Consider the following 57,671-nt stretch of genomic DNA (forward strand, 5'->3'; position numbering starts at 1 on the left):
GAGCTTTACAATCCGAAGACCTTCGTCACTCACGCGGCATGGCTGGATCAGGCTTTCGCCCATTGTCCAATATTCCCCACTGCTGCCTCCCGTAGGAGTCTGGGCCGTGTCTCAGTCCCAGTGTGGCTGGTCATCCTCTCAGACCAGCTACTGATCGTCGCCTTGGTGAGCCATTACCTCACCAACTAGCTAATCAGACGCGGGCTCATCTATCGGCGATAAATCTTTCCCCCGGAGGGCGTATGCGGTATTACCCCAAGTTTCCCTGAGCTATTCCGCACCGATAGGAAGATTCCCACGTGTTACTCACCCGTCTGCCACTCTGTATTGCTACAGCGTTCGACTTGCATGTGTTAGGCCTGCCGCCAGCGTTCGTTCTGAGCCAGGATCAAACTCTCAGATTGAAAGTTTCGATTCTGGTCGGCCTTGGAGTTTCATCCAAGGATACTGCGTAACGGGCACCTTCACACTGATGCGCTCACGGCGTGAATTGCTCCACACGCGGCGCATCTGGTGATGGTTAGTGAAACGCAGCTTAGCCAGAGTCTCGTCGATCTCGCTTGCCCGAGGGCTAGGAGATCTCGCCAGGACTCCGCCGCCTGCGCTTCTCTTCCTTCAAAATTTGACTTGTCAAAGAGCAATCCGACGACGAAACATCGACCGGTCGGCTAAGACCGGTTTCCAGGACAACTAGGCTCTTACCGGTGTGACCCGGCCGGGAACCACATGTTATCGAGAGAGCGATGCCCGTGTCGGGCGGCGGGACCGTGTGTGCCCCGCTGACAAGGAGGAAATAACCAGAAACCCGCCCCTCTTGTCAATCGCAATTCTTCAAAAAAACGATTTTTTGCCCTAAGCTGTTGATTCGAAAGAAAACAATCTTAGGCCGTCCGCAGCCGGACACGCCTACCTAGGAGCACTTTCGGCGTCCGACAGCTCGTTTCAGTCCAATTCCCCGTCCGTTCGGAGGGGAGATACGAGCCCCGTCCTGCCTTGCCGCAGGCTGCCCGGTACCCGAACAGCCGTCATCACAACGCCAGTTTTATGCAGGAATATGACTGTATCCTACGCGCCGACGCATCCAGGCCGAGAGTTGGGCTCTGCCGAACTCTGCCTGAGCGGCGCGTATCCGGGACATGGTCCCTCTTGGGGCCGGGGGAAGGGGACTTACTCGAATCGTGATCGACCATCGCCGTCACGCTCCGATCGCGCGCTGCCGCCCTCTGACGGTCGGCCGGGCGCCGAATAGGGCACCGCTTCTCTACCGCGGCGCGAGATCGCGCGGCGCTCGCGATATGTACGCCACGGATCATGCCGAGCCGCAGGTGGAGGGCCGCTTCCGCTGGCTGATGAGCACCTGCCTCGCCGCCGCAGTCGGCGGCGTCTCCATTCTCGTCGTCGTCTTCGGCTCCGCGGAGAAGCAGGGCACCGAGGATGGCCTGATGCCGGCACTTGAGCGGCTGCGCGCCAGCACGGCCGCGCCGCCCCTCGAAGCCATGCTCCGCCATGACGACGGCCTGAAGTGGGCGATTCCGAAGGTGGACCGGCTCCAGGTCACCACCGGCGCCAAGTCGACGCGCTACGTCATCCACGAAACGCTGCGCCAGCGCCGCGGCGGACGCGAATACATCTACGCCAAGCCCTATGTGCGCCTGGTCGCGCGCCTTGCCCCCGTGCCGGCGAGCATGGCGGAGCGCATTCCTCCCTTCAATCCGTTCAAGCTCTACGCAGACAACAAGCCGATCGGCGATGCCGAGGACGACGCGACCTCGCCGGGCGCGAGCACGGCCGACGTTTCGATCCGGGTTGTCGATCTCCTTGGCGGCGTGCTGCCGCTGGAGGACGGCCAGAGCCTTCACGACGAAGAGGCCGCCGAGCTCGTCGAGCGCCTGCTGAGCTCCGAGACGGCTGTAGCCGGTGCCGAAGGGGAGATCACCGCTCCCGATCCGGCTCTATCCGCCGAGCTTGGCCAAGAGGCGTCCGACGAGCCTGCCACCCCGAACACCACCATCCTCGCCAAAGCAGGCGACGAGGCCGGATCGAGCGACATCGATGCGCTGAAGCCCGTGGTAAAGACCGTTCGCGAGGGCCAGACCCTGTCGCAGCTTCTCGCCGAGGCCGGCGCCGCGCCATGGCAGGTCCGCGAGATGATCGAGACCATGAAGAGCGTGCTGCCCGAGAAGAAGGTGCTGCCCGGGCAGGAGGTGCATATTGCGCTGCAGCCGTCGCTCACCCAGAACCGCATGCAGCCGGTGCGCTTTTCCGTTTTCGACGAGGGCCACGCCCATAAGGTCACCGTCACGCGCAGCGCCTCGGGCGAGTTCACCGCAAGCGCGAAGCCGATCGACGAGGACGCGCTCGTTCGCTTGGCGATGACCGACAGCGGCGCACCCCAGACATCCAGCCTCTACGCGGCGCTCTACTATGCGTCTCTGATCGAAAGCGTTCCCTCGGAGACCATTCAGCAGCTTCTGCGCATTCACGCCTATGAGACGGACTTCCGCAAACGCCTCCGTTCCGGCGACACCTGCGAGATGTTTTTCGATCTGAAAGACGAGGGCGGAGCGGACGGTCCTCCCGGCGAACTTCTCTATACGTCGATCGCCATCGGCAGTGAGGTGCGCCGCTATTATCGTTTCCGCACGCCCGATGGGCACGTCGACTACTATGATCCGCGCGGCAACAACGCGAAGAAATTCCTCAACCGCCGTCCGGTGCGGGGCGACGACATCCGCCTCACGTCCGGCTTCGGCGTGCGCCGCCATCCTCTGCTCGGCGAGTACAAGATGCACACAGGCATCGACTGGGCGGGTCCGGTCGGCACACCGATCCTGGCCGCTGCCAACGGCACGATCGAGGAAGCCGGCCGTAAGGGTTATAACGGCAATTACGTTCGCATCCGCCACGCCAACGGCTATCAAACCGCCTACAGCCATATGTCGCGGATCGCTTCCGGCGCTGCGCCTGGCGTCAAGGTGCGCCAGGGCCAGGTGATCGGTTACATCGGAACCACGGGCCTATCGTCTGGCCCGCACCTCCACTTCGAAATTCTCGTCAACAACCAGTTCGTGAATCCGCTGTCCATCGAGGTCCCCCGCGAGCGCCAGCTCAGCGGCAACGATCTTCTGGAATTTCAGAAGGAACGCAGCCGGATCGACGAGTTGATGCGCCGCTCACCGGTTCTGACCGCAAGCAAGTGAGGCGAAAACCCGCCTCATCAACAAAAAAGGGAGCGCTTTTAGAGTGCTTCCGGAAAAGTGGGAACCGATCATGGCAAAGCCATGCAAGTTAGAGTGTCCGAGAAGAAGCACGATCAAATAAGAACTTAGAGCCGTTCCCCGATTCGCCTAAAGCGGAACGGCTCTAGTTCAGCGTGCGCTTCGTATGGCCCGCCACGGCCTGCCGCATCGGCGTGCGCAGCACGAGCTGCAACTGCTGCTCGAGCTGCAGCCAATCGCGATCCGTGCGGCGTGGATTCGAGACGAGCCCCTGATGGGCGTTGCGCGCCGTGGCGAGCAGCACCTGCTCGTCTCCACGCAGCGTCCCGGCGCCGCTATCCGGTTCGAGCTGCTCAACGAGGTCCGCAAGCGCCAATTCGTAGGGACCGTGCGGAAGCAGCATCAGCGTATCCCAATACCGCTCAATTTCATCGCTTGCATCGGCGAGCTTCTGGCGGTCCGTTCCGTCATCCATTTGGAGCGCGCCCTGAAGCTGCACGATCGCCCGCTCGAGGCGCCCATGCGCTTCCTGGTCTCGCCTTGCCAGCTCCTGATCCAGGGACTGGTTGCTCTGGCGCAGGGCGAACATCGCCTCTCCGGCAAGCCGGGCCGCGTCGCGGGCCGAGCCCGAAAGGGAAATGAACGCGTCACCTTCGACGCCAAGCGATTGCACGAGAGCCGTCAGGTAGCCGTCCGTCTCAGACGCGCCCCGTTCTTCGAGCGACGGACGCCGCGTGTGATCGGCGATCGCCGCCTGCACTGGGGTCAGCGAGCCCCCGAACTCCGGCGCGTCATCGCCGGACTGCACCAGCCGGAGCTTCGGGCGCACGCCCACGCGGGCCACCTCGCGCGCCCGGATGCGTGCAAGCGTCTGATAGAGATCTTTGTGCACGAAATATGTATCGGGCCGCGCCCTGTCGCGCTGCACAGCGCTGAAGGCGGCAGCGCTGTTCAGCACGTTGAGGATCACGGGGCGGGTCTCGTGCGGCACGTCGGCGAGGCACAGTTCGGATGAAAAACCCTCAGCCTCGTCGATGGGCACGAGCTGCCCTAGAACCGTCTCGCAAGCCTCCGGAACGTCCGGCAGCAGCGCCGTCACAATCTGCTCCTCGAGCCGATCCATGGCCAGCCCGCGCTCCGCCATATCCCGGTTCATCTCCAACTCGCGCCTGATCACCGAGTTGAGGAACTCGATGAGCTCCGCACGCACGAGATAGTGTCCGTCATACGTCCCGCCTCGCACCGCGCCGATCATCGCCCCGGCGTTCAGAACGCTGCGCACCTGCACAGCCGTCTCGGGGGCGAGCTCACCAAGGCGAACCTCGCTCGAATAGCCGTCGGCGTTTTCAATCGGGTGCATGGCCTGCACCACGAGCCGCGCCCTGCGAAACACATCGGGAAGAAGCGCCGCCTCGATCATGGCGTTCAGCTCTTGCGAGTTGCGCGCCTTTCGGTTCGGCACATCCGAGAGCGGCGAGCGCACGGCATTGGCCCCGAACAGACCCGTCATGAAAATCAGGCTGTCGATGCCGATCGCGATTGCCAGCGCCAGATAGGCTAGGCGGTTGCCGTCCTGAAATGCATTGAGCGTCACCACGAAGTTGTGCGCCTTGTCGTCTCGATTGAGATCGATGAAGGAGAGCTGCTCACCCAGAGCATTGGCATCAGTGCTCGGCAAGCCGGAGTCGCGCAGGCAGTTGCGCCCGAACGACAGCAGCGGATCGACCCCGCCCGCTGTCGGCACCTTCTCGCTCCCGGCGCAGTTGGCCGCGAAGGCCTTGAGGCCGCCATCGAGGGCGAACACGATCGCCGCCGCCTCCACCGCCTGCTTGGGATCGCAGTCGACGTCGCGGATGCGCTCACGCGTCGCCTCCGTGCTCGCCATCGCGTCATAGAGCTGCACGCAATGCTGGTGCAGGGAGCCGAGCCTCTCGGACGAGGGATCCTGGCGGAATTCGGCACGCGCCCTCTCGAACGCGGTGCGCATACGGGCTGGATCGACGGCGCGCCCTTCCTCGCCAAGATGCGAAGTCTGTGCAACGGCGATCCGCTGCTCCGCCGTAACCGCCTCGCCTTTGAGCTTCGCCAGCTCCCCGTCGACGCCGGCAAGCTCCCGCTCGATCTGTGCGATCCGCGCATCGACCACGTCGAGGCGCTTTTGCGCATCCTTCACACGCTCTTCGCCGATCTTGTAGTAATCGCGAAGCCTGGCCAGCTCCGCCACCCGCTCGCGATAGACGGGACCCTTCCCGGCCTTGAGTGTGCCTTCAACGCCCCTGTCCTCGGCCATGGCTTCGACGCGCTTGGCATCGATCTCCTTCGCGCGCGCATCCAGCTCCGATTTCCGCGCCGACAAATCCGCCGCCAGTCCCGGGCGCTCCGCCTTGAGGCGCGAAAGCTCATCCGTCAGCGTGATCTTCTTGCTCGCAAGCCCTGCCTGTCCGCTGGTGGCGGTCGCGATGCGCTCCTGCTGCTCGGCGATCGCGGCGCGGTGCGTCTCCATCTGACGCGTAAAATGTGCCTCGATCGCCCCCTCCGCGCCTTCGGACGCACGCGAGAGTTTGGTGAGCTGCTCCTCATAGGCGTGCCAACCCTCGCTATGGAACAGGCGCTCCGCCTCGGCGAGACGGCGGCTCGCGATGGTCTCGCCGATATCGGCGACAACGCCAGCAACCTGGTTTTTGGTGCGGATCTCGGCCGCGCGCTCACGCTGGTCCTTCGGGAAGATGACGTTGAAGCGGCTATCGAACGAGAAGAAGACACTCGTCGCCATGCACGCCAGGAACATCACCCACAGCATGGCGTTGCGGGCGATGATGCGCAGCCCCTGCGCGTAGGGCTGGATGACGTCGCTTTTCGAGAACAGCATGAGCGCCGCGACGGCGAGTAGCAACGCCCCGGCGCCGAGCAGACCATAGAGAAGCTGATCGTTGGATACGCCGATCCGGACGATGGCCACGACCAGCCCCGCGACAACAAGGCCCCCGCCGAGGAGCGAGAGCGCAACCATCGGCGCGCTGACCGTCCGTCCATAGCGGCCCGGCACCTGCTTCATGCCGGTTGCGAAGCTTTCGCCGATCAGCCAGGCAACGATCAGCATGATGCCGTGGATGCCGAACGTGAACATCGCCGAGAGCACAGACTCTCCGGTGAAGTTCCGCATTCCGTCCCACGTGGTCCACCCGCCGGCAAGCGAGAGCAGGAGCGCGGCACTGCCGATCAAGGCCAGGCGCCAGTTTGTGAGCACCGCCTTCTCGAGACCCGCCCACACCTTGGGCAGCATCCTGACCAATGCTGCCGCGACCGCCAAAGCGAGAAGCGCGGCCAGCACCCAATCCGTGGCCTGCGATATGGAAAAACCCTGCACGCCGTCGACCAGCGCGGAAATTGCCGGAACGCTCTCGTCGGCCATCACCTTGATGTCCCCGCCCATACGTCGCTTCCCAACGGCGCGCCTTCGCACGCCTTGACGCGCCCTGAAATTGTTCAGGAAGCACGCTCGCCCTATTTCCAGCCTTCATCGCGGCGGGATTGCGGCGGGCACGCGCCCCACGACGCGTGCACGTCATGAAACGCAACCTACCGCGCAGTCCGTCGCGGGCCTGCCGAAACACCATAGCCCGCAAAAAAACCATGATGTCGCTAGCCTCTGAAAAGCCAGCGATCTGCCGCCGTCCCACAGCCATCGCCTCAGGGCGCGCCGTTTCTTTGCCAATGCCAGCAACAACGGCAATACGGCGTCGAAACGCCTTGGCCAATACTGCAGCTCTACACGGCCTCACAATGGACGCGACCCGGTTCTACACAGCTTGCTCAAAGCCAATTCACTGCGTGCGCAGCCTCCCGGGAGGATTTCTCTAGGCAAGAGGGGGCGTCATGATATCCTGTTACGCAAGGGTACAGGAACGGCAAGCAGCACAGCCATGTCCGATACGACGATACCAACCATCTTTCCCACGGTTGAAAAGCCGAGCGGGCGCCGCCTGGCGAAAGCCGTCGCGCGCGCTGGCGAGGAATTCGCCGCCAAGAACCTACGGTTCACCAAGCTCCGCCAAATGGTCTACGAGGAGATCGCCGCCACATATGCGTCGATCGGCGCCTACGAAATCCTTGCCCGCCTGGCCGAAAAAGGCACCCGTGTCGCACCGATCTCGATTTACAGGGCGATCGACGCTCTGCTCGAAGCGGGCGTGATCCATCGCCTGGAGAGTAAAAACGCATTCTTCGCCTGCCGCCGCCTCGATCACCGCACCGGGCGCCGCCCTCTGTTCTTGTCTTGCGAGAAGTGCGGGGCGGTCGGCGAGGTAGACGGCCAGCATATTTTCGACCTCATCAGCGAAGCAGCCCTTGGCGCCGATTTCACGCCGCGTGTAAAGTTCGTCGAGGTGCAGGGCATCTGCCCGCGCTGCAAGGCGGAAGGCAAGGGATAGGTCCAAGCTTCACATGACGACACGTCACGCAGAGAGCGAGGATCCCACGGGTATCTTCGCCGCGCACGTTTGTGCAGGCGCCCACGCCGGTGGCCACGCGTCTACACCAAGCGGGGCCTGCTGCAGCGGAGAGCATGCGACCGGAGTTCCCTTCGACACCGAGGCTCTGATCAGCGCACGCGGCCTGAAGGTCGTCCGCGCAGGTCGGGTCATCCTCTCCGATGTCGATCTCGACATCGCTGCCGGCGAGATCCTGACCCTCATCGGCCCCAACGGCGCCGGCAAGACGACGCTCGTGCGCACGCTGCTCGGCCTCGAGCGGCCGGACGGCGGATCGGTTCAGCGGAAGCACGGCCTCAGGATCGGCTATGTGCCGCAGCGCTTCGACGTTGACCGGGCGCTCCCGATGACGGTCGCCCGCTTCCTGTCGCTCGGAGACGGCGCCCGGCGGAAACACATATCGGATGTGCTTGAGGAGGTGGGAGCCGGCCGCGTCGCCTCGCAGCAGCTTGGAAGCCTTTCGGGCGGTGAGCTGCAGCGGGTCGCCCTGGCGCGCGCCCTCCTCAACGATCCGGAGCTTCTGGTGCTCGACGAGCCGGCGCGCGGCGTCGACTACGTGGGCGAGGCCGAGCTCTACCGCCTCATCGGCCACCTGCGTGATGCCCGCGGCCTCGGCGTGCTGCTGATCTCGCACGACTTGCATGTGGTAATGGCGCAGAGCGACCGCGTGATCTGCCTCAACCGGCACGTCTGCTGCTCGGGCGTGCCGGAGGCCGTGGCGCAGCATCCGGCCTATGTGCGCCTGTTCGGCGCCGAGCAGGCACGCGCGTTCGCCGTCTATCAGCACCGCCACGACCACCGTCACGATCTTGCCGGAGAGACCGAGGCCGATCCCTCCGCCAGCGGACCGGCTGGAGGCAATACGTGATCGAGCTCGAACCGTTTCTCCTGCGCGCATTCGCGGCAGCGCTGGCGCTCGCCGTCGTCGCGGCGCCGCTCGGCTCGCTCGTGATCTGGAACCGCATGGCCTATTTCGGCGAGACCGTATCCCAGGCCAGCCTGATCGGCATCGCGCTCGGTCTTTTTCTCGGCATCGACATCACCGCGCCGGTGATCCTCGTTACGATCACCGTGGCCGGCATCCTGATCCTGCTGTCGCGCCAGAAAATCGTGCCGCTGGATGCCATCCTTGGCCTCATGCATCACGGCGGCCTCGCCCTGGGCGTGATTTTGACCCTCAGCCTGCGCGGACCGGCCGTCGATCTCATGGGCTATCTCTTCGGCGACCTATTCGCCGTCACGACGACCGATCTCTATTGGGTCTACGGCGGCGGAGCTCTCGTGCTGGCGACATTAGGTTGGCTTTGGCAGCCAATGCTGCGGCTTGCCGTACATGAGGAACTGGCCTCCGCCGAAGGCGTCAATCGCGACCTCGTGAAAGCCGTCTTCATCGTTCTCCTGTCTCTCACCGTGGCCGTCGCCATCAAGGTCGTTGGCGCCCTGCTGGTGATCGCCTTCTTGATCGTGCCGGCGGTTGCGGCGCGCCCGTTCTCGGCAACCCCGGAGCGCATGGCGCTCCTCGCCGCCGTGATCGGGATCGGAAGCGTCGTCCTCGGCATTGGCCTTTCGCTCCATTTCGACGTCCCCGGCGGTCCCTCGATCGTGCTGTTCATGGCCGTGATCGCGGGACTTTCGGTCGGATTTGCGGCCTTTTCCCAGCGAACATAAAGGCGCTGACGCACATGGCAGCTACCCAGGCGCCGCGGGAACGGTAGCGCACCCCGCTGGCAGATGCCGCGAAGCTCGGCTACATGAAGAGCATGCACCTGGACGATGACCCGATGACCGCTCACGACGAACCGGATTCGACGATCCGACCACGGCGCCAGTCCGTTCCGGTGGACGTCGGCGGCGTGCTCGTCGGCGGAGACGCGCCAGTCGTCGTGCAATCGATGACCAACACCGACACGGCCGACATCGCCGCCACCGTCACCCAGGTCGCAGCGCTGGCGCGGGCCGGCAGCGAGCTGGTGCGCATCACCGTCGACCGCGACGAGGCCGCCAAGGCCGTGCCCCACATCCGCGAGCAGCTCTTGAAGCGCGGCGTGCGCGTGCCCCTCGTCGGCGATTTCCACTACATCGGCCACAAGCTCCTGGCCGAGAACCCAGCCTGCGCCGAAGCGCTGGACAAGTACCGCATCAATCCCGGCAACGTCGGCTTCAAGGACAAGAAGGATCGGCAGTTCGCCGAGATCATCGAAATCGCCTTGCGGCACGGCAAGCCGGTGCGCATCGGCGTCAACTGGGGCTCGCTCGACCAGGATCTCCTGACGCGGCTGATGGATGAGAACGCGGCTCAGCCCCGCCCGCGCGACGCCCGCCTCGTGATGCATGAAGCCATCGTGCAATCGGCGCTGCTCTCGGCGGAGCAGGCCGAGGCGCTCGGCATGGAGGCCGACAGGATCATCCTCTCGGCCAAAGTCTCATCGGTTCAGGATTTGATCGCGGTCTACCGCAGCCTGGCCCAGCGCTGCCGCTACGCCCTCCACCTCGGGCTCACCGAAGCCGGCATGGGCTCCAAGGGCATCGTCGCCTCGACGGCGGCGCTCGGCGTTCTCTTGCAGGAGGGCATCGGCGACACCATCCGCATTTCGCTCACGCCTGAGCCCGGCGGCGACCGCACGCTCGAGGTGAAGGTCGGGCAAGAAATTCTACAGACTATGGGGCTGCGCGCGTTCGTGCCCGTGGTCGCGGCCTGCCCCGGCTGCGGCCGAACCACTTCAACCGTCTTCCAGGAACTCGCGCGCGACGTCGAGGACATGATCCGCGACCGCATGCCGGACTGGAAAACACGCTATCCCGGCGTCGAGACGCTGACGTTCGCCGTCATGGGCTGCATCGTGAACGGACCGGGCGAGAGCAAGCACGCCGATATCGGCATCTCGCTGCCCGGCACCGGCGAGAGCCCCGCCGCGCCCGTGTTCATCGATGGCAAGAAGGCGATGACGCTCCGCGGCCCGAACATCGCCGCCGACTTCAAGGCCCTGGTCGAGAATTACATTGAGCGCCGCTTCGGCGTCGGAGCGAAGCGCGCAGCGGCCGACGCAGAAAGCTGAAGTTCTCAATCCTCGATCCAGTGCAGGATGCCATCGCCGCATGCGGCGGCCATGGCCCGGTACGCGTCCTCAAAGCCTACGGTCGGGAAAGAAAGGAGCAGCGGCCCACCGAAGACCGACATGCCGACGGTCTGCACCTCGCCCCTGGAGACGCGTAGCCCCTGAACGACCCAGCGCGTCAACGCTTCCCCCTCATCACGGACCGGCACGATCGCATCCCCTTCGGCGTGCAGAAAACGGCGCTCACCGCCGGCCATGAAGCTGATGGCCGTCGAGACATTGAAAAGCCGAGGCTCGGCAACGGAGACATGGATCTCGTCCGCGTCCTCCGCATGGCGCATACGCCGAAGCCTGATGACGGGGCGCTCCACCGTGAGCAGCCGGCCCTTGATACGGCTTGCCGCAGCCGAGAGCTCGCATTGCTCTTGCGTCTCGGCCAGGAACCAGCGCCCGTGCTGGACTGCCTCGCGCACGAGATACGGCGGAAACTCGACCTCCTCGTCGAGGATGCGGGTGAGGAGCACCGGATCGAGCCGGCCGCTCTCTGTCCCCCCAATCGCATGCTGGTAGCTCTTAATGCCCCGCCGGATGTCCGACAGGGTGGGCGTCGCGTCCGTACGGATATGGCCGAACTGACGCAGGGTGAACGCGACACGCGTCCAGACGGCTTCAGGATCTTCCATCTTCGCCAGGAGCGCGATCTCGGCGTCGTCCGCCAAGTCCGGCTGAGGTCGCACCTCCTCCTCGTCGGACTCACTCGAAAAGAATTGGATCAGAACAACCGCGAGCACGACGAGCAGGGATCCTCGCAACACGAGGTCCGGCCACCGCAAACCACCGTTCACCTCACTCACGTCCGTACTCCGATGCCCTCACCCCCGCGCCGCGTCGTCTTTAGGAAAGTCGAAACCGGTCACGACGGCACCTGCGGCCTCGAATGTCCGAAAAGAAACGCGATCAAGCAAGGTCTTCGATTGCGCTTGAACCAGCTAGAGATCCCATTCGAACGGAATCGCCCGAATGGGTGAAGATGCTCGCCCAGACAAACAAGAGAATTTGCCGTGAGCGTAAGCGAGCGGAAAATGCTCTAGGTTCCAGACTCAATCACGGCCATCGCTGCGAGGACGACCGTGGCGTGGAAATTTCTTGCGAGCTTGTCGTAGCGGGTCGCGACGCGGTGCCAGTCCTTGAGGCGGTAGAAGGCTCGCTCGATCAGATTTCGTCGTTTGTAGGCAGTCCGATCGAAGGCGTGGAAACGCTTACGCGTCGGATTGTTGGGAATGACGGGCAGCGTCCCGCGCTCATGCAGGAACTGGCGGAGGGCATTGCTGTCGTAGGCCGTGTCGGCGGCACACCTGCGGCTTGGCGGAAGCTGAGCGAGCAGCTCAGCGGCTGCTCGAACATCCCCGCGTTGTCCCGGCGTCACCTCGATGGCGATGGGGCGCCCGAGCGCGTCGCAGACGGCGTGGATCTTGGTCGTGCGCCCGCCGTGGGAGCGGCCGATAGCTTGCGCTTCCGCCCCCCTTTTCCGCCGGCTGCCGAGCGGTGCGCCTTGGCGGTTGTCGAGTCGATGCTGTGAAACGCGTCCGCCGAGACCTCGCGTAAAGCCTCGAACAAGCGGCGCCAGACGGCACGGCGCGACCATCGGTTCCAGCGATTGTAGAGCGTCGCGTGAGGCCCGTATTCCGGCGGACAGTCACGCCAGCGGCAGCCCGATTGCAGCACATGGATAATGCCGCTCAGCACGCGCCGGTCGTCAACGCGGCGCGCGCCCGGCTGGTTCTTGGGAAGATGCGGTTCGATCGCTTTCCACTGCGCGTCGCTCAGCCAAAATCCGTTCGCCATGATCCAAGCTCCGATGTTTCAGAGCTTGAACCACTGTTCGTTGGAAAAGCAAAGGCCTGATTGGGTTCGGAGCCTAGAGCGCTTCCGGAAACGTGGGAACCGGTTTTCCGACAAGAAGCACGAAGGAACAAAAACTTAGAGCCGTTCCCCGATTCCGCTTAAATCGGAACGGCTCTAGCGGGAGCCGGGTGATCTCTCTGGCCGGGCATTTTGATACGCCGCAACGCGCTCCCCTTTATACGGTGGTAGCGAGCCCTATATCTCGTTCAGCCAGTTACGGTCTGGTGCCTTTTCCAGGGCCGGACCGTGGCTGCGAAACGATCCGTCAACGACGGCGTTCCGAACCGTGCCGAATGAGGGCGGAGGAGCGCGCGAGGAGGTTAATTATATGGATTTCGAAAGATACACGGACCGCGCAAAAGGTTTCGTCCAGTCGGCCCAGGGTCTCGCGCTCCGTGAGGGTCACCAGCAGTTCGCTCCCGAGCACCTGCTCAAGGTCCTCCTGGAGGATAACGAAGGCGCAGCGTCTGGGCTCATCACCCGTGCCGGCGGGCAGCCCAAGGAGGCGCTCGACGCCGTCGAGCAAGCACTTGCGCGCCGTCCCAAGGTCTCCGGCGGAGGCGCAGGGCAGCTCTATCTGGCGCCCGAACTCGCGCGCGTTTTCGACAGTGCCGAGAAAATCGCCGAGAAGGCGGGCGACCGCTATGTCACCGTCGAGCGGCTTCTGCTGGCGCTCGCGCTTGAGAAGAGCTCGGAGGCGGGCCGTATCCTGGCCCAGGCCGGCGTCACGCCCGAGCGGCTCAACGCCGCCATCAACGAAATCCGCAAAGGCCGCACCGCTGACACCGCAAGCGCCGAGCAGTCGTTCGAAGCGCTGAAGCGCTACACGCGCGACTTCACCGAAGCCGCCGCCAATGGCAAACTCGATCCTGTGATCGGACGCGACGAGGAGATCCGCCGCACCATCCAGGTGCTCTCCCGGCGCACGAAGAACAACCCCGTGCTGATCGGCGAACCCGGCGTCGGCAAGACGGCGATCGCCGAGGGCCTGGCGCAGCGCATCGTCCAGGGCGACGTTCCCGAGAGCCTCAAGGACAAGAAGCTGCTCGCGCTCGACATGGGCTCGCTCATCGCGGGCGCCAAGTTCCGCGGCGAGTTCGAGGAGCGCCTGAAGAGCGTGCTCAACGAGGTCACGGCCGAGGAAGGCCGCATCGTCCTCTTCATCGACGAGTTGCACACCATCGTCGGCGCCGGCAAGGCTGAGGGCGCGATGGATGCCGGCAACCTCCTGAAGCCGGCGCTCGCGCGCGGCGAGCTGCACTGCGTCGGCGCGACCACGCTCGACGAGTACAAGAAGCACATCGAAAAGGACGCGGCGCTCGCGCGGCGCTTCCAGCCCGTGTTCGTCGACCAGCCCTCAGTCGAGGATACGATCTCGATCTTGCGCGGCTTGAAGGAGAAGTACGAACTGCACCACGGCGTGCGCATCACGGACTCGGCGCTCGTCTCGGCGGCAACGCTTTCCAACCGCTACATCACTGACCGCTTCCTGCCCGACAAGGCGATCGACCTCGTCGACGAGGCGGCATCGCGGCTCAGGATGCAAGTCGACTCCAAGCCGGAGGAGCTGGACGCCATTGATCGCGACCTGATGCAGGCGAAGATCGAGCGCGAGGCCCTCAAGAAGGAGACGGACGAGGCCTCCAAGGACCGGCTGCTCAAGCTCGAGAAGACAATCGCCGAACTCGAGGAGAAATCGCGCCTCCTCACCGAGCGGTGGCAGTCCGAAAAGGACAAGCTCGGCTCGGCCCAGAAGATGAAGGAGGAGCTCGACAAAGCACGCACGGAGCTCACCCAGTCGCAGCGCAAGGGCGATTACGCCCGCGCGGGCGAGCTGGCGCACGCCATCATTCCGGAGCTCGAGCGCAAGCTCAAAGCCACGGAGGAAAGCGAGGGCGCAACGGGTGTCATGGTCGAAGAAGCCGTAACGCCGGACCAGATCGCGGCCGTCGTCTCGCGCTGGACGGGCGTTCCTGTCGACCGGATGCTGGAAGGCGAGCGCGACAAGCTTCTCAAGATGGAGCAAGCGCTCGAAAAGCGCGTCGTCGGCCAGGATGACGCGGTGAAGGCGGTTTCGACCGCGGTCCGGCGCGCGCGTGCCGGCCTGCAGGATCCGAACCGGCCGATGGGTTCGTTCATGTTCCTTGGCCCGACCGGCGTCGGCAAGACGGAGCTGACGAAGGCGCTGGCGGCGTTCCTCTTCGACGACGAGACGGCCATGGTGCGCGTCGACATGAGCGAATACATGGAGAAGCACTCCGTATCGCGGCTCATCGGCGCGCCTCCGGGCTATGTCGGCTATGAGGAGGGCGGCGCGCTCACCGAAGCGGTGCGGCGGCGGCCCTATCAGGTGATCCTGTTTGACGAGATCGAGAAGGCTCACCCCGACGTGTTCAACGTGCTGCTGCAGGTGCTCGACGATGGGCGCCTGACGGACGGCCAGGGCCGCACGGTCGATTTCAAGAACACTCTGATCATCATGACGTCGAACCTCGGGGCCGAGTATCTGGCGGATCCGCGCCAGCCCATGGGCTTCGGCGCGCCGGGCGACACGGACCGGGTGATGAGCGAGGAGGAAGCCTACGGCCTCGTCATGGACGCCGTGCGCAAGCACTTCCGGCCCGAGTTCATCAACCGCATCGATGAAATCGTCGTGTTCCACCGCCTGAAGCGGGAGGCAATGACGGCAATCGTCGATATCCAGATGGAACGGCTGCGCTCGCTGCTCGTCGATCGCAAGATCACGCTCGACCTCGACGATGAGGCGCGCACCTGGCTCGCCAACAAGGGCTACGATCCGATCTACGGCGCACGGCCGCTGAAGCGGGTGATCCAGAAGCAGGTGCAGGACCCTCTCGCCGAGGAGATCCTGCGCGGCACGGTGAAGGACGGAGACACGGTTCACGTCTCCGTCAAGGACGGCGCGCTGACCCTCAACGGCACTGAGGTCAAGGCCGCGGCGTAACGCTCACGCAGCGCAATGCGATGCGGGCCCCGCGGCTCGCATCGCAACCCCAATTTCTGGATTCAAGAAAATATCGGCATCGAAGCGATGCCCGCCCGCATCGGCGGCGGCGTTCTGCAGAGGCGCGCTTGCGCGGCGCCTCTGCCCTAACTCAAGCCACGCAGGCCGCCGGTTACCTCGGCGCCAGCACCATCACCATCTGCCGGCCCTCGAAACGAGGCTCGGATTCGACCTTGGCGATCGGCTCGACCTCGTTCTTGACGCGGATCAGCACGTTCATGCCGAGTTGCTGATGCGCCATTTCACGGCCACGGAAGCGCAAGGTGACCTTGACCTTGTCGCCCTCCTCGAAGAACCGCTTGATGGCGCGCATCTTCACCTCGTAATCGTGATCGTCGATGCCGGGACGCATCTTGATCTCTTTGATTTCGACGGTTTTCTGATGCTTGCGGGCCTCGGCGGCCTTCTTCTGCTCTTGATATTTGAATTTGCCGTAGTCGAGGATCTTGCAGACGGGAGGGTCAGCATCGGGAGAGACCTCGACAAGATCGAATCCTGCCTGCTCGGCGCGGGCGAGAGCATCGACTTTGCTCACGACTCCGACATTCTGCCCATTCTCATCAATAAGCCGCACCTCACGAGCCCGGATCGCCTCATTGATCTTCGGGCCGGCCGGCTCGCGCTCGGGGGCGCCACGCATAGGTTTGCGGATGTTCGATCTCCTTCAATGGTTTCAGTAGGCGGCAAAATAGGTACGGCAGCTTGGCGTCTAACACAACGCCCTTCTCTCAACGTCTCGAGGGGCGCTCGCGTTCAACAGTAGGCTGTCGACTGTTGGCCGGAGCATTGTGAAGAACCTTGTCCAAGTCAAGCAGGACTGAACGGCCGCCATCAAGCAGGAGGGGACGAGCGGGCGTCAGACTGCGGCGGCAAGGCGTGTTCCGAGCAGCTCATCGTAAACCTCGAGCGTGCGCCGGCGCATGGCATCGAGGCTGAAATGACCGCTGACCCGGGCCCGTGCGCGGGATCCGAGGCCACGCTTCGCCTCGGGCGACAGGCTCAGCGCCTCCGCCATAGCCGAGGCCAGCTTCCCTGCGTCGCGCGGAGGCACGAGCCAGCCCGTAATTTCGTCTGCCGCAACGTGGGGGATGGCGGCCACGGTTTCCGGAGGCGCGCCGATATCTGTCGCGATGACCGGACACCCCATGGCCTGAGCTTCGGTGGCGACGCGCCCGAACGCTTCCGGCTCGACGGAGGCGACGATAGCAAGGTGCGCGATAGCGAGTGCGGCCGGCACGTCGTCTACGTGGCCCGCCAGGATGACTTTACCCTCGAGGCCGGCCTCCGCGATCTCGCTTTCGAGCCGCTGGCGATAGGCCTCGCGCCCCTGGGCATCGCCCGCCAGCACGACGATGCTGTTTCCGAGCCGCCCCTCCTGCTCCAAGAGCCGCGCCGCGGCGATGACAACGCTCTGGCCTTTCCAGGACGTGAGCCGCGCCGGCTGCAGGATGATCCGCGTTTCCGCCTGCGCGCCGAAACGGGCCATCAGCGCCGCCTTGCGCTCCTCCGACACGGCATCCGGATCGAACGCCGCGCCATCGACGCCGCGGTGGATGACGCGGATGCGATCGCCCGGCGTGCCATAGCGCGCCTCGATCAGCTCCCTCGTGTAGCGGGAGTTCGCGATCACGATATCGCCCTTGGCCATCACCGCGTTGTAGGCACGCTTCAGCCGTGTCTTCTCCCGATAGGCCCCGTGGTAGGTCGTTACGAACGGCACGCCCGCTTTGCGCGCCGCGATGAACGCGCTCCACGCAGGCGCGCGGCTCCTGGCATGCACGAGATCCACGCCCTCGCTCTCGATCATGCGCCGGATCGCCTGCGCGTTCTGAAGCAAGCGGATCGGGTTCTTCGTCGCAGCGTCGAACGGAAGGTGTTCCGCTCCCGATGCCGTCAGGCGCGGCACCAGCCGCCCGCCCTCGGAGAGCACCAGCGCCCGCCCACCGGCACCGACGATCGCATCGGCGATCTCGACGGCAGACAGCTCCGCCCCGCCGGTATCGAGCTCGGGAATGATCTGAAGTATGGTCGGGCGCTTTACGGCCAAGCTGGCCTCCAAGGGAAAGGAAGGGGTTTCATAGGATGGGCGCGAACGATCCGCAATTCATCACTGTCGGCACAGGCGCCACAACGCGCCGCATCGCCTGCCTCGCCGCACCGGCCGCCGGCGATCATGCGTCCAGCCTCCTGTGGCTGACGGGGCTCAAGTCCGACATGGTCTCGACCAAGGCGGAGGCGCTGGCGTCCTGGACGGCGGAACGCGGCGTCGGCTTCACGCGCTTCGATTACTCGGGGCATGGCCGCTCGGAAGGACGCTTCGAGGACGCCGTGCTTTCCGACTGGCTCGAGGAAAGCGAAGCCGTATTCCGGCAAATGACGAAAGGCCCTCAGATCCTGGTCGGCTCGAGCACCGGCGCGCACGTCGCGCTCCTCCTCCTGCGGCGGCTTATTGAAACCGCACCCGACGAGGCCGAGCGCATACGCGGCCTCGTGCTCATCGCCCCGGCCTGGGATCTCACGGAGCTCATGTGGAGCCAGCTTCCCGAAGACGGACAGCGCGAGATCCTGGAAAAAGGCCGATGGGTGCGCCCGTCCGCCTATGATCCCGCCGGCTACGTCATCACGCGCCGCTTCATCGAGGATGGCCGGCGCCATCTCTTCAAAGATTCGGGGTTCGATCCGGCCCGCCCCGTGCTGGTTCTGCAAGGCGCCGAGGATCGCGACGTACCGATCGAGCACGCCCGCGCACTGGCGCGATCCCTGTCTGGCGATTGGGTGCGCATGACCGAGGTGCCGGATGGCGAGCACCGCCTCTCCCGTCCCCAGGACCTGGCTCGGCTCTACGCACTCATCAACGAGCTGCTGTAAGGGGGTCTCGTCGCTCCGGGGCTCAGCGCCGCCGGAGGTGAGCGCCGACGAACAGGTTCAAGCCTTCGAGCGCCCGCACGGCGAACCCGTTGATGGCGGCCATCGTTGCGAACGCGGTGGCCGTCGCGACGGCCGCGCCGGCCACGCCCCAAAGCGGAATGAGGATCAGGTTGAGGCTCACCGCAACCGCCGCCGCGGTCCCGAGCGAAAGCGCGGTGATGCGCTGATAGCCCATCATGTTGAGAATGATTTCCGACGGCCCCATGGCGGCCTTCGTCAGCATGCCCGCCGCCAGGATGAACATGAGCGGATAGGCGTCGGTGAACGTCTCTCCGAACTGCGCGAGCACCGGATAGCCGACCGCGAGAATGCCGAGAATGACGATGGCCGCCGGAATGAACGTCCATCGCACGGCGGTGCCAACGAGGCGTTCCACCTCCGCTCTGTTGCCGAGCGCATGCGCCGCGGCGATCGGGCCAGCATAGGCGGTGCCCACGGCATAGAGGATGAAGAGCGCTAGCCCCGTCGTCTTCGCCGCCGCAAAGTAGTGTCCGATCTCTTCGGAAGGCCGAAACAGGTTGAGCAGTAGGACGTCGGCATTCTGGATCACGATCTCGCACACGCCGCCCACGAGAAGCGGGAGCGAGATCCCGAACCATTTGGCGTAGGCATAGCGAGGCGCGGCGCGCGGCACGGTTTGGGAAAGGCGCCGCTGCATCACGATCGTTTGCGCTACCGCGGCCGCCAGCACCGCGCCGAGCGCGACGGTCATACCCGCCGTGGCGTTGGCTGAGAGGCCGATGGTGAGCGCCGCCCCCGCGAGCAGCAGCATTGCAAACGGGCGGACGATATAGGGCGGCACGATGGCTTCCATCGTCCATCCCTGACCGCGCCCGAAGCCGTCCTGCACATCCGTCAACGTATAGGCCGGCAGACACAGAAACCCGAGCACCAGCGGCAGTGCAAGCACCGCCTTGTCCTGGATATCCCAAAGCCAGATCACGCCCATGCCGAGGGCCGCGATCGCGCTCGCCGAGATCAGCGCCACCAGTCGCCCACCGTTGAGTAAGCCACGGAATAACGCGTAATCGCCGCTCGCATGATACTGCGGCGCAAGCCGCATCATGGCGACGTTGAAGCCGAGGTGAGTAACGCCTCCAAGCACCAGGACGCACGTCCACGCGGTTACGAACACGCCATACTCGGACGCGCCGAGCCAGCGCGCGAATGCGATCTGAGTGAGGAACAGAAGCCCCGCTCCGCCTGCGCGCACGGCGAACACACCGAGCGCGCCCCAGCTCGCAGCATGCGCCGCTCGGCTGTTCGCGAAACGGTTGCGCACGCTGCGCAGAAGTCCAGGCTCGGCGCTGCGGGCTTCAATCATGGCGGCGCCGCTCCGGGTTGCAAACGGGCGGATCGCCGTCCACCAGTCCCCACACAAGCGCCATCACGATGAAGAAGTGGCGCCAATGGTCGCTATCGATAACGAACCCCTCGAAGGCTAGCCCGGCGAAGGCGGCCGTAGCCACGATCAGCGGGCCCTGCAGGGCCGTGCGCTGCCTTAGGGCATAAAAGCCCGCCGCAAGGGTGCCGAAGACGGACGCGATGTAAGCCAACCCGCCGATCCAGCCGGCATTCAAGAACTGGCTGAGATAGACGTTATGCGGCTCCTCCACGTGCTGCGTTTCGCGAAACATATGCGTGCCGATGCCGAGGGGATGCCCGAGTATGAGCCCGATGGCTTTTGCCTGTCCGCCGAAGCGCCCCTCCGGTCCTTCGTCGTAAGACTGATCCAAGCTGGCCCGCTCCTCGAAGAGCGCCCCCACGGCATCGAGCTCGAGCGCGCCCGCGATGGTGACGATGAGTCCCGCGCCGCCCAGCACCGCCACGACGGCGAGACGGCAAATGTCACCCGCGCGCCGCGTCGTGACCAGCGCCAGCCAGACGACAAGCACGAGCGACAGTGCCGCCGACACCCATGCCCCGCGCGAAAACGACACCAGCAGCGCCAGAATGAGAGGCACGCTCAAAGCGGCGGCGACGAACGCATGCCGCAACGGATTGCGCAGCATGATCCAGACCAGAAAGGCGATCGCCGGGGCGAGCGCCGCGCCAAGCACGTTGGGATCCTTGAAGGTGCCGCGCGCCCGTCCGTAGCTCGTGAAGAGATCGTAGGCCGACGGCATGATGTGAAAATAGCCCGCCAGCGCTGCCAGCGCCGCAACGAGCGAGGCGCCCACATAACACATCATGATGAGACGGAAGCGCGGCTCGGGATCGGCGGCGACATATCCGGCAAGCACGAAAGCCCCGATCGCCAGAAACAGCGTCACCGCCTGATGCGTGACCGCCGCCCCGAGGTTCGCCGAGAACGCGCATCCTGCAAGTCCCAGCGACGCGAGCACGAGCCACAGCCCGAGATTGAGAACGGCAGCCTGCCCGAAGCGGGTGACGCCGAGCATCGGCAAACCGGCGATGAGGGCGAGCATGAGCGCATCCGTCGGCGCCGGCTCGGAGAACACAATGGTGCTCGTGCCGATTGCGCTCGCGACAGCGAACGCCCCAACCGTGCCGGCAGAGATCGTATGGCCCCGGGCCGCGGATCCGGCCGTCCGGCGCAGCGATGGGAGCGGAGCCATGGTCACGGCTAATACGCGTTCTTGCCGCCGAGCAGAGCGAACGGCGTGGCGGCGATGATGTAGAGGTCGAGCGTCAGCGACCAGTTGTCGATGTAATAGAGATCCGCCTCCACACGGCGCTGGATCTTCTCGTGCGTATCGGTCTCGCCGCGCCAGCCCTTGATCTGCGCCCAGCCGGTAACGCCTGGCTTGACGCGGTGGCGCGCGAAATACTCGTCCACGACCGCCTGATAGAGGTCTGCGCTCGCCTTGGCCTCGGTGGCATGCGGGCGCGGACCAACGAGCGACATCTCCCCTTTGATAACGTTGATGAGCTGCGGCAGCTCATCGAGACTGGTCTTGCGGATGAACCGGCCGACGCGCGTCACGCGCGGATCGTCCCGCGTCACGAGCTTCGCCGCGTTGGCATCCGCCTTATCGGCGTACATCGAGCGGAACTTCAGCACCTCGATGATCTCGTTGTTAAAGCCGTACCGCCGTTGCTTGAAGAAGATCGGCCCGTTGCTGTCGAGCCGGACGGCAAGCGCGACCAATGCCATGACCGGCGCTGCCAGAAGAAGCAGAAGCCCTCCGATCACACGATCCTCGATGTTCTTGACGACGCGATCCCAGTCCGTAAGCGGGCGATCCATAAGCGCCAGCATCGGCACACGCCCGACATAGGAATAGGCGCTCGAGCTGAAGCGAAGCTTGGAATTGAGGGCGGAGATGCGGATATCGACCGGCAGCGCAAACAACTCTTTGAGGATCTGCATCAGCCGCTGCTCGGCCGCCATCGGCACCGTCACGATGACGAGATCGACGCCCGCGTTGCGGCTGAAGGTCGGCAGCTGCGCGAACGTCCCGAGCTTTGGATATCCGGCGATGCTGGCGGCCGACCGCTCATCCGAGCGATCGTCAAAGACGCCGAGAATGGCGAGTTCGTTGTGATTGCCTGCTTCCAGCGTCGCGATCAGGTGCTCCGCATCCGGCCCACCGCCGACGATCACGGCACGCCGCACGAGCCGGCCCGTTTCCGTGAGATGCGCCAGAACCCGCGCGAGCGCAAAACGCGCCGCAATGATGAGCGACACCGCAGAGCCGAGCCATACGGCTCCGGTCTGAGGCGTGAACACCGGCAGACCGAGAAGATGGGCTGCCCCGGCGACGACGCAGAATACCGGTACTGTACTCTTTACGATCTTGCCCACTTGCTCCGTCGGGCGGCGCAGCGCGTGGATCGAGTAGGACCAGTTTTGCCGCAGCGCCATCGTTGTCAGAAAGGCAACGATACTCGCCCACGCGGCGATTGCAGCCGGCGCGGCTGAGCCGTCACCGAAGAGCAAAAACGCCAGAACCCCCGTGCCGATCAGCAGCGCGGCATCGCAGGTCGAGGTGGCGAACAGCAGTTTCGGCCGCGAGACGGCGCGTCGCCTGTCGCTGAAGACTCTATCGAGACTTCGCGCAAACGCCGGGTCGATGCGCCCCCGCGCTCGACCGTCGTGGTTGCAAGAGACATTTCCGGATTGTTCGTGAGAAAGTATGGCCATGGCCGCACTGAATGCCCCGTGCACGACTTGGGCCAGGACCATGAGCGCGGTTCGTCGAGAAGCCGTAAAGTTCGCGGCATCCCCGCGCCTTTTGAGGCTGCCTCGAGCACAACTCCGTCCGGATGGTTAGCGGCGTCTTACCGCGTGGTCCATGGAGAAACATCGGCGGGACGGGCCGGCGCTCAGTCCGACTGTCCGGCCAAGATGGCGGCGAGACCCTCCCGATAGCTCGGATACTGGAGCTTCACTCCGAGATCCTCCCGAATGCGCAAGCTCCGCACCCGCCGGTTCTCGCCGTAGAAGCTGCGGCCCATCGGCGAGAGCGGCGCGCTCTCGAAGGGGATTTCCGGCGGCGGCGCGAGTCCCATCAGCTTCGCGGCATATGTGATGACATCCTGCGGCGGAGAGGGCTCTCCATCGGTGACGTTGTAGAGATCGTGCCGGCCTCGCCCCTCCGCAGCCGCCTCGAGGACGGCCGCGATGTCCTCCACATGGATGCGGTTGAAAACCTGGCCCGGCTTGATGATCCGGCGCGCGCTCCCCTCGCGCAGATCGTCCACGGCGCTGCGCCCCGGCCCATAGATGCCCCCGAGCCGGAAGACCTGCACCGTTTTGTTATGGGCGCGCCCGAACGCAAGCCAGTCCTCCTCCGCTGCAACCCGCCGCCGCGTTCGCTCCGAGCCGGGTTTCGGCGCCGACGTCTCGTCGCGCCACGCGCCGCCCGCATCTCCATAGACGCCGATGGTCGATAGGTATCCGATCCAGCCAAGCCCAGCGCTATCGGCAAGCAGCGGCCCATGATGGCGCAGCGTCGGATCCCCCGCGTCATCGGGCCCCGCCGATACGAGCACGTGCGTCGCCGCAGCGATAGCGGCTTCCGCGCCCTCTGTCGGCGACGCACCGTCGAACAGATAGCCCTCGTAGCCCAGTGCCTTGAGCCGCGCGACACCCTCTGGCGTACGAGCGGTGCCTGAGACGTGCCAGCCGAGCGCGCGCACGCGCCGCGCAAACGCCTCCGCCGTATAGCCGAGGCCGAACGCAAACAGCCGGCTCATTGCGTCCACTCCTTCGCCACATCGGGGTCGGGCTCCGACGCTTCACGGCGCGCCCGGGCATCGGCGACGGCGCCTGGCGACGCGAGACGCCGGTACGCCCAAACCGCCATTGCCCGAACCAGCGGTGAAGTATCCGCAAGCAGCGGCTCGACCATCGGCAGGAGCGAGGCATCGCGCGCATTACCGGCGGCGATGAGGCAGTTGCGGACCACGCGATCACGCCCGGTTCGCTTCATCGGCGTATTGCGGAAACGCGCCCGAAACGCCGCATCGTCGAGCGTCAGGAGCTCGGCCAGCGGCGGATCGTCGAGTTCGGCCCGCACGCTGAGACGCGCCTCGCGCGCCACGCCGGCAAACTTGTTCCACGGGCAAACGGCAAGGCAGTCGTCGCAGCCGAAGATGCGGTTGCCGATAGGCTCTCGGAACTCCTCCGGAATATGGCCCTTGTACTCGATGGTGAGGTAGGCGATGCAGCGGCGCGCATCGAGCTGATAGGGCGCCGGAAACGCTTTCGTGGGGCAGACGTCGAGGCAGCGGCTGCAGCTTCCGCAGCGGTCGGGCTCCGCCTCGTCGGCCTCGAGATTCGCCGCCGAAAGGATGGCCCCGAGGAAGAGCCACGATCCGCTGTCGCGCGAGACGAGATTGGTGTGCTTCCCCTGCCAGCCGATACCGGCGGCCTGCGCGAGAGGCTTCTCCATCAGCGGCGCCGTATCGACGAACACCTTGACCGCTGCACCCGTTCGGCGCTCGACCAGGCCCGCCAGCTCCTTGAGCTTGCCTTTCATCACATCGTGATAGTCGCTGCGCTTGGCGTAGGCCGAAACGATCCCCTTGAGCGGCTCGCCGAGCGCGTCGAGCGGATTCGTCTCCGGCGTATAGCTCATGGCGAGCATGATGACGGAGCGCGCTTCGGGCCACAGCACGCGCGGATCGGCGCGCCGGTCGGCGTTAGCTTCCATCCAGGCCATGGTGCCGTGCCGGCCGTCGTCAAGGAAGAAGCGCAACCGGTCGCCGGCATGCGAGATCGCATCGGGACGCGTCACGCGCATCGTCTCGAAGCCGAGTTCGCGCGCACGCACCGCAAGGAACGCCTTGATGCCATTCCGGGGCTGGTGCCCGGCGATCGTCTCGCAGGAATGCTCCATCGATAACCCGCCTTAGAAGTCGAGATCGGCGTAGACCGGCGCCGGCGCGATTCCAGGCGTGCGGTCGGCGAGCAGCGACCGGAACGACGGCCGCGACTTCAGCCGCGCATACCATGCCTTGGCCGCCGGATACGCCTCCCAGGGGATTTCGCCCAGATAGTCGATCGATGAAAGATGCCCGGCCGCCGCGAGATCCGCAAAACTCATCTCGTCGCCCGCGAGCCACCGGCGCTCATGCGCGAGATGGTTCACATAGCCCAGATGATACCGGATGTTGGCGCGGATGGCCCGCAGCGCGGCTGGATCCGGCGCGTGCGCCTCACCCGGCATGAGATGGCCATAGACCCGCTCGACCAGCAGTTCGCGCGTGACTTCCCGATCGAGCTTGCCGTGAAACCAGTCAACCAGGCGGCGCTGCTCGGCCTGCTCGTCGAGCGGGCCGTGAAAAAGGGGCGGCGGCGGGCCGTCCTTCTCACGATCTTTCAGCAGCTCTGAAAAATATTCCGAAATAGCGTAGGCCCCGCACAGCACAGGGCCGCTGTCGATCTCGAGCACCGGCAGCTCGCCGGCCGGATTGAGCGCCAGGAATTCATCCCGCCATTCCCATGGCCGCTCCTCCGCGAGCGCGGCCTCAAACGCCACCTCTGCCAGCGCGAGCCGGATAGAGCGCGATTTCGGGCAGAGCCTGAACTGCGTCAGCGTATGCATGGCATCCTAAGTTTGAGCTTTTGGCCCGGCCGCTTTCGTGTCATGAGAGCGCCGTGCCGGAAACGTATCCTTGTTTCCGCGAACGTGCCACCGAGCGTTCCAGGTTTCATCCCCGCCCCCGCGTTGTTTCCATCGCACTCGGTTCCTCACTATCCGGAGAGCATCTCCTCATGGCGATCTGGCAAGCCGTTCTGCTCGGCTTCATCGAGGGCCTGACGGAATTCCTTCCTGTCTCCTCAACCGGCCATATTCTGCTGGCGGGACATTTCCTAGGTTTCGAATCTCCCGGCCGGACATTCGAGGTGCTGATTCAGCTTGGCGCCATCCTCGCCATCGTCGTGGTCTACTTCCGCCAGCTCCTGCATATCGCCCGCGCCCTACCGAGCGACGCCGTAGCCCGCCGCTTCGTATGGGCGCTTGCTCTCGCCTTCCTTCCCGCCGCGGTCTTCGGTGCAACGCTCCACGCCTTCATCAAGGAGGTGCTCTTCGAAACGCCGATGCTCATCTGCGTCATGCTGATCCTCGGCGGCATCGTTCTGCTGGGCATCGATAAGCTGGATCTTTCCGTGCGCTACCGCAAAGCCTCGGCCATTCCGCCGGTGCGCGCCCTCGGCATCGGTCTTTTCCAATGCCTGGCGCTGATCCCGGGCGTGTCGCGCTCGGGTGCGACCATTGTCGGCGGCCTTCTGCTCGGCGCCGACAAGCGGACGGCAGCGGAGTTCTCGTTCTTCCTTGCGCTGCCGACGATGGCCGGCGCGTTTGCCTATGATTTCTACAGGAATTGGGAGCGGCTGCACGTTTCCGATGCATTGCCGATCTGCCTCGGGTTCTTCGTGGCGTTCGTAACGGCCGTCGCCGTCGTGAAGCTGGCGCTCGATTTCATCGGGCGCCACGGGTTCACCCCGTTTGCCTGGTGGCGGATCGCAGTCGGCATCCTGGGGCTTCTGGCGTTGACCGTTCACGGATAGCCGGACGGACTACGCCAGCAGCTGGGCGGCAATAGCGCCGGACTTACGGCTGCCGCCCACGCTCTTCTCGGCCCAGCACTCCCACCAAAAGGCCGGTCAGGCAGCGTGTGAGGCCGCCGGCAGCGTCAACGCGCGCTTCAGGCTCGGAAGATCGGGTGCCGTACGCAACCGCTCGAGCGCCGCCGGCTCACGCACGAGGCGCGAGATCTTGGCCAAGGCCTTGAGGTGGTCACCGCCAGCATGATCCGGTGCCAGCAGAAGGAAAATCAGGTCCACCGGCTCGTCATCGAGGCTCTCGAAGTCGATCGGTTTCACGAGACGCGCGAACAGGCAGATGATGCCGCCGAGCCCTTGCAGCTTGACGTGGGGAACGGCGATGCCGCGCCCCAGCCCAGTGGATCCCAGTCGCTCGCGCTGGAGCAGCGTTTCATAGATTACGCGCTGATCGATCTGGGTGATCTCGGAAGCACGGGCCGACAGATCGAGAAGCGCCTGCTTCTTGCTCGTCGCCTCGAATGCGGGGAAGATTCCGCCAGGTGCCAGTAGATCGCTTAAATCCATGTGTCCGGTCCCATCGGGTCTGTGATCGGCTGCTTTCGCGGCCGATGGTCATCTACGCGCGGCGCGTTACAGAACCTTGGCTCCGCGCGCCTCGGTCATGCGCCGTGTCACCAACGCTTGCTACGTTCCTGCTCACGCGTCAGTCCAAACCGTTTCAATCTGTTCGTACAAATAGGTAACGCACAAATCATGCCGGACGCCGTTCGGCGGGTTAAATCCGACATTCTACACGCTTGTTCCACTTGAAGCCGGAAAGCACCGGCCTGCATCCAGGGGGATTGCCGCGTTTATATGGCGGCTGCCGATACAAGCGCTCCGATCCTGCGATGCACCGCTCCCGCTCCGCCGCAACCTACGGCATTCGAAGGGTGATCGTGTCGGACGGTCGGCTTTTTAGATCCCAGATTGGGGGGTTCCACGCCACGCTCCGCTAGCTTCCGTTACCAGGCCCGAGCACCTCGGACACCGGATCGCACAACGCGGACATCCGCGAGTTTTTTTAACAATTCCAAACCATTGCCCGGTTCCCCCGCGCCCCGGACCGTATCGGGGGACGCTAGATCGGACCGCTCGGAGAGTCAATCCTGCGGTGCATCAGAGCACCGTTAGCATCCGCAGCGCGGGGGGGGCGCGTTCAGCGCCCTACACGCTCCGTCAGCCGCTTCTCCCGGCGGCGCTGAACGGACGAAGGAATACGCATCGCCTCGCGGTATTTTGCCACCGTGCGGCGTGCGATATCGATGCCCTCCTGCTTGAGCCGCTCGACGAGCTTGTCGTCGGAGAGGATGGCTCGCGCGCTTTCGGTGTCGATCATCTGGCGGATGCGGTGGCGGACGGCCTCCGATGAGTAGGCTTCGCCATCGCCCGCCGCCTGGATCGCCGACGTAAAGAAATACTTGAGCTCGAATAGGCCGCGCGGCGTCGCCATGTACTTGTTCGACGTGACGCGCGACACAGTCGATTCATGCATCGATATGGCATCGGCTACGGTCTTGAGATTGAGCGGCCGCAGGTGCTGCACGCCATAGGTCAGGAAAGCATCCTGCTGGCGCACGATCTCCTCCGCAACCTTGAGGATCGTGCGAGCGCGCTGGTCAAGGCTCTTCACCAGCCAGTTCGCCGTCTGCAGACATTCCAGAAGATACGTCTTATCCGCCTCGGTGCGTGCCGACCTGTCGACCTCCGCGAAGTAATGCCGGTTAACGAGCACGCGCGGCAGCGTATCGCTGTTGAGCTCAACCAGCCACCGCCCGTCGGCGGCCTCGCGCACGAGCACATCCGGCACCACGGCCTGCACCTGCACGGCACCGAACCTCAAGCCGGGCTTGGGGTCCAGCCGCTTAATTTCCTCCACCATGTCGCCGATCTCGTCGAGATCGACGCCGATCGCCTTGCGCAAGGCCGGCATGTTGTGTGCGGCAAGCAGGTCGAGGTGATCGAGCAGGGCCGCGATCTGCGGATCGTAGCGGTTCTGCTCCTTGAGCTGCAGCGCCAGGCACTCGGCGAGCGAGCGTGCGAAGACCCCGGCGGGGTCACAGGCCTGCAGCTTGGCTAGCACAGCCTCTATCAGCTCCGGCGGAGCGCCGAGCGTGCCGGCAAGATGCGTAAGGTCGGCATGCAGGTAGCCGGCCTCGTCGAGCATGTCGATGAGGTACTGGCCAATCAGCCGCTCCACTTGCTCATGGAGAACGAGCGGCATCTGCTGCGAGAGATGATCGCGCAGCGACGGCACACCCGAAACGAACTCTTCCGGATTGAACTCCTGGCCGCTCCGCGCGCCGTCGCGCTCGCCAACGCCCGCCCAGCCCGAATCCATGCCGTTCGGTACAACGGCCTCGGCGTTGGTGTCGTCTCCATCGAGCTCTCGTTCACCCTCGGGAGCGGGCCGGTCGAGATCCAGCCATTCTTCGTCGCTCTCCTGCTCGCGGCTCTCGGTGGCACCATCACGCTCGCTGCCGGAAAGGGCCTCATGACCGTCCTCGAGCTCGAGAAGCGGATTGCGCTCGAGCTCGCCTTCGACGAATTGTCCAAGCTCGATATTGGAGAGCTGGAGCAGACGTATGGCCTGCTGCAACTGGGGTGTCATCACCAGTTGCTGGCCCTGTCTCAGCTCGAGCTTTACGGTCAGTGCCATGGCCTAGGCCCCGCGCTCCGTGCCGCCCCCGCGCACGGCCACCGTGGCGCCACACCGCACCCGAGGCTTCGGTCTGCGCCACCGGTTTATGATGTCGATGCACCGCTGTCGAGGCGCGTGCAACGGCCCATGCCGCTCCTCGCTCATGGCTCCCTGCCGCAGATTTTATCTGACTGTTCGGGGTCGGATCTGAGCGAAAAGCTATACTGAATGGGTGTTAACGAACATATCTCCGAGATAGACGCGGCGGACATCTTCGTTGGCTATGATTTCCGCGGGCTTACCTTGTGTCAGAACATGACCATCATAGATGATGTACGCCCGGTCGATGAGGCTCAGCGTTTCGCGCACGTTATGGTCCGTGATCAGCACGCCGATGCCCCTGTCCGTCAGGTGCCGGACGAGTTCCTGGATATCTCCCACCGCGATCGGGTCGATGCCGGCGAACGGCTCGTCGAGGAGAATGAAGGAGGGCCGCGACGCCAGCGCCCGCGCAATCTCGCAACGCCGCCGCTCGCCGCCCGAGAGCGCCATCGACGGCGATTTCCTGAGCCGCGTGATATGGAATTCCTCGAGGAGGCTGTCGAGCTGCTCCTTGCGCCGCTTGCGGTTCGGCTCCACCAGCTCGAGCACGGCCATGATGTTCTGCTCGACGGTCAGTCCGCGAAAGATGGACGCTTCCTGCGGCAGGTAGCCGATGCCGAGGCGGGCTCTTCGATACATGGGGAGCGGTGTCACGTCCTGGCCGTCGATGGTGATGCGGCCCGCATCCGCCGGCACGAGGCCGGTGATCATATAGAAGACCGTCGTCTTTCCAGCGCCGTTGGGGCCTAGCAGCCCGACGGATTCGCCCCGCGCCACGGCCAGGCTCACGCCGCGCACGACGGTGCGCTTCTTGTAGCTCTTCTGCACGTTGTCGACGACGAGCCAGCCCTGCTGGCCATCATCGTAGTCTGCCACGCCGGTTGCGGCATGGCCGTAGGCGGCGGCCCCGTTGAAATCATCGTAGGAGTCAGGCTCGTCTGCGGCCGGTTTGGGTCTGAGGGGCCACAATTTCATGCTGGCGCTCTGCCGTTCTCGGTGTTTATCGGGAAGGCTCGCACATTCGAGCCGGTTTCCGCCGGTCCTGTCAATTCGCCGGCTCGCCTGCGCTGCCGTCCGGCGAAGCGGTGGCCGACCAGCCGTCGACACCACCCGTGGCAGGAGCGCTGCCTGCGGCTTCCCCGCCGTTCTTCATCTCCTCGGGAAAGAACACAGCGCTCGCCCGCCCTTTGCTCGCCGCTTGGCCAGCCGGCGCCTTGCTCGTGGCTCCCGCGCCGCCTGCACCCGCGGTGGCCCTTTCCAGAGCGGTGTCGATCTTGCTCTCTCCGGTGGTGAGATCGATCAGGAGCCGGGTGCCGCGCACCATGCTCTTGCCCTTCGATAGTACCACATTGCCGCCCATGACGATCTTATTCGCCTTGGCGTCGAAATCGGCCCAATCACCAGTTGCCGTCTGTCCGTCCTTCGACGTCACGCGAACGTTCTTCCTGGCCTCAATGCGCGTGAGCTCCGCGCTCTGGCTCCCGCCCTCCTTTGGCGCCGCCCCCGGCGCCGCGGCATCGAGCAGCCCAGCTTCGCCTTTATAATACGCCGAGAGCTCCGCGCAGGTGATTGCGAAGCCATCCTGCTTCGCATCCACATCGCCGCGGAATACCGCCACCTTCTGCATATCGTTTACGTCGAGCGAATCCGCCTCGAGGTCGACTGGCGCCTCGGGATTTGTATGGAAGGAGCCCAGCGCCCCGGCATCGTCCTTCCCTGGGACCTGCCGCCGCGCCTTGCCCGCACCGGCTTGGCCACCGTCCCGGCGAAGCCGGGCGCTGACCCGTCCCGGCCCTGCAGCCGCCCCCGGGGGGGTGGTCAATTTCGCCGTACCGGCCGCGCGGTTGATCGCAAGGCGCCCGCCGCGCAGCACGTTGTCCCCCTGGGCCACGACCACGCTGCCGAGGAGCAGAATGGTGCCGCTCGCCTGATCGATCTCGACGCGCTCGCTCGACGCGCGCCGGTCCGTCCCGGATGTCATGACGACGTCTCCCGCGAGCAGGGCCGTTTCAGCCTGCGCATCGAAATCCGCCGCGTCGCTGGTGACGAGATCTCCGTTGGCCCGCTGCATGACCACGGGCTTATGGGCCACGATGCGCCGCACCTTTCCGGCCTGCCCTGGCACGACACTCACGCCGTCCGGCGCCGCTCCGCCCATCATGCCCCCACCTTCATAGAGGACTTTCAGCTCCGGCGTCGTCAGGAACGAGCCGGCCTGCTCTGCGCGCACGTTCCCGGTGAAAAGCGCCGCCTTTCCGGCGTCATCGATGTCGAGCCGGTGCGCACCGATGTGGATCGGCCCGTTCGCGGGTGTGAACAGCGCGCCGTCGTCCTGCCGCGCCGGGGCGACCTCGTTCTCTGTGGCTTCGGACGCTTTGTCATCCTGCTGCGGCGTCAGCACCACCTCCACGTTCTCGGCGAAGGTCGCTTCGCGGGCTTTCTGGCGCAGGGTCATTTTGTTCGAGCGCACCGACCCGCTCGGAAACTCGACCAGCACCGGCTCATCCGAGGTCAGCAGATCCTCCTCGGTCAGGATCGTGGCGCGCGTCAGCCGGGCCTTGAGGCCGCTTTGCGAGTCGACATTGATCTCCTCGTAGAGGTCGAGGATGCTTCTCTCGTTGTTGAAGACGCCGCGCGTAGCCGTGATGTCGGTTCGTGTCTTATCCGCCTGGAAGACTTCTCCGACGATGCCGTTGAGCTTGACCACGTTCGGCAGCGTCGGATCCTGCTGCGCCGTCGCCGCCGAGAACACGTAGCTGCCGCCGTCCTTGGTGAAGCCCTCGTAGCGCGGGTTTTTCATCGCGAGATCTTCGGGCAGGATCTTGCGGATCGCGACGCCGGTCAGCGTCTCGCTCCCAACCAGTCCCGCTGTGCGCACGACGGACAGCCCGTAGAGGCCGAGCAGCAGCACGGCTCCGGCCGGGAAGATGACGCGCAGCGCCCGCACGACGACCGTGCGTCGGCCCGCCCTGCGGAACTCCTGCGCCCGATCGGTGCTCACCATGATGGTCTCACCCGGCTGCCGGCTCGCATCCATGCTCGGCGGCCGGTCAGCGGCCATGGCCATCGGGATCCTCCGCCCCTCGTCCTAGCGCACGCCCTGGTTGCAGCCGTGCCTGCCCCGTGCGCCCCACGAAGGCCGCCGGACAGTCGCCCGGAATTGGGGTGACAATGGGACTTGCCAGGCCGGGGCGCCGGGCCACCCCGCGCCCGCGCAGCGCCGCTCAGTGTGCGAAAATATCGTCCTCGCCAAACCCTGCGAGGTCCAGCTTGGCGCGTGTCGGAAGGAAGGCGAACGCAGCCTCGGCGAAGGCGGTCCGCCCTTCCCGCGCCAGCATGGCGTCAAGCTTGGTCTTGAGTGCATGCAGGTGCAGAACGTCGGAGGCCGCATAGGCCAACTGCTGCTGGCTGAGCGTCTCCGCGCCCCAGTCCGAGCTCTGCTGCTGCTTCGAGAGCTCGATGCCAAGCAATTCCCCCACGAGATCCTTCAGGCCGTGGCGATCGGTGTATGTCCGCGCCAGCTTGGATGCGATCTTCGTGCAGTAGAGCGGCGCCAAGGATACGCCGAGATATTTCTCGATCACGGCGACATCAAAGCGCGCGAAATGAAAAATCTTGAGCACGCCAGGGTCCGCGAACAGCGCCTTGAGGCGCGGCGCCTCATAGCCATTCCGGTCGAGCTGCACGAGATGCGCCGTTCCGTTCCCACTTGAAAGCTGGACGAGGCACAGGCGGTCGCGGTGCGGATTGAGTCCGAGCGTCTCAGTATCGACGGCAACACTCGCCCCGAGCTCGAGCCCCGCTGGCAGGTCGCCCTTGTGGAGCGTGATCGTTGGCTTCGTCATAGATGGCCTCGTATAGGGTGCCGGCTTCGGCATCGGACACAACGCGTTGAAATAGGCTGCGGATTTAACCGCTCCGGGCACCCGAGGCAAGCGTGGCCCTTGGGCAAGCGCAGGAGGAGGCCCCGGCTTTTTTGAGGGAGCTTGCTACGGGCTCCATCTGCGGAGCTCAGCAACATCCGATTGGCTTGCGCCGCAATTGTCCTCTTTCCTCGCACGCCGCCGGACCCCGATTTCCATGCCTGCCTCGCGGCGGTCACCGTCGGTGCTTGGTTAATGCACATTGCTTGGAACCATCAGCGCGCTCCTCGTGTTGGGCGACATCACACCTAGCAGACGTCGCAAACAGATGATTGGAGAGGTGAAGATGAAAAGTTTAAGCAAACTTTTGAGCATCGCCGCATTTTCGGCTGGCTCCGCATTCATCGGGCTTTCATTTCCTGCGAGTGCTGCGGCGGTCGGCCCAGTTGGTGTGGCGAAACCCGCCGTTTCCTCACCTGCCGAGCCAGCCTGCTATCGCGGCTCGCGCGTCTACGGCTGGAGCAGCTACACACCTCGCGTCTACGGCTGGCGTAGCTATGACGAGCCCCGCGTCTATGGCTGGCGCGGCTACGGTCCCCGGGTGTACGGGTGGCGGGGTTACGGCCCACGCGTTTATGGCTGGCGCGGTTGGGGCGCGTGGTGGTGAGATCTCCACGTTCGGCGTAAGTCCAATAGCGCCTCCGCTTGCATGACCTCATTTGGCCGATGCGACGCAACGCGGTCCGCATCCAGCCGAGCAATATTTTTCATGCCTCTCGGTACCTGGATGGGAAGCTGATCGACCCGGCCTGTTGGCTGAGCAGCGGTGAGGCCATCGTTACGTTGTCGACCGGCGCGGGCACCTGATTGAAGCTGCACAGGTGCCCTTGTGCTCATCCTGTTTGCAAAATTGTGCGATCCCGGACATGATTATCCTGGGGAAGTTTTCAGGCGCAACAACGCTTACCAAGCCCGCTTCAGCATTCTGCGAAGACAAGCAGCCATGGGCGCAATTGGGCGCCACTGAAAGCCGCCAGCAATTTTTTATTGAAGCGATTATCTGAATGTAATTTTGACCTAGTCATTTATTTATTCTGGTTGATCATGAGCGGTGATGCTTCGCTTCCCGTAAAAATTCTTCCAGTCATTCTTTCCGGCGGCTCGGGGACGAGACTCTGGCCTCTGTCACGAGCCCTTTACCCCAAGCAGTTCGTCCCGGGTCTCGGCGGGGACTCGTCCGCGCTTCTGACATCGACCTTGACCCGTGTCGCTGCCCTGGACTTTGCCGCTCCGATCGTTGTCTGCAACACCGTCCATCGCTTTCTGGTGCGCGACCAGGCCACGCGGGCCGGCATCGCGATCGACGAGGTGGTGCTGGAGCCCTCGACACGCAACACCGCGCCGGCGATCGCGGTTTCCGCTCTGATCGCTGCAGAACGAGATCCGAAAACGGTTCTCGCCGTGCTGCCTTCCGACCACGTGATCGGCGACACCGATACATTTCGTGACGCCGTGCGGCGGGCCGCGAATATCGCAGCTGAAGGGTACATCGCGCTGTTTGGCATTCCACCAAGCACGCCCCACACCGGCTACGGCTATATCAAGAAGGGCAGAAGGATCGGCGCGAATGCCGGCGACGTTTTCGAAGTCGAAGGCTTCCTGGAAAAGCCCGACCTCGAAACGGCCGAGAGCTATCTGGAGGACGGCAGCTATCTCTGGAACAGCGGAATATTCGTCCTTCAAGCCAACAGCTTTCTGGCCGAGCTCGCCGAGCTTGAGCCGGACGTGCTTCACGCCGCGCGCGAAGCGTTGGGCAAGGCTTCGAAGGATCTCGGCTTCCTCCGTCTCGATAGCGAGGCGTTTGCAACGGCGCCGAGCATCTCCGTCGACTACGCCGTGATGGAAAAAACGGATAAGGCCATCGTCCTCCCACTCGCGACATCCTGGAGCGATCTCGGATCCTGGGCCTCCCTCTGGGACATGGCACCCCGCGACGCCAGCGACAATTTCGTGCATGGCGACACGCTCATCGAAGATACGGCCGGCTGTTACATCCGCAGCGAGAAGGCGCTCGTGGTCACCATCGGGGTTAAGGATCTCGTCATCGTAGAGACCCAGGACGCCCTGCTCGTCGCCGACAAATCCCGCTCGCAGGACGTCGCCATCACCGTGGCGAAGCTCAAGGCATCCGGCCGCAAAGAGCATGAGCACCATGTGCGCAATTATCGGCCTTGGGGGTTCTTCGAGACGCTGAGCTCTGGCCTGCGCTTCCAGGTCAAGCTGCTGCACGTGGTGCCGGGGGGACGTCTCTCCCTCCAGATGCACCATCATCGATCCGAGCACTGGGTGGTGGTCACAGGCACCGCACGTGTCACGGTGGATGGCAGCGAAATGCTCCTGCGTGAGAACGAGAGCGTCTACATCCTCGCCACTCAATGGCATCGCCTCGAAAACCCAGGAAAGGTGCCGCTTGAGGTGGTCGAGGTACAGATGGGCACCTATCTCGGCGAGGACGACATCACCCGGCGTGACGACATCTACAATCGCGGCCCCGACGAAATCCGGTGAGTTTTCCAGAATGGTCGTTGGAGGCCCGACATGCGTTCGGTCCTCCGGAACCGACGTGCGTACCCTGGGAAATCAGCCCCCGGCCCAGAGACGGCTTGCAACCGCATCGCGCGGCAACGGCTCGGCTTCACCGACGCTCACAAGGCTCACGCCGGAAAACCGAAGGATCGGTGCCGCGGCCGGGCCATGGGCATACACGCGGCACTCGTAGTCTGACACGCCGTCTGCCTCGAACGTGAGCGACGGCTGGCGCCAAGCGGGCAGAGCGACATCCGCCATCCCGACGATGCGGTCGCCAACCTTATAGACGTCGAGCGTCACCCGGGCGCGCGCGCGAGCGAACGCACGCTCCTGCAAAGTGCGCTTCGCATTCAGGCGGAACGTCGCCATCCAGCGGCCGCGCGGCAGAATAACGGGAGCACCGAAGACAACGTGCCGACCTTCGGCAAGGCGGATTTCGCGCGCCTCCCCGACAGAGGTTGTCGGTTCCGGATAGGAGAAGAGGTCTGCACTCAGCGTATAGGGGAGCGGTGTAGTGGTCAGGCGCTGGATGAGCGCCGCCGAAATCGGTCTTGCGCCTCTTCTCAGAACGTAGACCCCATGCCCCTCGACGAAGCGCGTGAGCCTGCCCGCGTTGATGCCGAATGCCGCTGCGCTCAGACCCTGCTCCTGCAGAAGATCGCTGACATCTTGGTGCGTCAGCCTTTGGAGTGTCCACGATCGTTCGGTGGCATCGCTGAGCGATATCGCGACGCTCGTTCTCTTTTGCACGGCCTCCTCAATGCGCGCGAGCGCTGCAGCAGGATCGCGCTCCTGCTGCAGGTCCGTCGGATCGAAGAGGACGCGCTCCGGCCAGCCCGCCGTGTTGAATGCGGTCGCGAGGTCCGGGACGATCCGTTCCCGTTCCGGCATGATCGGTCCGCCGTGCACACGACGATGAAGATCAGATCCGGCACAGCTCTCAAATAGTGCGCGTTGCTGCGCAGGGAGCGTATCGAGGGCCGACGCGACGCGACCCGTTTCGGAGAGAGCGCGCTCCATTGCGTGCGCCGCCGCGGCCGCCTGCTGCACGGGAGCGCCGTACCACGACAGGCGCGCGGGCGCTGCCTTCACGCTCGCCTCCTCGATCAGGCGCGCGAGCGCCGCGCCGTCGCCATGCGCAACGAGGCCATCGCCGACGATCTGCCCCACGAGAGTGGCGACACGCTCTGGGTCCGGGGGCGTCGGCATTCCGGAACCTAGTACGCGCGCGATATCTTCCGGGACTTCGAGATCGTGCGTGACGCCCTTTGCGCGATAGACCGGCCGGCCCCAGACGATAACCGGGCACCCCGCCATCAGCGCCTCGAGGCCTGCGTTCGAGGAATGTGTGGCGACGGCTTCGGAAACGGGAAATATGTCGTGCAGGCTGACGTCCGACGCGATCCAGGCTTGGTCACTCAAAATATCCACCCACCGCTCCGGTGCCGGATCGAGCGGGTGCGGCTTGAAAAGAGTGCGCCATCCGTCCGGCACCGCGCGCGCGGCCGCTTGCACGCTATCTTCGTAGCGGGCGAAAGCCCCGAGGCTGACGACAACATTCGCGTCCTTCGCCAGTTGCCCCGCAATCAAGACAACGGGGCGCGTGTCCATTGCCAGCCAGCGATTGAGCCGATCGCGTTCGGCGGGAGCCGTATATTGCGGGTATTTCGACTGGCGCATCGCGCGCCATCTCTCGACGAAGCTGCGCCCTTCATCGCGCGCAGCATCCGACCGAGCGCGCGATGGCGCGAGACAGGTGTCGATGCGGCAAGCGCCACGAAAAAAATGCGGTCCCACCGGATCAACGAAGTGATACCCAGGGAAGAACGGGCTTTCCCAATAGAGCAGCTTGCAGTCCATGCGGCTTGCGACCGCGGCGACAATGCGCGAGATCACCTCCGCGCCATGCGAGACGAAAACGGCTTCCGGATTCAAACGTCCGATCAAGCGATGGATCGTTGCCGCCACGCCGCGCAGCTTCTGGCTCCAGACCGACTCCGTGAGCAGAGTATCGGCATGGATATCGCCAATCGCGAAATTGTGCGCGGAAAGATCGATCAGATCGAGATCGTAGCCGTGGCGCCGCCGAAAAGCGAAGGCCGAGAGCCGCGGCACGCTCTCCAGGTCACATCCCTCGATGAGGGGAGACTGTTCGACATCCGACCAGTGCAAACCGTCATCCCACAGCGGCACGACGACCGGAACGCGGCCGCTGGCCCGCAGCGTTGCGGCGAGATGGTAGGCGTTCCCAGCGGCCTCCTCGCCCGTGAAGCGGTATAGCAGACACCGGCGATGGCGAGCCATGACTTACGACCGCTTGCCGAGCACCGCCTCCTTGAGAAGGACGCGAGACCTACCATCACTCCAGACGCGGAGTTCGAGCGGAACCGCCACGCTGCCCGGCGGCACAGTAAAATCGATCTCCTGGCGCGCGGCTCCGTTGCGGAGCTGCGTGGTCGTCACCCGCCGTTCGGCCAGCACCGTGCTGCCACCGTCGACGACGACGTCGATGGCGACCTCCCCGGAGCGACCAAGCAGACCGGACATGAACTTCTCATCGCATCCAAGTTCGAGCGAAACGAGGTAGCGGCCAGGCTCGACGGGGAGGTACGGGCCGAAGATCGCATGTCCCGCGACGCCGGTTCCAATCTCGATCACGCCGTTGCCACGGCGCGTGACGTGGCGCGCTAACCTGAGTCCCCCTACCAAACACTGCGGCAGTCTCATCTTGTTCGCCGCACCCGATAAAGCCGGCCTTGCCGCGCTTGATGTCGGAGCCGCTGGCTTCTTGTCCATCTTAGCCGCGACCGCAGGCCACCGTTTTGTACTCGACAAGAAAATCGCCTCGGCGATTGGCGCCAAACCGGGATGCATGGCGCCATCCTCAATCAGCGACCTATCCATAATAGCAGCAACATCCACTTGTCGCTTTTTCAAACATCGAACGAGCCGCTGTCGCGCGTCCAAAGTGCCGAAGAGCGTATCCGATAGGAACTCCCCGAGCTCTCCCTCGACAAAGCTTCGAACGACACCCTTGTTGTCTAAAATCCCGGCGCCTCCGGAATAAATATTCACCGGATAATTCAACGCTTCGAGCAGAACCGTACTATTAATTCCAACCACATGGCCAACTTTCTCTAGAATGCTCGAAGATGGAACGCTTGCTGGAACAATGATGACGTTTGCTGAAGCCAGGTGATTAAAACGATCTCCGTGTCCATCAAGGGGATGCGGTTTCAAATAAATCTTCCTGTCCGGACCAACCTCATCGAGAACGTAGGTCACGAACTCGTCCATCGACCTGAACCGAGGTGAAAATACCAGCAAATTCGTATCATTGCTAAGCTGTGCCGGCAGAAAAATATCCCTGCCGAGACTCTGGCTAGCTGCGGATGACGGATCAAACTCCTCTCCCGTAAGAGAAAAATAGCTTTCCTTTGCTAAAGAGCTAGCTCCGCTCACGCCGTGCCTATCGAAGTACACGTTTCCCTGCTGCGGGAACCATCCCAGCTCCGTGTATACAATAGGAATTTCAAGGGTTCTAATTTTCTCCATGACATCCTTGTACATGGGATGACTTCCGTTATGCGTTAGGAGAAAGTGTGGTTTATACTCCTCAATATCCGCAATAAGACGATCGGAATACTTGATCCAATCATATTTGCTGAACATCCGAGGATCGACGGGAAACGCTTCGCCAAACTTCGAATGAAAACCAAGCGGCCGCCGACAAACAAAACGAGCCGATATCCCGAGGTGATGCAGCACCGGCGCCCACATCTCTTCAATATGCTCATTGCTGATCGTGAAACCGAACGCCCTTTTATTGAAGAAGAACTCCTCCGCATCACTTAGATTAATGGGAGCGCTTATACGCTCAGTCGTCTTCTGCTTGACAAAGCTGGATCTATGCGGCGCGTCAGGCAGACACTGGGCCAGCCTCATCGCCGAGGAAAGGCCGGTTTCAAAGTCTCTATTCACCGCCTCAACAAAGGAGTCAAAGGCTGCCGCTCCCGGACCCGCCCCTTCCACAACATCCCGAACGCAAGCCGCAAATTGCCCGATCGAATCGAATGGCACCGTTTTTACGAGATCCGGCGGGAACTCATCGTTCCCTCCCACCTTCCAGGCCACGACTTCGCTTCCAGCCGCGAGCGCCTCAAGCATGACCATAGAGCAGTTTTCAAAAAGGCTCGGCACGATGACGCAGCGTGCGTTAGCGAGGTACTCGAAGCGAGCTGGGCCCTCAATATGCTCGATCTTTGTCACGTCGAGCGTCATGTCGCCCATCCCACGGAAGGAGCTGGCGCCACGGCCTATCAGGGCCACCTTGTAGGCCGAAGGCAACCTATGCAATATCGCATTTAAATAATGCATCCCCTTCAGCCGTTGAAACCGCCCCATGAATACGACGTCGTATTTTCGAAGCGACTTAGGAATATAAGCCACCTCCTTTCGAGTTGGATTCTTATTTATTACAAAACTTGACGTATCGACATACGATGAAAGCTCATCAACGATTCCCCAAGAGGGGGCGGAAACGACTCGAGCCTGGCATATCGCACGCAGCTCCTGTGATAAAACATCCTGGTCGATCCTGGAGCCTTCAAACTTATGGCAAATCGACAACGGCGTATGAAGTCTGACATGCGTCTGATAGCTGCGATCGAGCAATAAAGTTGCCGCTCTCGTCTCCGGAGCTTCGATCAACACTTCATTTCTGGGGAAGTTCCTATTCACATAATTCAAAACGGCTTCTCTAAAAAGATACGGCGGCAGATTATCTTTGTTTTCGAGGGTGGCGACCTTTATTTTTCCACCTAGCGCCTTCTCTACGCTGTAGCAATAGGAGTTCACGCCATTACACGTACTGGGATCAAATGGATTAACGAGGAGGTAAGTCGATATCACTGGTACGCTCCAAACAAAACACGCTGACATAACAAAAGGGGCGCATGGCAATCAAATAAAAGACTTAGAAACGTTAGCTGGATAGCAATTGCAGTTAAACAAATTTGTGACTTGCTCCGGAATTAGAAGCTGCGTCGACACAGTCTTCAAGCGTATTTGCGTGCCACAAGATCCAGTGATCGCACAAAGGCGGAGGCCGACCGCTCAGCAACCGCCCTTGCCGAATGCTGCGTCAGCGTTCTGCCAATTTCAGAGGCTCCGCTGTGAACGCGACCCTTATTTATCCTCCCCGTCGCCACCCATCTTACTTTGCAGCTGTCTGTTGATGACAGGACTCGGTGGGCTATGTCCGATCACTCCTCCAACCTTTCGCTGCCCTACATTATCGCAGCACAATCGCAAAAGCACGTCACCCACAACGAGGCGTTGAGGGCGCTCGATGCAGTGGTGCAGATCGGCGTGATTTCAGGAGATCTGGCCGCACCGCCAGATCATCCCACCGAGGGGGACCGCTATATCGTCGCCGCGTTTCCGTCAGGTGCGTGGGCCGAACAGGCGGGAAAGATCGCGGCTTGGCAGGATGGCGCCTGGGCCTTTTATGCGCCGCGCGAGGGCTGGCTGGCATGGATTGCTGCGGAGGCGCGGCTTTACGTGTACGCGAGCGGTGATTGGATCATCAATGGGCTCGCTTCCGTGAACCCGGCACCGTTCATCGGCGTGAATGCCACGGCGGACGCAAGTAACCGGCTTTCCGTCAATTCTCCCGCCACACTCCTCAATCACGAAGGGGCGGGACATCAGCTCAAGATCAACAAGGCGGAAGCTGCGGATACCGCGTCCGTTCTGTTTCAGAGCGGGTTTTCCGGCCGCACCGAGTTCGGCCTCACGGGCGATGACGACTGGCACGTAAAGGTCTCTCCGGATGGCGCCACATGGCACGACTCGATCGTCGTCGACCGCTCGACCGGGCAAATTGCACTGCCAGCAGGATTTTCCGCGCCTCAAAGCATCATGAACCGTCTCGGCCTCTATTTTCGATTGGTCCTGAACAACAATACCGCGGGAATGATCGACCTCGAGGCCAACCAGTTCGGATCGATGCTGCTGATCTTCACCAACAATATCGCTTTCGGCAAGGGGCTCGTTTGGATGCGTGCAGCCACGGGCCCCTCGTTCGTGACGATCGCGACCCACGCCGACCTCGGCGTATATACCGGTCCGCTGGCGGGGATGACCGGCGCGGATGGGCGCCTCAATGTAAGCTGCGACGCACTCGGCAAATATTATTTCGAGAACAGAACCGGCGCCGGCCGCAACATCTACGCATTTCTTTTCCGAGATTTTGGGAGCTACTGATGCAGATCGACGGTTTTGCTGATGACAGACATGATCCCGCGGCATGGTATTGGCGGCTCAAAACCGATGGCCGGATCTGGTCATCGGCCGCCGGTGCCTTCATCGACATATCCGACCCCGCTCGCACATACGAGATTGACGGGATCGAGAGCCTGCATCGTCTCCTCTCGTCGCATGGGCTCAGGAGCCCGCTCGTCACGGCTGACGACATTCGGGCCGAAGCTCAGCGGCGCATCATCGCTCTGACCGGCGCGAGCGATCTCGACACATGCATGATCCGGCAGCTCAATGCGCTGATGCGCGCGACCGAGCTTACGAACAAAAGAGTGGCAGGGCTGGCGCTCACCGATGACGAGGAAGAGGAGGCTGCGGCTCTGCAGGCGCTGGCCGATGCCATCAAGGTGATTCGTGCAGCTTCGAATGCGATGGAGGCGAGCCCTCCAGACGATTATTTGGATGCCGCCCGCTGGCCGGCCGCATCCTGAGGCAGCACCTCGCCACCGGGAACATCTCACTGCTGGGCTCGGGATCGTTGCGACAAGGCTCGATGGCGAGAAACTGGAGCCTCGGCAGTATCGAGCGAAAAGGCACTCCATCTTCCAGGCGACACGCAAGTCTCTTCAAATCCTCAAAACCCTTTGCGGTCGGCCAAGCCGCGGGGTATGTGCGAATATTGGCGACCGATCGTGCGAGCAGTCTACGCGCAGGCAACATGGGCAAGGACTTTTATCCGGGGCTGGCCACGCAAATGCGCTGCGTCGGCGCGTTGATGGTGCGGGACATGATGAAGCGCTACGGCCGCGCCAACATTGGCTTCCTCTGGATTGTTCTCGAGCCATTGCTGCTAACAGCCGGCGTGATGCTCATCTGGTCGCTTCTCAAGTCTCCCTATGAGCACGGCGTTCCGATCTTGGCGTTTGTCCTTACCGGGTATCTTCCACTGACCCTCTGGCGGCATATCTCGAATGCCGGCGTGCATGTATTCCGCCAGAATGCGGGCGTGCTTTATCATCGCCATCTCACGCTGCTCGACGTTCTCATGGCGCGCTTCGCACTCGAGTTCGTGGGAACCACCAGCGCGCTGTTGCTCGTATCCCTGGTGTTGATGGCGGCTGGCGTACTCGATCCACCGGCGGACCCCGGCTTGGCCCTGCTCGGCTGGTGCTCGATGGGGTTTCTGTCTCTCGGCTTTGCGGCCAACATCGCGATTTTGACCGAATACTCGGAGGTAACGGAACGGTTGGTCCAGCCGCTGCAGTACGTAATCCTGCCGATATCCGGTTTTCTCTTCATGGCCGAGTGGCTGCCCAAGAGCATGCAGACCATCGCGCTCTACAATCCCACGGTCCATTGCTACGAGATGTTCCGTGCCGGCTATCTGGGAGAGGCCGTCCCAACGCATTACACTGTCTGGTACCCGTGGCTGTGCGGGCTCGTGCTGCTCGCCATAGCGATGGCCACTCTCGATTCCGTGCGGAGCAAATTGCACGCGGCCTAGAGTGCTTCCGGGAAAGTGGGAACCGGTCATGGCGAAGCCATGCAAGACAGCGACCCGGCGAGGCCATGCAAGATAGAGACCGGGCGAAGGCATGCAGCGAGAAACCGGGCGAAGCCATGCCGGTTAAAGTGTTTGAGAAGCAGCACGAAGAAACAAAAAGCTTAGAACTCTATCCCTGACGCGACCGCTGAGTCGCGTGCTCGCGCAAACCCGCGAAGATGAGCCAGCCGACCAGGACAAAAATGACATTGAGGCCGATCGCAGTCGCGATCATCCTGACGCGCTGAGGCGCCGTGGCCTTGTCGCTCGCCGACGGCTCAACCACGCGCTCGAGGTATAGCTGTTGCCGGCGCGCTTCTTGCTGCGCCGCTTCTCTCGCGCGCACCGCAACGTCAAGTACCTGCTTTGCGAATTCGCGATCGAGCACGAGCCGCTCGTAAAGGGCCAGCTTGTCCGCGAGCCCATCGGATTCGCTGGAAATCCGTTTGCGCTCGGATGCAATCTGGTCCTCCAGGGCTTTTGCCCGCCTGTGCAAGCTTGGAAGCCGGGGGTTTGTTGCCGCGGCGGCCGTAATTTCACGGATCTGCGCCTCGAGCTGCGTCAGCTCCGCACCCAGCCGGGAGATTACCTCGGCGATGACAATGGACGAGCCGGCAGCGTCGATCATCAGTTCCGCATTGCGGAAGCGGGTCAATGCAGTCTGGGCTTCGACGAGGCGGTTTTCCGTGCGTTTGACTTCGTCCTCCGCAATACGCACGGCATCGGCATGCATGCGCACGTTCATCTGGTTTACGATCGTCTCGGCTAGATCGAGCAGTGCGACACTGATTTTCCTAGCGTGTTCGGCGTCGAACGCTTGCACACGGAGCGTCGTGATTCCCGTCGTACCGCTGTAGTTCGTCGTGACCATCCAGCTTAGATACGCGTAAAACTCCTCACCGCTCTCGCCGTAAATAAACGACGGATAGCGGGCGACGAAATCAGCCTCCGGAGGACCGTAGATCTCACGCACAGGAAGATTCTCCATCAGATGATCGGACGCGTTGCGAGATGTCAGAAACGCCTGCACCGAGAAGACGTCGTCTTCGGCACGACCGAGACCGCTCATCTGGAGCAAGGTCCCCACGCTGGCTGGCGCAAGCGGCTTCGCCGCAGTGCGGACAACGAACAGGGATTCAGACACGTAACGATCGGCTGCAATGAGCGTGTAATAGGTCACCGCGAGAATTGATGGCAGGAATAACAGGGCAAAAACGCCCATGCTCTTGAGCACCCGTTTTGTCCGCCCTGCGCCGGACTGCTTGGCGTCACCCTGTACGCTTGCGGAGCGGTCCCTGATCGTTCGTGGTTCGATCGTCATGCGCTTATCCGAAAGCAGAGATCCTTCTTCGTCCTCACAAGTCCGGGAAGCGCCTGGAGGGGAAAAATGTGATCGAGCCTAGTTGACGATCCGACATCGATCAATCAGGCTAAAGATCTGCTACGCCTCGCTCCATTGGCCCGCCGTATCAACACCCAGGGCATGGCAAAGACGGGGCATGCGCAGTCGGACAGAATCCTGGAACTCGGCGGAAAGCTTGCGGAGCGTCCCGCAAGATGACGAGACATCGAGTCGAGATCATGGAGGTCGATAGCGGCAAGCGCATCCGCGACTGGCTGCGCGTGCCGTACGTCGTTTTCGAGAACGACGCGTCCTGGGTTGCGAGGCCGAATATTATCGAGCGACAACGCCTCTCTCGCAAACACAATGCGTTCTTCAGTTTCGGAGAGGCCACGTTTTTCGTTGCCTATCGGAATGGACTGCCGGCAGGCCGGATCTCGGCTCAGGTCAACCACCGCCATTTGGCATTTCGCGGCGATGCAACCGGGCACTTCGGCTTCTTTGAGACCGTCGATGACGATGAGGTCGCCTCAAGACTGATCGAAAAAGCCCGAGCGTGGCTGCAGGCCCGAGGCATGAGGCGCATGGTGGGCCCCTTCGCGTTCACCATCAACGAGGAGAGCGGCCTGCTGGTGGATGGCTTCGACACGTTGCCAGCCATCATGAGCGGACATAGCCGGCCGTGGATGGGGCGCCTGCTTGAAGCGAACGGTTTCGCCAAGGAGGTCGATCTGTTGGCTTATCGGGTCAAGCCCAACCGGATGCCGGCGGAGATCTCGAGGCTTGCGACGCTCGCGCGGAGATCCGGCCGCATCCACGTGCGAGAGCTCGACATGGCGCATTATGCCCGCGAGATCGCCACTATCCTCGATATCTTCAATGATGCCTGGAGCGGAAACTGGGGCTTTGTGCCGTTCAGTGATGTCGAGATGATCGCGATCTCGCGCCAGTTGCGTCCGCTGATCAGGGGCAAGTTCGGGCGGATCGTGGAAATCGATGGGCGGCCCGGCGCGATGATGCTGGTCCTTCCCGATATCAACCGCATTTTTGCGCCCTGGAGAGGCCGGCTGTTTCCATTCAATTGGGCGAAGCTTGCCTACGCCATCTGGGCCGACCAATGGCAGTCCGCGCGCGTACCGCTCCTGGGTATGAGGGCGGAGATCCGGCACACGCATCTCGCGCCCGCGGTCCTCTCGCTTCTCGTCTCCGAATTTCTATCGCTTGCTCGGAGCTACGATCTGGACTGGGTCGAGCTCTCGTGGGTGCTTGAAAGCAACCGGCCCATGGTCAAGCTCGGAGAGCTTGCAGCGGGGCCCGCGTGCAAGACCTACCGGGTGTACGCCGCGCCTCTTTGATCGACCACGAGAGGCGCCGCCGCATCCTTTAGGCGAAAACTCAATCCGAGCATCGAGAGATCGCCTTCGATGGCCCCTTTTTCACTTCGGAGACGGATTTCGATCGCTTCACACGGATCGCCGACGGAGATGGGGAACGATCCCCCATAGGTTCCCGCCCGCTGCGGCTGGAGCCGAACCTCAGCGAGGCAATCCTTGGCGTAAACCCCGAGCACGAACGGAACGTCGTCGAGCCAGTCGGAAAAGCGTATCATGATCTCCGCATCGTAGTCCGCCGGCGGGAGATGCAGGTAGGGGCCATAGAGAATGTTTCTGGCGGGCCCTGTGACGTCGATGACAGCCGGGGCGGTGTTGCCGGGATTGTCCGCGTCCAGCAACAGGAGGGTTGGCCAATTCACGGGCATCCCGACATGTCCGAAGGCAAAATACACAATAGGAAATAAAGCCTCCGCTACGATTTTCTGGTCGTCGGCAGAGAGCTCCCCGGCTTGTCCTGAGGTGCCCGATGCCGCCGCCAAGGATGCGGCGAGACCCTCCTTCGCACAACAAGCCTGCAACGCTGCGGCGATTGCGGCTTCGGGAATATCGAGATTAAGGGCGGCAACCACCTCGCGCAGCGCATCATCGGTCCGCTTCGCCGGATCTTCCACGACAAGGCGCGCCGTCGGACAGCTGCCGATCGCCAGATTTGCAACTGCCGAGGCCGACAGGGTTCTCAGCACATCCCGAAGATGCGTGGGCTTCGCCTGCATGGCCTCCGCAACCGCGGAATAGGGGTGAGGAACGAGCAGCACAGGGTGGAGCCATCCCTCGCGTATGCCTTCGATCGCGGATGGGCTCGGGAACTGCATCAAAACGACATGCTCCGGCATGTCGGGCGCCACAGGATCGGTTCGATCCTTCGATGTCGTCAGCAAGGCCTCATGCGCCTTGCCGAGCAACGCGACAAACTTGAACACGAGGGCGGTAAACGCGCTCGGCGGTCCGATCAGTGCTCGGCCGTGATATTCCATCCGTGTTCGTCCCGGCATCATTGAGACGAGATCAAACGATTGTCCCAACGTTGAAGCACGCCGCTCCGTCAGGCAATATGCAGACCATAAAATGCCTTCCGGTCGCAGGCGCGACGTATGGAGTCGCAATCCGTGAGCGACCATTCATCCGAAGCCGACATTCTTATTGAAGCCATCAACCTGATGCTTCCGTCAGGAACGGGTATCGCGACCTATACGCGGACTCTCGCGCAGGTGTTGAGCAGCCTCGGATTCGAACTCCGGGCGCTGCTCGAATCGCACCGGGCGGCGAGCCGCACGGACCCAGAGCTCAGCGAGATCGGCCTGTTCGATGCCGAGCCGCCGCCGTCTCTCGCCCGTTCCATCAAGACGGAGTGGCGCCGCATAACAGCCTTGCCGATCTCCGTTGTCCCGATCAACGTTTCCAAACCTTCGGTCGTCGCCTCGCCCATATCGAAGGCCCTGTCGTCGTTTTCGGGGCTCAGCATCGTGCCGCATCTCGTGGAGCGCGAGCAAGCCCACTTCAGGCGCTACGGCCACCGCCTCATGCTCAAGTTCGATCGGCCGCCACGGCTTTTTCACGCGACGCGACCGGCGCCCCTGGCCGTGCGCGGATGCCCCAACATCTACACCATCCATGATATCGTTCCGCTGCGGCTTCCCGCGACGACGGCCGATGACAAGAAATATGTCCTGCACATGATCCGCGATCTTTGCGCCAGGGCAGATCATATCGTCACGGTATCGGAGTTTTCGCGCCAAGACATCATCCGCTTCACCGGGATCGACGAGGGGAGAATCACCAATACGTATCAATCGGTCGAGATTCCCCGCGACCTGGCCGAGCGCGACGAAAGCGTGGTTGCAAGGGATATCGCAGCGCTGTTCGGCCTTGAGATGCGCGGCTACTTCCTGTTCGTCGGCGCACTCGAGCCGAAGAAGAACGTATCTCGCCTTATCGACGCGCACGCAGCGTCCGGGAGCAAATACCCGCTCATTCTTACCGGCAGCGCCGGCTGGATGAACGAGGACATCATCAAGAAGATCAACGACGAGCGCTTCCTGACATACGAGATGAACGGATCGCGGATCACACGGCGCCGGAGCGTGCGGCAATTGCCGTATCTGCCGCCCGATCATCTGATTTCCCTGATCCGCGGCGCGCGAGCTTTGATGTTTCCGTCGCTCTATGAAGGGTTCGGGCTTCCCGTGCTCGAGGCCATGCTGCTCGGCACGCCCGTCCTGACGTCGAACGCGTCGTCGCTACAGGAAATCGCCAAGGATGCGGCCGTGCTTGTCGATCCCTACGATCTCGAGGCGATAACGCGAGGACTCCGTCAGCTCGACAGCGATGCCGACCTTCGCGCGGAACTCATCCGCCGCGGCCGCGAGCGCGCCAAGGCCTTCTCCGTGGAGCGCTATGCCGAGCGGATCGATGCTCTCTACAAGAGCCTAATCTGATAGAGCCTAATCGTTTGAGGTGGATGCGGAGACGCATTCACCGAGAACGTGAATCAGTCTCTCAAATAAAAACTTAGAGCGCGTTCACGTCGCGCAATCCAATTCCGATAAAGGGTGAACGCGCTCTAGAAATCAACGCTGCCAAGTCAGCCGCGTCAGTGACGCGTCCGGCTCCCGCTGCGGCGTGGCACAAAGACGCCGCAGTGCATCAACGAACCGGCCCATATCGTCCCTGGTATGCGACGCCGTGATGAAGCAGCGGATGCGTGGCGCGTCTCTCGGAACCGCGATCTGAACGATGGGCGGCGCATAGAAACCTTCCGCAAGAAGGGCGTTAGCAGTGGATAGCGTCTGTTCGATGGTTTCGAAAAAGATGGGCACCACGGCCATGCCAACCGCATTGCCGGTATCGAGTCCAGCATCTTTGACCCTGTCGAGAAAATAGCGCGAGTTGGCGCGCAACCGCTCCAAATGCTGCGGTTCGGTTTCCAGAATATTCAGCATGGCAAGGGTTACCGCCGCGTTCGGAGGAGCAAGACCCACGCTATAGACAAAACCCGGCAGGGTTGCGCGGAGCCATCGAATGACTTCCGAGCGGGCGGCTATGAACCCGCCGCACGATCCAAACGCCTTGGACAGCGTGCCGACGATGAGGTCGACCTCGGAGGGAGGAATGGCGAAATGCTCGGTGATTCCCCGCCCCGTGCGTCCAAGCACCCCGATCGAATGCGCCTCGTCGATCATGAGCCAAGCATCATGGCGCCGGCAGATCTCAAGCAGCTCTGGCAGGTCCGGGATATCACCGTCCATGCTGTAGAGCCCTTCGACGATGACGAGCACGCGGATGTGCAGCCCGCGCCTCTGGGCCAGGATCGCTTGCAGATGGCCGAGATCATTGTGCCGGAAGCTCTCCACCGCCGCGCGGGAGAGACCGGCTCCGGTCATGATGCTGTTGTGGGATGCCTCGTCGACGAGAATGAGATCGCCTTTCGCGAGCAGGTGCGCCACAAGGCTGACATTGGTTCCGTAGCCGCTCACGAGAGCGAGGGCCCCGTCCACGCCGAGAAAGTCGGCGAGACCATGCTCCAACTGCCCATGGAGTGCGAGTTCGCCGCCAACGAGGCGTGACGCTCCCGCACCGATTCCGAAATCGTCGATGGCGCACTTGGCGGCATCCAGCACCCGCGGATCTCGGGCGAGCCCCAGATAGTCATAGTGCGCAAAGCTTATAAGCTCGCGCGACACGCACCCGGATAGCGTGCCATCATTCAGCGGGGGCGGCTTATTGTACGGGAAGCGTTCGCTTACCGCTGAGGTCCCCGACAAAGCGAAGCGCCGGTTCGCATGGCGCGAAAAGGATTTGAGCGGGTCATCCACAACAGCTACTTGAACACCTGTCTGCCATCGCGCGGATCTGCACCCGGTTGCGCTCACCGCGTCGGACAGCGAAGCACCTTCCGAACAAGCTCGCCGTTTGGAGTCTGCGGATCGCCCATGATCGTCTCCGTCAGCGAGAGGGCGGGTGGAGGATCGAGACGCGCCAAGTGCCGCGCATCACGGAAGAACGCTCTCATCGCGCCAGCCAACGCCAGCGCAATGAAAACAAGCGCAACGGCATCGAAGATCGTCATCGTCTGGCCAGCGATCTCGATCGCGGGAAGGTCGACGCAGAGGGAAGCCACCGCCCCCGCCGCAATCAGGGCTCGCACTTCGGTCGGACCGATGCCGAGATACGTCAGCTGCATGGTGCGGGTGACGTGAAGCTTGACGAGCGTGTAGACGCTGAGCACGAGATAGGCGACGAGCGCCAGGCAGGCGACATCCAGGCGCATGTAAGGCGAAAGCCCAAGACCGACGCCGATCAGGATCTGTGCCCCGGCGTCGCAGATGTGATCGACAAAGAACCCATAGCGAGGACGCTCGATCTTACGATACCGGGCCAGCGTGCCGTCGAGCGAGTCTCCAAGCCAATTGATGACGAGCCCCAGAATCACCAATGCGAGAAAGACGTTGGAGACATTGCTCGCTGCCAAGCCGATGCTGGCCAACACGGCGCCGAATAAAGCGAACCCCGTCAAATGATCTGGCGTGAGAGAGCGTGGAATTCGAGGTGCAAACCACTGCAGCGCGATATGCTCATGCCGACTGAGTATGCCGTTCACAATGCGCAGATGCGCCTGGTTCGCAATCCGCCAACCCGAGCCGATCCCCATCTACGTCCCCGGAAAATCACAATACATATTATATGATATACTTTGCCTCGGTTGCCTTCGGCGTGTCTACCCTTTTGCTTCTGGAAGACTGCAAAGAAATTCGACCATGTCTCCCCACGAAGAGATTCCCTCCAAGGTCACCACATCTTTATATGGCTGCATCTCGACTGATGTTTGCGTGTGATGCTGCTGCAGAATGGCTGCCCGCCAGCCTGGGCCGTCGGTCGGATCGATCAAGATTAGCGACGCCGCGCCAAGTCGGCGAAAAGGGGCGATATCGGATGCAATAACCGGGGTCTTGGCCGCTAAGGCCTCGGTGACGGGAAGGCCAAACCCTTCGGCGAACGACGGCATGAGCAGAGCTCGTGCTCGGGCCAGAACCCGACGAAGCGCAGGGGTCGACAAACCCCGCACCAGGATAACGTGAGGCTGGATCACTCTGCACCTTTCCAGCATATCGAATACGTTTTCGCAGTCCCAGCCGACAGCCCCCACGATGACGAGCTTGGGCGTACCGCTGCCCAATTTCTCGGCCATGTCACGCCAGACATTCAGCAGCATCAAATGGTTCTTACGTGGCTCGATGGTGCCGACCGTTAGGAAGTAATCCGCTCCATCCAGCTCGGCGGCCGCCGCCGTGGCCGTATGGAAACTCTCCTCGGCAGCAAGCGGAAACACTTGAATTGGCAGCTCAGGCCTGCCCCTCGCACCGAGCTCGCCCTGCAGCGCCGCTTTGGTCTCTGCGCTCGACACAATCGCTCCCGACGCATAGCGGGCAATGACATCCAACCGCGCCGTGTGAACGCGATGCTCTATCGACGGAAAGAATTCCGGATACTGGAGTGGCAGCAGGTCGTGGACAAAGAAGGCCGCGCGGACATCGGGGCGACGATCGAGCCAGCGAAAATAGCGTTTCGAAAAAGTCGGGAACTGGCTGACGTTGAGATAGACCGAACGCGCTTGCGCCGCAGTCCTCAAGCCACGTGAGAAAAGCGGTCCTTCCCTTCCAAAGGGATCGACATGCCGCACGATACGACAGAGCGACCAAGCGGTCGTCTTCCAAGCGGAGAGCGCAGCGGCTGTTTTGGAACACTCATCAGCACCCTCCTTAAGCCATCGGAGAAGCCGCTGGTATGACGCATCGACACCAGGATCGGCGACCTCTCTCCAGCGGTCTGCAATCACACCAATCACTCGATTGGCCGCACTGTTCGCGATCTTTCGCGGGCCGAACGGTCCGAGCAGCACGCCTTGGCCCTGATGCTCGGGAGCGAGAAAATGCCGCGCGAACCGATAATCGACTCGGTCGATGCCGTTCGGCGTGCCGCGGGCGACACGCAGGGCGAGCCTCGTCACATCATAGAGGATCGGGATTTGATCTTTGCGCGCACGCATCATCGAGCGATCCTCAGCCAGAACCGCACACTGACCGCCTCGGCGGGCACCCCGCACCTAACGCGAGACGTTGTACGCCGCGATACCCGGTGCGGACAATTGCCCGACGAGACGGAACACCTTTTCAAGCTCACTGATCGGCGCAGTGCTCACGTAAAGGATGTCCTTATCCCGCATAGCAAAACGGCGGGCTCGAAACAGCGATACGGGATCTCCGATGTCGAGCCGATAGGCTACAGGCACGACATTTCCGTAGTGCAGAAGATGCGGCGGTACATCGGCGTAGCCGCGAACGAGCGTCGTCGGCTCATAGCGGAGCACGAAGACGCCACGTGGATCTGCCCTGTGGTCGATGAGGCCGCCCGCCTTGCCCATCGCCTCCTCTAGGGTCAGCCCGCTGGCATCGAAGGGGATGACAGCATTTTGTCCGGTTGCGCCAACTGCTGTGAACGACTGCGGTGCTCTGAACACCGTGATGACGTCGGCAGGCCGGACGTAGATGTTTTCTTGCGTATTGGCGAGGATGGCCTGCATCGGCACGGTCAGCGACGTACCCTCGCGCGACACGGTGATGAAGGCTTCATGGACCGGAGCGCGGATGCCGCCGGTCTGGGCGATTACGTCGAGCAGGCGGTCGCCCTTCGGGTTGAGAGGCACGAGGGCCCCATTCGTCACATCGCCGGTCACCGTCACCGAATGGCTGACGTTCCGGGTCAGCGTCACCATCGCTTGCGGGTCGGCGGTCTTGCCCTCAAGACCCTGCACGATCAGCTCTTCGATCTCCGGGGGCGTCTTGCCTGCGACCCGGATTCGTCCCGCGTAGGGCACGTTGATCGATCCATCACGGGCCACGACCTGATCGGGGATTGAGGAAATTCGCGACCCTGGCGTTGTTCGGTCGATCCCAGGGACCGTATACAGGCCGCCCGACCCCGTTTCCCAGATGTTGATCTGGACCGTGTCCCCAACGTCGACCCGCTGCACCTTCGGACTGCGATAGTCGCCATAGACGGCACTGAATGACGGGCGATGCCAGTTGGCGACAACGGCCAGGTTTTCGTCGGTGATGTCAACGAGCGCGAAAGGCGCGTCCTGGCTCCCCCCGGCGCTGACCAAGTCGTGTCCTGTCGGGCCCGACCCGCTGCAAGCAGCTACACTCGACACGAGCCCGACGCCAAACATAAGTTGAGCAAAGCGAACTAAACTCATTATACGCAAAACATTTACGCGCCGAACAGCGCTCGCCACGCTTCAATAAACTCTCTTACATCTGTTAATCAGTATACCATACTCATCCATAAGACCAATCATTTCACTATTCGTGCGGCGCAGTAAGATGATGCGCCACCGGCTCGCCGAGCTCTCGAGTGAGAACTGAGCGTCACCAATGTCGGCAATTCTGAATGCGAAATGACGGGATTTGAAAATGCGATTCGCGCAACATCCGCGAAAATTTGTTGCCTCCGTTCTCCCGGTCCACGCCGCCTGAGCGCATAGATCATGGCAAGTCACGTCGCCTTCGATCTCACGCATATCGTGTCCCGCCTTCCGGTGACGCAGCCATCGGGCATCGACAAGGTCGACACGGCCTATCTTGGGCACTTCGCCAAACGGGCCCGCGCCGGTGTGCATTACGGCCTCTTCAAACCACGCTGTCACGATCCGCAGGCGATCCGCCGACTCGCGGCTTTCGCTTGCGGGTCGCGATGGGTGGGCAGCCGGCGGCATCACGACACGGACTTTCAAAGGATCTACCAAGGCCTCACGGGGCTGCCATGGGCCGACCCGATGGCATCCGCACGCCACCGTGACGACGGCTTTGCACGCCGCTTGGCCCAGGTACGGTGGCGGCTGGCCTGGGGGACGTCGGAGGTGCTGCCCCAAGGCGCAGTGTACCTCAACGTTGCGCAACACGCCTTTGAGTACCCTGGGTTCTTCCGCTGGCTTGACACCCGCCCCGACGTCAAGTCGGTGTTTCTTGTCCACGATCTGCTGCCCGTGGATTACCCCGAGTATTTCAAGCCCGGCTACGATCGCCTGTTCCGGCGCCGTTTCGACACCATCGTCCGCCATGCTCGCGGCCTGATCACCACCACGCAGGTCGTGGCGGACCGTGTCGCCCGGGAGTATCGCGATCGTGGCCTTCCGCTCCCGCCGATGCGGACAGTCGCGCTGCCGGCCACGTTGCCTGCCTCTGATCCCACCTCGCTAAGCGATCCACTGCTGGCGCAGGCCGGCTACTTCCTGATCGTGGGCACGATCGAGCCCCGCAAGAACCATCTTCTGCTGCTCAACACCTGGCGTCAGGTGATCGAGCGCGGCGGGACGCCTCCTAAACTCGTCATCGTGGGAGCGCGCGGCTGGGAGAACGAGCAGGTGCTCGACGTGCTCGACCACAGCGCACAGCTCCGCCCCTTCTTGATCGAGGCACAGGGTATCGGGGATGACGCCCTCGCCACCCTCATGGCCAATGCGAGGGCGCTTCTCTGTCCATCCTTCGCCGAAGGTTACGGCCTGCCGGTGGTCGAGGCCCTGGCTGTCGGAACGCCGGTCGTCGCATCTGACATTGCGGTTTTCAGAGAGGTCTCGCAGGGGCGCGCGCTCTTTCGCCATCCGCTCGACGGCCCTGGGTGGCGGTCTGCCATCGAGGCACTTGCCGACCGGAACAGCACGATATCCATCGAGGCGCGAGCCGAGGTCGCCCGGTTCAAAGCGCCGCGCTGGACACGCTACTTCGAAGACGTGGACGCGTTTCTCGCCTCGCTCGGATGAAACGCGCGGTTCGATTCGCAGCTGAGCGCCTGATCGTTAGAGCGTTCCGTAGATATCGGTTGCGAGCTTGACGTCGTCAAATACGCGGCCACGTCCGTTTTTGAGCACCAGCGCCGACGTGCACCGCTCCAGCACGACGTCCATGGCATGGATCGCCAGGATCATGGCTCTGTCCGCACGCTTCTCGAAAACTTCATGGTGGCATTTTTTCTGAAAGCGCTGATCGCCGACGAGGATTACCTCATCGATCAGAAAGCATTCGAAGTCGATCGCGAGGGACAGGGCAAACGCCAGCCGCATCCGCATGCCGCTTGAATAGTAGCGCACGGGAATGTGGAGCTGTTGCCCAAGCTCTGTGAACTCCTCAACGAAATCAAAGACGTCAGCAAAGGGGACTGCGTAGATGCGCGATATGAACCGCACGTTGTCGAAGCCGGTCAGCTCGCCTTCGAAGCCGCCACCGAGCGCTAGCGGCCATGACATCCTGAGACCGCGTGTAACGGTGCCGCTGGTAGGCATCTGGACGCCAGCGAGAATCTGTATGAGCGTCGACTTCCCCGCTCCGTTGCGGCCGAGAACGGCCATGCGCTCGCCAGGCCCTACGCGAAAGGATACCCCGTCGAGAACGCGCCGCGTGCCGATCTCAGTGTGAAATTCCTTCACGATATCTCGCGCTTCGATCGCGCGGCCATCGTCATCTTGAACGAGGGAATTCGGCAGGAGCTGCGTCGGCTTCGCGTCGATGGCGTCCGGCGCCAAAAGCCTTGTCATGGAGCTCACCTCCCCGCGTGCGCCTTAATGTTGGCGGCGAACCGGCGCCCGATCGAATAGACGAGCAACAGGATCAAAAAGGCGTAGATCGTGGAAAGAGCCCTTTTGGGATACTTTGGGTAATCGGGCAACGACGGCGTGCTGATCCTGTCCAGGAACAAACGCTGCCGCTCGGAGTCTACCCGCGCCATGTCGAGCGCTGCCTGCGCGGATCCGAATGCACGTTCCGCAAATTCGCGGTTGAGGACCAAGGTCTCGTATTCCGCAATCAGAGGAGCGAGCGATGTGTCGGAGCCGGCCAGCACCTCGCGCTCCTTCTGGATTTGGGCGTCATACGCAGCAATACGGTGCCGCAGCCCACTGGCCTGAGGGCTATCAGGCGAGGATTGCAAGAGCTCGGCAAGAGACGCCTGCGTGTTCGCGATCTCGAGTGCGAGACGCGTGATGGTATCGAGCCCGGCGGCCGAGAGACGCCCCGGATCGACGATCGCGGTTCTGCGCCGAAACGCGGTCATGCGATCGAGCGCTTCCCGCGCTTTGGCCTCGTTTTCCGCGACGTGGCGCTCGGCCATCCGCACGGCATCCCCCTGCGAGCGCTCGCTCAGTCGGTTGATGAGCGTTTCCGCCGATTGGATGAGAGCCTCAGCGAGAGCTTGAGCGTCCTGGGGGCGGAAGGCCTGAACCCGCAACGTGCTGATGCCCGTCGTGTGATCGTAGTCGATTTCGAAGAAGCTCTGAAAATGCTTCCAGAGGCGCTCCTCGGTGTGGGCAAAGACCGGTCCCGGGTACCGCCAGATGACATCCGCTTGGGCCCGCCCCAGGCGCTCGAGAAGATCGGCTTCGGTGATCAGCTTTCGGAGGGCGTCCCGCGAAGCAATGTAAGCATGCGTCACATAAGCGTCGTCGGTCGATCGCGTAGCACCAGCCCCGTGCCCCAGGGCCGACAGGGGATTAGCCGTAGCGGCACTCGGGTTGCGGACGACGAAGCGGCTCTCGCTTTCGTAGCGATCCGCAGCGATGAGGAAAAAATAAATAGCGAAGACGAGGGTCGGCCCGGCGACACAGGCGAGAAATCCAAAGTTTTTCCGGAGCCACGTTTGCAGCGTGCCAGGCTTATTCGAGGTCTCTTCAGGCGAGCCTGGCGCTTCCGATATGGATACGAGTTCCAGGATATCGATTTCTCCGGGCCGTCGCGTCACCGTCAGAGTAGCTCTCCTTCAACATTTACGATAGTAAGACTGACAACGGAAAAGAGTTTTTGGCCATTGCGCTCACCGAACATTTTTATGGAGAGCAGCCGATTTCATCATTCTATTGAATACTTGCATATTTGCAGCTTGGTCAACTTAGCTGCGTTGTTCCATGTTTTGGGAGCTCCCAGTGAGCAGGATCGAAGCATACCCCTCGCTGATCATGATCCTAGCTGTCAGCTTTCTATTCGCGGCATGTTCGGCAACATCCACGCCGCTGCTGTCGGATTTGGCGGATCAACAGCCCCCACAGGCAGATTCCCTAGCGCAGATCGCCGCTGCGCTGGAGCTGGACGCAACGGGTGACCCCGCACCCTCCTCCCCTCCGGTCGCGCCGCGTAACGACCTTATAATCGGCTTCAAAAATCGAACGATTGTGCTCTACGCATCTCCCACCAGTAACAACGGCGAGCGCGTGCCCGCGGATACGGTTGCCACGCCGCTACGGCCTCGAGCGA

43 protein-coding genes and 1 rRNA gene (1 of these 44 running past the window's edge) are annotated in these 57,671 nt (G+C 62.9%); 17 read left to right on the forward strand and 27 right to left on the reverse strand.

Features of this window, described 5'->3' with window-relative positions; translation table 11 throughout:
• Positions 1-404 (reverse strand): 16S ribosomal RNA (locus tag V7P99_RS04865); the annotation flags it as partial.
• A gap of 891 nt (positions 405-1,295) precedes the next feature.
• On the opposite strand from V7P99_RS04865, the gene V7P99_RS04870 reads away from it, so the two are divergent.
• A complete protein-coding gene (locus V7P99_RS04870) occupies positions 1,296-3,200 on the forward strand; it encodes a M23 family metallopeptidase (protein ID WP_333793664.1) in 1,905 nt (634 codons plus the stop codon).
• A 163-nt stretch (positions 3,201-3,363) separates the two neighbouring features.
• Here V7P99_RS04870 and V7P99_RS04875 read toward each other — a convergent pair whose 3' ends face one another.
• Complete coding sequence (locus V7P99_RS04875) at positions 3,364-6,651, reverse strand: hypothetical protein (RefSeq protein WP_333793665.1); 3,288 nt, start codon at positions 6,649-6,651, stop codon at positions 3,364-3,366.
• Positions 6,652-7,141: 490 nt separating this feature from the next.
• Between V7P99_RS04875 and V7P99_RS04880 the strand changes: the two genes are divergently transcribed.
• From V7P99_RS04880 to ispG, 4 genes are all read left to right on the forward strand, one after another.
• Positions 7,142-7,648 (forward strand): Fur family transcriptional regulator, encoded by a 507-nt coding sequence (locus V7P99_RS04880; RefSeq protein ID WP_333793666.1) that lies wholly within the window; start codon positions 7,142-7,144, stop codon positions 7,646-7,648.
• A gap of 13 nt (positions 7,649-7,661) precedes the next feature.
• The gene (locus V7P99_RS04885) at positions 7,662-8,576 is read left to right on the forward strand and encodes a metal ABC transporter ATP-binding protein (RefSeq protein ID WP_333793667.1); all 915 of its coding nucleotides are present in this window, start codon (positions 7,662-7,664) and stop codon (positions 8,574-8,576) included.
• Positions 8,573-9,376, forward strand: a complete 804-nt coding sequence (locus tag V7P99_RS04890; protein WP_333793668.1) for a metal ABC transporter permease — start codon at positions 8,573-8,575, stop codon at positions 9,374-9,376. Before V7P99_RS04885 ends, V7P99_RS04890 begins: the two co-directional genes overlap by 4 nt.
• A gap of 113 nt (positions 9,377-9,489) precedes the next feature.
• Positions 9,490-10,764 carry a flavodoxin-dependent (E)-4-hydroxy-3-methylbut-2-enyl-diphosphate synthase gene (gene ispG / locus V7P99_RS04895; RefSeq protein WP_333793669.1) on the forward strand — a complete coding sequence of 425 codons (1,275 nt, stop codon included), beginning with the start codon at positions 9,490-9,492 and terminating at the stop codon, positions 10,762-10,764.
• A gap of 5 nt (positions 10,765-10,769) precedes the next feature.
• Here the strand turns inward: ispG and V7P99_RS04900 are convergent, their stop codons facing one another.
• Positions 10,770-11,618, reverse strand: a complete 849-nt coding sequence (locus tag V7P99_RS04900) for a hypothetical protein (RefSeq protein WP_333793670.1) — start codon at positions 11,616-11,618, stop codon at positions 10,770-10,772.
• A 233-nt stretch (positions 11,619-11,851) separates the two neighbouring features.
• Positions 11,852-12,609, reverse strand: a protein-coding gene (locus tag V7P99_RS04905; protein WP_442909870.1) for an IS5 family transposase whose coding sequence is annotated in 2 segments (ribosomal slippage) — positions 11,852-12,279 and positions 12,279-12,609 — 759 coding nt in all. Because the reading frame shifts where the segments join, the coding sequence is not laid out codon by codon here.
• Positions 12,610-12,997: 388 nt separating this feature from the next.
• Here V7P99_RS04905 and clpB point away from each other — a divergent pair.
• Positions 12,998-15,634 (forward strand): ATP-dependent chaperone ClpB, encoded by a 2,637-nt coding sequence (gene clpB / locus V7P99_RS04910; protein WP_333793672.1) that lies wholly within the window; start codon positions 12,998-13,000, stop codon positions 15,632-15,634.
• A gap of 172 nt (positions 15,635-15,806) precedes the next feature.
• On the opposite strand, the gene infC is transcribed toward clpB, so the two are convergent.
• Complete coding sequence (gene infC, locus V7P99_RS04915) at positions 15,807-16,334, reverse strand: translation initiation factor IF-3 (RefSeq protein ID WP_333793673.1); 528 nt, start codon at positions 16,332-16,334, stop codon at positions 15,807-15,809.
• Between the two features lie 216 nt (positions 16,335-16,550).
• Positions 16,551-17,741: a glycosyltransferase family 4 protein gene (locus V7P99_RS04920; RefSeq protein ID WP_333793674.1), complete on the reverse strand. Its 1,191-nt coding sequence runs from the start codon at positions 17,739-17,741 to the stop codon at positions 16,551-16,553.
• Between the two features lie 35 nt (positions 17,742-17,776).
• Between V7P99_RS04920 and V7P99_RS04925 the strand changes: the two genes are divergently transcribed.
• Positions 17,777-18,562, forward strand: a complete 786-nt coding sequence (locus V7P99_RS04925; RefSeq protein ID WP_333793675.1) for an alpha/beta hydrolase — start codon at positions 17,777-17,779, stop codon at positions 18,560-18,562.
• Between the two features lie 22 nt (positions 18,563-18,584).
• Here the strand turns inward: V7P99_RS04925 and V7P99_RS04930 are convergent, their stop codons facing one another.
• The 6 genes from V7P99_RS04930 to V7P99_RS04955 all read right to left on the reverse strand — a co-directional run bounded on the left by V7P99_RS04930 (position 18,585) and on the right by V7P99_RS04955 (position 25,638).
• Complete coding sequence (locus V7P99_RS04930) at positions 18,585-19,946, reverse strand: lipopolysaccharide biosynthesis protein (RefSeq protein ID WP_333793676.1); 1,362 nt, start codon at positions 19,944-19,946, stop codon at positions 18,585-18,587.
• The gene (locus V7P99_RS04935; protein ID WP_333793756.1) at positions 19,939-21,201 is read right to left on the reverse strand and encodes an O-antigen ligase family protein; all 1,263 of its coding nucleotides are present in this window, start codon (positions 21,199-21,201) and stop codon (positions 19,939-19,941) included. Before V7P99_RS04935 ends, V7P99_RS04930 begins: the two co-directional genes overlap by 8 nt.
• Positions 21,202-21,209: 8 nt before the next feature.
• Positions 21,210-22,772, reverse strand: a complete 1,563-nt coding sequence (locus V7P99_RS04940) for an undecaprenyl-phosphate glucose phosphotransferase (protein ID WP_333793677.1) — start codon at positions 22,770-22,772, stop codon at positions 21,210-21,212.
• Between the two features lie 140 nt (positions 22,773-22,912).
• Complete coding sequence (locus tag V7P99_RS04945; RefSeq protein WP_333793678.1) at positions 22,913-23,785, reverse strand: SDR family oxidoreductase; 873 nt, start codon at positions 23,783-23,785, stop codon at positions 22,913-22,915.
• On the reverse strand, positions 23,782-24,930 hold the full coding sequence (gene queG / locus V7P99_RS04950) for a tRNA epoxyqueuosine(34) reductase QueG (protein WP_333793679.1): 1,149 nt from the start codon (positions 24,928-24,930) through the stop codon (positions 23,782-23,784). The genes V7P99_RS04945 and queG overlap by 4 nt, the downstream gene beginning before the upstream one ends.
• Before the next feature lie 12 nt (positions 24,931-24,942).
• The gene (locus V7P99_RS04955) at positions 24,943-25,638 is read right to left on the reverse strand and encodes a glutathione S-transferase family protein (protein WP_333793680.1); all 696 of its coding nucleotides are present in this window, start codon (positions 25,636-25,638) and stop codon (positions 24,943-24,945) included.
• Positions 25,639-25,808: 170 nt separating this feature from the next.
• On the opposite strand from V7P99_RS04955, the gene V7P99_RS04960 reads away from it, so the two are divergent.
• Entirely contained in the window at positions 25,809-26,606 is a 798-nt protein-coding gene (locus V7P99_RS04960) for an undecaprenyl-diphosphate phosphatase (RefSeq protein WP_333793681.1), read from the forward strand.
• 96 nt (positions 26,607-26,702) lie between these two features.
• On the opposite strand, the gene V7P99_RS04965 is transcribed toward V7P99_RS04960, so the two are convergent.
• From V7P99_RS04965 to V7P99_RS04985, 5 genes are all read right to left on the reverse strand, one after another.
• A complete protein-coding gene (locus V7P99_RS04965; RefSeq protein WP_333793682.1) occupies positions 26,703-27,167 on the reverse strand; it encodes a PTS sugar transporter subunit IIA in 465 nt (154 codons plus the stop codon).
• A 634-nt stretch (positions 27,168-27,801) separates the two neighbouring features.
• The gene (gene rpoN, locus V7P99_RS04970; RefSeq protein WP_333793683.1) at positions 27,802-29,301 is read right to left on the reverse strand and encodes an RNA polymerase factor sigma-54; all 1,500 of its coding nucleotides are present in this window, start codon (positions 29,299-29,301) and stop codon (positions 27,802-27,804) included.
• Between the two features lie 201 nt (positions 29,302-29,502).
• A complete protein-coding gene (gene lptB, locus V7P99_RS04975) occupies positions 29,503-30,360 on the reverse strand; it encodes an LPS export ABC transporter ATP-binding protein (protein WP_333793684.1) in 858 nt (285 codons plus the stop codon).
• A 70-nt stretch (positions 30,361-30,430) separates the two neighbouring features.
• Positions 30,431-32,452, reverse strand: coding sequence for an LPS export ABC transporter periplasmic protein LptC (gene lptC, locus V7P99_RS04980; protein WP_333793685.1), 2,022 nt, complete (start codon positions 32,450-32,452; stop codon positions 30,431-30,433).
• A gap of 157 nt (positions 32,453-32,609) precedes the next feature.
• Entirely contained in the window at positions 32,610-33,230 is a 621-nt protein-coding gene (locus tag V7P99_RS04985; protein ID WP_333793686.1) for a ribonuclease D, read from the reverse strand.
• Positions 33,231-33,594: 364 nt separating this feature from the next.
• Here V7P99_RS04985 and V7P99_RS04990 point away from each other — a divergent pair, with 364 nt between their 5' ends.
• A complete protein-coding gene (locus tag V7P99_RS04990; protein WP_333793687.1) occupies positions 33,595-33,915 on the forward strand; it encodes a hypothetical protein in 321 nt (106 codons plus the stop codon).
• 437 nt (positions 33,916-34,352) lie between these two features.
• The gene (locus V7P99_RS04995; RefSeq protein WP_333793688.1) at positions 34,353-35,816 is read left to right on the forward strand and encodes a mannose-1-phosphate guanylyltransferase/mannose-6-phosphate isomerase; all 1,464 of its coding nucleotides are present in this window, start codon (positions 34,353-34,355) and stop codon (positions 35,814-35,816) included.
• A gap of 72 nt (positions 35,817-35,888) precedes the next feature.
• Here V7P99_RS04995 and V7P99_RS05000 read toward each other — a convergent pair whose 3' ends face one another.
• Positions 35,889-38,141 (reverse strand): capsular polysaccharide export protein, LipB/KpsS family, encoded by a 2,253-nt coding sequence (locus tag V7P99_RS05000; RefSeq protein WP_333793689.1) that lies wholly within the window; start codon positions 38,139-38,141, stop codon positions 35,889-35,891.
• Between the two features lie 3 nt (positions 38,142-38,144).
• Entirely contained in the window at positions 38,145-40,748 is a 2,604-nt protein-coding gene (locus V7P99_RS05005) for a glycosyltransferase (RefSeq protein ID WP_333793690.1), read from the reverse strand.
• 345 nt (positions 40,749-41,093) lie between these two features.
• On the opposite strand from V7P99_RS05005, the gene V7P99_RS05010 reads away from it, so the two are divergent.
• The 3 genes from V7P99_RS05010 to V7P99_RS05020 all read left to right on the forward strand — a co-directional run bounded on the left by V7P99_RS05010 (position 41,094) and on the right by V7P99_RS05020 (position 43,602).
• Positions 41,094-42,104: a DUF2793 domain-containing protein gene (locus V7P99_RS05010; RefSeq protein WP_333793691.1), complete on the forward strand. Its 1,011-nt coding sequence runs from the start codon at positions 41,094-41,096 to the stop codon at positions 42,102-42,104.
• Positions 42,104-42,589 (forward strand): hypothetical protein, encoded by a 486-nt coding sequence (locus tag V7P99_RS05015; protein ID WP_333793692.1) that lies wholly within the window; start codon positions 42,104-42,106, stop codon positions 42,587-42,589. Before V7P99_RS05010 ends, V7P99_RS05015 begins: the two co-directional genes overlap by 1 nt.
• A gap of 227 nt (positions 42,590-42,816) precedes the next feature.
• Positions 42,817-43,602, forward strand: a complete 786-nt coding sequence (locus V7P99_RS05020; protein WP_333793693.1) for an ABC transporter permease — start codon at positions 42,817-42,819, stop codon at positions 43,600-43,602.
• A 169-nt stretch (positions 43,603-43,771) separates the two neighbouring features.
• Here V7P99_RS05020 and V7P99_RS05025 read toward each other — a convergent pair whose 3' ends face one another.
• Positions 43,772-44,962: a capsule biosynthesis protein gene (locus V7P99_RS05025; protein ID WP_333793694.1), complete on the reverse strand. Its 1,191-nt coding sequence runs from the start codon at positions 44,960-44,962 to the stop codon at positions 43,772-43,774.
• 236 nt (positions 44,963-45,198) lie between these two features.
• Here V7P99_RS05025 and V7P99_RS05030 point away from each other — a divergent pair, with 236 nt between their 5' ends.
• Positions 45,199-46,338: a hypothetical protein gene (locus V7P99_RS05030; protein ID WP_333793695.1), complete on the forward strand. Its 1,140-nt coding sequence runs from the start codon at positions 45,199-45,201 to the stop codon at positions 46,336-46,338.
• On the opposite strand, the gene V7P99_RS05035 is transcribed toward V7P99_RS05030, so the two are convergent.
• Positions 46,311-47,351, reverse strand: a complete 1,041-nt coding sequence (locus tag V7P99_RS05035) for a hypothetical protein (RefSeq protein WP_333793696.1) — start codon at positions 47,349-47,351, stop codon at positions 46,311-46,313. The two genes, V7P99_RS05030 and V7P99_RS05035, sit on opposite strands and share 28 nt — an antisense overlap.
• A gap of 132 nt (positions 47,352-47,483) precedes the next feature.
• On the opposite strand from V7P99_RS05035, the gene V7P99_RS05040 reads away from it, so the two are divergent.
• Positions 47,484-48,812, forward strand: a complete 1,329-nt coding sequence (locus V7P99_RS05040) for a glycosyltransferase family 4 protein (protein WP_333793697.1) — start codon at positions 47,484-47,486, stop codon at positions 48,810-48,812.
• A gap of 132 nt (positions 48,813-48,944) precedes the next feature.
• Here the strand turns inward: V7P99_RS05040 and V7P99_RS05045 are convergent, their stop codons facing one another.
• The 4 genes from V7P99_RS05045 to V7P99_RS05060 form a co-directional block, all read right to left on the reverse strand.
• On the reverse strand, positions 48,945-50,057 hold the full coding sequence (locus tag V7P99_RS05045; RefSeq protein WP_333793698.1) for an aminotransferase class I/II-fold pyridoxal phosphate-dependent enzyme: 1,113 nt from the start codon (positions 50,055-50,057) through the stop codon (positions 48,945-48,947).
• A 185-nt stretch (positions 50,058-50,242) separates the two neighbouring features.
• Positions 50,243-50,860 carry a CDP-alcohol phosphatidyltransferase family protein gene (locus tag V7P99_RS05050; protein ID WP_333793699.1) on the reverse strand — a complete coding sequence of 206 codons (618 nt, stop codon included), beginning with the start codon at positions 50,858-50,860 and terminating at the stop codon, positions 50,243-50,245.
• A 231-nt stretch (positions 50,861-51,091) separates the two neighbouring features.
• A complete protein-coding gene (locus tag V7P99_RS05055; RefSeq protein ID WP_333793700.1) occupies positions 51,092-52,423 on the reverse strand; it encodes a glycosyltransferase family 4 protein in 1,332 nt (443 codons plus the stop codon).
• Positions 52,424-52,477: 54 nt separating this feature from the next.
• Entirely contained in the window at positions 52,478-53,536 is a 1,059-nt protein-coding gene (locus tag V7P99_RS05060; RefSeq protein ID WP_333793701.1) for a polysaccharide biosynthesis/export family protein, read from the reverse strand.
• A gap of 384 nt (positions 53,537-53,920) precedes the next feature.
• Here V7P99_RS05060 and V7P99_RS05065 point away from each other — a divergent pair, with 384 nt between their 5' ends.
• Positions 53,921-55,192, forward strand: a complete 1,272-nt coding sequence (locus V7P99_RS05065; RefSeq protein ID WP_333793702.1) for a glycosyltransferase family 4 protein — start codon at positions 53,921-53,923, stop codon at positions 55,190-55,192.
• A gap of 36 nt (positions 55,193-55,228) precedes the next feature.
• Here the strand turns inward: V7P99_RS05065 and V7P99_RS05070 are convergent, their stop codons facing one another.
• On the reverse strand, positions 55,229-55,963 hold the full coding sequence (locus tag V7P99_RS05070; protein ID WP_333793703.1) for an ABC transporter ATP-binding protein: 735 nt from the start codon (positions 55,961-55,963) through the stop codon (positions 55,229-55,231).
• A gap of 5 nt (positions 55,964-55,968) precedes the next feature.
• Positions 55,969-57,162 carry a capsule biosynthesis protein gene (locus V7P99_RS05075; protein WP_333793704.1) on the reverse strand — a complete coding sequence of 398 codons (1,194 nt, stop codon included), beginning with the start codon at positions 57,160-57,162 and terminating at the stop codon, positions 55,969-55,971.
• A 181-nt stretch (positions 57,163-57,343) separates the two neighbouring features.
• On the opposite strand from V7P99_RS05075, the gene V7P99_RS05080 reads away from it, so the two are divergent.
• Positions 57,344-57,671, forward strand: partial view of a hypothetical protein gene (locus V7P99_RS05080; protein WP_333793705.1) — the 5' portion only. 89 nt of this gene lie beyond the right edge of the window; the window shows 328 of its 417 coding nt (coding positions 1-328); the start codon lies at positions 57,344-57,346; the stop codon falls past the right edge of the window.

Source organism: Hyphomicrobium sp. (assembly GCF_036780825.1).
Taxonomy (GTDB): Bacteria; Pseudomonadota; Alphaproteobacteria; order Rhizobiales; family Hyphomicrobiaceae; genus Hyphomicrobium_C.

Excerpts from the sequence above, each read along its gene's own strand:
- V7P99_RS04870 (WP_333793664.1), top strand. The coding sequence starts at position 1,296 with ATGTACGCCACGGATCATGCCGAGCCGCAGGTGGAGGGCCGCTTCCGC.
- V7P99_RS04875 (WP_333793665.1), bottom strand. The coding sequence starts at position 6,651 with ATGGGCGGGGACATCAAGGTGATGGCCGACGAGAGCGTTCCGGCAATT.
- V7P99_RS04880 (WP_333793666.1), top strand. The coding sequence starts at position 7,142 with ATGTCCGATACGACGATACCAACCATCTTTCCCACGGTTGAAAAGCCG.
- V7P99_RS04885 (WP_333793667.1), top strand. The coding sequence starts at position 7,662 with ATGACGACACGTCACGCAGAGAGCGAGGATCCCACGGGTATCTTCGCC.
- ispG (WP_333793669.1), top strand. The coding sequence starts at position 9,490 with ATGACCGCTCACGACGAACCGGATTCGACGATCCGACCACGGCGCCAG.
- clpB (WP_333793672.1), top strand. The coding sequence starts at position 12,998 with ATGGATTTCGAAAGATACACGGACCGCGCAAAAGGTTTCGTCCAGTCG.
- infC (WP_333793673.1), bottom strand. The coding sequence starts at position 16,334 with ATGCGTGGCGCCCCCGAGCGCGAGCCGGCCGGCCCGAAGATCAATGAG.
- V7P99_RS04925 (WP_333793675.1), top strand. The coding sequence starts at position 17,777 with ATGGGCGCGAACGATCCGCAATTCATCACTGTCGGCACAGGCGCCACA.
- V7P99_RS04930 (WP_333793676.1), bottom strand. The coding sequence starts at position 19,946 with ATGATTGAAGCCCGCAGCGCCGAGCCTGGACTTCTGCGCAGCGTGCGC.
- V7P99_RS04935 (WP_333793756.1), bottom strand. The coding sequence starts at position 21,201 with ATGGCTCCGCTCCCATCGCTGCGCCGGACGGCCGGATCCGCGGCCCGG.
- V7P99_RS04940 (WP_333793677.1), bottom strand. The coding sequence starts at position 22,772 with ATGGTCCTGGCCCAAGTCGTGCACGGGGCATTCAGTGCGGCCATGGCC.
- V7P99_RS04945 (WP_333793678.1), bottom strand. The coding sequence starts at position 23,785 with ATGAGCCGGCTGTTTGCGTTCGGCCTCGGCTATACGGCGGAGGCGTTT.
- queG (WP_333793679.1), bottom strand. The coding sequence starts at position 24,930 with ATGGAGCATTCCTGCGAGACGATCGCCGGGCACCAGCCCCGGAATGGC.
- V7P99_RS04955 (WP_333793680.1), bottom strand. The coding sequence starts at position 25,638 with ATGCATACGCTGACGCAGTTCAGGCTCTGCCCGAAATCGCGCTCTATC.
- V7P99_RS04960 (WP_333793681.1), top strand. The coding sequence starts at position 25,809 with ATGGCGATCTGGCAAGCCGTTCTGCTCGGCTTCATCGAGGGCCTGACG.
- V7P99_RS04965 (WP_333793682.1), bottom strand. The coding sequence starts at position 27,167 with ATGGATTTAAGCGATCTACTGGCACCTGGCGGAATCTTCCCCGCATTC.
- rpoN (WP_333793683.1), bottom strand. The coding sequence starts at position 29,301 with ATGGCACTGACCGTAAAGCTCGAGCTGAGACAGGGCCAGCAACTGGTG.
- lptB (WP_333793684.1), bottom strand. The coding sequence starts at position 30,360 with ATGAAATTGTGGCCCCTCAGACCCAAACCGGCCGCAGACGAGCCTGAC.
- lptC (WP_333793685.1), bottom strand. The coding sequence starts at position 32,452 with ATGGCCATGGCCGCTGACCGGCCGCCGAGCATGGATGCGAGCCGGCAG.
- V7P99_RS04985 (WP_333793686.1), bottom strand. The coding sequence starts at position 33,230 with ATGACGAAGCCAACGATCACGCTCCACAAGGGCGACCTGCCAGCGGGG.
- V7P99_RS04990 (WP_333793687.1), top strand. The coding sequence starts at position 33,595 with ATGAAAAGTTTAAGCAAACTTTTGAGCATCGCCGCATTTTCGGCTGGC.
- V7P99_RS04995 (WP_333793688.1), top strand. The coding sequence starts at position 34,353 with ATGAGCGGTGATGCTTCGCTTCCCGTAAAAATTCTTCCAGTCATTCTT.
- V7P99_RS05000 (WP_333793689.1), bottom strand. The coding sequence starts at position 38,141 with ATGGCTCGCCATCGCCGGTGTCTGCTATACCGCTTCACGGGCGAGGAG.
- V7P99_RS05010 (WP_333793691.1), top strand. The coding sequence starts at position 41,094 with ATGTCCGATCACTCCTCCAACCTTTCGCTGCCCTACATTATCGCAGCA.
- V7P99_RS05015 (WP_333793692.1), top strand. The coding sequence starts at position 42,104 with ATGCAGATCGACGGTTTTGCTGATGACAGACATGATCCCGCGGCATGG.
- V7P99_RS05020 (WP_333793693.1), top strand. The coding sequence starts at position 42,817 with ATGGGCAAGGACTTTTATCCGGGGCTGGCCACGCAAATGCGCTGCGTC.
- V7P99_RS05025 (WP_333793694.1), bottom strand. The coding sequence starts at position 44,962 with ATGACGATCGAACCACGAACGATCAGGGACCGCTCCGCAAGCGTACAG.
- V7P99_RS05030 (WP_333793695.1), top strand. The coding sequence starts at position 45,199 with ATGACGAGACATCGAGTCGAGATCATGGAGGTCGATAGCGGCAAGCGC.
- V7P99_RS05035 (WP_333793696.1), bottom strand. The coding sequence starts at position 47,351 with ATGGAATATCACGGCCGAGCACTGATCGGACCGCCGAGCGCGTTTACC.
- V7P99_RS05055 (WP_333793700.1), bottom strand. The coding sequence starts at position 52,423 with ATGATGCGTGCGCGCAAAGATCAAATCCCGATCCTCTATGATGTGACG.
- V7P99_RS05065 (WP_333793702.1), top strand. The coding sequence starts at position 53,921 with ATGGCAAGTCACGTCGCCTTCGATCTCACGCATATCGTGTCCCGCCTT.
- V7P99_RS05070 (WP_333793703.1), bottom strand. The coding sequence starts at position 55,963 with ATGACAAGGCTTTTGGCGCCGGACGCCATCGACGCGAAGCCGACGCAG.